The sequence below is a fragment of the Streptomyces sp. NPDC057302 genome (genome assembly GCF_042667685.1).
In the GTDB taxonomy this organism is placed as follows: domain Bacteria; phylum Actinomycetota; class Actinomycetes; order Streptomycetales; family Streptomycetaceae; genus Streptomyces.
Map to the genome: position 1 here is coordinate 114379 of NZ_JBHUZJ010000009.1, position 56475 is coordinate 170853.

Genomic DNA, 56475 nt, shown 5'->3' on the forward strand with positions numbered 1-56475 from the left:
TGCCGCCGACCTTCCTGCCCGACACCTGGAACTGGTCGAGCTTCGAAGAGGTCTTCACCGCGCTGCCGTTCCGGGAGATGCTGTTCAACAGCGTCCTGAACACCGTGGGGCGCACGGTGGGGCAACTGGTGTTCTGCTCGCTGGCCGCCTACGCCTTCGCGCGCATGCAGTTCCGGGGACGCAACGTCCTGTTCGCGCTCTTCCTCTCCGTACTGATGGTGCCGAGCTCGCTGCTCGTCCTGCCGCAGTACGACATCATCCAACGGCTCGGCCTGCTCAACTCGGCGCCCGCGCTGTTCCTGCCGGGCATGTTCAGCGCCTTCGGGACGTTCATGCTGCGGCAGTTCTTCCTCACCCTCCCCAAGGAGCTGGAGGAGGCCGCGCGGATCGACGGAGCGGGCCCGTTCCGCATCTTCTGGTCGATCATGCTGCCGCTGGTGCGGCCCGCGCTCGCCGCGCTCGCGGTCATCACCGCGATGTGGTCGTGGAACGACCTCCTGTGGCCGCTGATCGTCAACACCGACCCGCAGAAGATGCCGATCAGCGCCGGACTGACCTCCCTGGAGGGACAGTTCGAGACCAACTACCCCGTGATGATGGCCGGTTCGCTCATCGCGAGCCTGCCCATGCTCCTCGTCTACGTCTTCCTGCAGCGGCACTTCGTGCAGAGCGTCGCGCTCTCCGGCTCCAAGAGCTGACCCCCACTTCAGGAACCACGAAAGGTGACTCCACCCATGCGCATAGGTCTGATCGGCGCGGGCGGCATCGCCCGCGCCCATCTCCCCGGCTGGCTGGAACTGGGTGCGCGCGTCAGCGTGTACACCGTCGACGGCTCGGCGCGGAAGCTCGCCGCCGAGTACGCGGGGCGTGAGGTCACCGCGGTGGCGGACCTCGACACGCTGCTCGCCGACTGCACGGCCGTCGACATCTGCACCCCCACCCCCACCCACAAGGAGCTCGCCCTCGCGGCCGTCGCCGCGGGCCGGCACGTCGTCTGCGAAAAGCCCCTCGCGCTCAACGCGCCCGACGCCGAGGAGATGGCGGCAGCCGCCGAAGCGGCGGGCGTCCGGCTGCACCCCGCCCATGTCGTGCGGTACTTCCCGGCGTACGCGGCCATGCAACAAGCCGTCGAGCGGGGTGAGTTGGGTGACCTTGCGGTGCTGCGGTTCACGCGCGGCGGGGCGCGCCCGCAGTGGGCGTCCTGGTTCGCGGACCCCGCCATGTCCGGCGGCGTCATCATGGACCTGATGGTGCACGACATCGACGTCGCCCGCTGGATCGCGGGCGACGTGGTCCGCGTGCACGCACAGACGCGAGGCGTCGAGCACGCCACGGGCGGCGCGGAGGCCGAGGTCGTCTCGGCGACCGCCGTCCTCACCCACGTCTCCGGCGCGATCAGCCACATCACCGGGCTCTGGGGCCTGCCGGACCAGCAGTTCCGTACGACGTTCCGGATCGCGGGCAGCGAGGGACTCCTCCGTCACGACTCCACGTCCGTGCCCGGCTACCGGATCACCGCGCAAGGCGTGCGCGCGGCCAACGAGGGCATCCCCTCGAGCCCGATGACCGAGAGCCCCTACCTGTCCGAGCTCCGGGAGTTCGCGGCTTCGTGGGAGGAGGGCGGCCGTGCGCCCCGGGTGGGCGCGCGGGACGGGATCGAGGCGGTACGGATCGCCGAGGCGGCCGTGGAGTCGAGCCGCACGGGCCGGGCGATCGAGATCGGGACGAGCCGGGCGGCCGGGACGGCCGGAATCCCCGCAGCCACCAAGGAGGTCACGCGATGAAGGTCGCCGTGCTGTCGTTCGCCCATGTCCACGCGGCCGGATATCTGCGGCTCCTCTCCCGTATGCCGGGCATCGAGGTCATCGGCAGCGACCCGGACACCGGGTCGGCCGCCCCCGGCGAGGTGCGGGGACGCGCGTTCGCCGACGAGCTGGGGGTCGCGTACGCGCATACGTACGACGAAGTCTTCGCCTGGGGCCCTGACGCGGTGATCGTCTGCTCCGAGAACGCGCGCCACCGCCCCCTGGTGGAACTCGCCGCGTCCCGTGGCGTGGACGTCCTGTGCGAGAAGCCCCTGGCCACGACGGTCGCGGACGGCGAGGCGATGCTCGCGGCCTGCCGGGCGGCCGGAGTGCGGCTCGCGGTGGCCTTCCCGGTCCGCTTCAGCCCCGCGTACGCGGCGGTCAAAGCGGCCGTCGCTTCGGGCGAAGCGGGCCGCGTCCTGACCGTGTCCGGCGCGAACAACGGCTCCATGCCGGCCTCGCGGCGCTGGTTCGCCGATCCCGAACTCGCGGGCGGCGGCGCCCTGATGGACCACACGGTCCACATCGCCGACCTCCTGGACGACCTCTTCGGCGAGGCCCGCCCCGTCGACGTGTACGCCCAGACGAACAATCGCATGTACGACGGCGAGGTCGACGCCGAGACGAGCGGCCTGGTCACCGTGACGTACGACAACGGCTCGGTGGCCACGATCGACTGCAGTTGGTCGCACCCCCGCTCCCACCACTCCTGGGGCGGGCTCGAACTGACCGTGGTCGGCGAGCGGGCGACCCTGGAGATGGACGCCTTCGACCAGTCGGTCCACGGCTACAGCGAACGCCACCGGCAGGGGCTCGAACTGCCCTTCGGTGCCGATCTGGACGAGCGGATGCTGCGGGCGTTCCTCCACGGGCCGAAGGAGGGCGCCATGGACGTGGCCGATGGCGAGGGCGGACTGCGGACGCTGAAGATCGTGGCGGCGGGCTATGCGTCGGCCCGGAGCGGGGTTCCGGTGGCGGTGGGGTGAGGGCGGTCGAAGCAGCGGGTGAGCCGAGACATGGGCCGCGGCAGCCCGCTGCTCCTCAGCCGCCGAAGAGCTGCGTCCAGTACGTCCCCGTAGAGCCGCCGCCCGCGAAGCCGACGCCGAGGTGGGTGAAGGAGGGCTTGAGGATGTTGGCCCGGTGCCCAGGGCTGTTCATCCAGCCGTCCACCACCTCGGCGGGCGTGCGCTGCCCGCAGGCGATGTTCTCGCCGATCGCGCGGTGCCTGCTGCCCGCGGCCGATGCGCGGTCCCACGGTTCGCCGCCGTCGGGCGAGGTGTGGGAGTAGAAGGCGCGGGCGACCATGTCCGCGCTGTGGCCCTGCGCCGCCACGGTCAGGAGCGGGTCGGGGGACAGGGGCCGAAGACCTGCCGCCGACCGCTCGGCGTTGGTGAGTCGCAGCACGGCGGACCCCCACTCGGCGAGCCCCTGCGGACTGAACGGGGAGGCCCACAGCGCCGTCCAGTAGACGTCCCCGGAGCGCGCGTCGGTGACGTCGGCCACCCCGACCTGCGTGTACGCGCGGCTGTGCACCGTACGCCGCGACTGCTCGCCCGAGAGGCAGTACTCCACGAAGTCGGCGGGCGAGCGCGGCCCGGAGACCAGATGCTCGCCGATGGCCAGGTACGCGTACCCGCCCGCGACGACGCGCTGGTAGAGGGACGTGCCGTCGGCGTGCTCCGAGCTGAGCGTGGACCGCGCCGCCATCCCGGCGGCATGCGCACGCGCGGCGGCGGTGAGACGTGCGTCGAGGGTGACGGGCGGGGCACCGGCCGCCGCCCGCGCGGCATTGACCAGGGCCAGGAATCCGTCGGGGGAGGCCGGGGCGGAAGGGACCTGCGCGGCCCGACCGGAAGGCGCACCGCCGGGAGCGGTCGCCGAGGGACGGGACGGGCTGCCGGGAGGGGTGCCCTGTGGGCGGGCCGGAGAAGACGCAGAGGGGCCGCCCGGAGTGGTCGCCCGTGGGCGGGTGGGGGAAGGCAGTGACGGGCCCCCGGAAGCGCCCGCCCGTGGACGGCCAGGAGAAGGGACCGACCCGCCGGGAGCAGCAGCCCGTGGACGGCCGGAACCATCGCCCGAGGGCCCCGCACCAGTACCCGCACCCCTCGGCGGCGCCACAGCTTCCTCCTCCGCCACATCCATCCCGAAGTCCCTCGCCACCCCCGCGAGCCCGTCCGCGTACCCCTGACCGAGGGCCCGCAGCTTCCACCCCTGGCCCCGGCGGTAGATCTCCGCGAGCAGCAGCACCGTCTCGCGATCGGGGCGCGGCGGTGTGAAACGGGCCACAAGCCGGCCGCCGGGCCCCTGCACCTGGAGGGCGATGGTGGGCAGGCGGCCCAGGGGAGTGCCCGGCTCGGCGGCGCTGACGGCCACCGTGACGCGGCTCGCACCGGCGCGCAGGCGCCGCCCGTCGACCGTGACCGTGTCGCCCTGGAGCCGCGCGCCGGGCGTCGCGGGCTGGTTGTAGAAGACGAAGTCCCCGTCGCCCGCGACCTTTCCGCTGTCGTCCGTGACGATCACGGACAGGTCGAAGGGGCCGGGCACCCGCAGGGTGACGGCGCCGTCGGGCAGCGGCACGTTCCCCCCGGCAACCAGCTCGTTCATGCAAGGACAACGCGAGGCGGGCCCCGCCAGGTTCCCGTCCGCCGCCCCGTCGCGCGCGGGTACCGCAGCGGCTACCGCCGCACGGCGAAGGGCGGCTGAGACCGGAGGCGGATCCGCGCCGCGAAAGGCGCGTACTAGCGTGGGGGTCACGGGAAGCACACATCACCGACAGGATCCGAGGTGCCCGGCAGATGGCAAGCCGCAGCGAGAGCCGTACCCAGCTCGTAGAGGGACTCATGGAGCGGTTCCCGCAGGTGCCGCGGGAGGCGGTGATCAAGGAGGACCTGCTCAGGGGAGGCATGGCCTTCGACGAGTCCGCGCTCAGTGACAACGAGGGCGGCGAGGTCAAGCCGAAGTCGTACTTCATCTTCTCCTTCGACCACAGCACTCTGCCCGAGCTCGGCGCCGCCGCCCTGCGCCGCCCGCCCGAGGAGATCGTCCTCACCGGCGGCCCCTACGACCTGCGCCGCACGGTCGTCTCGGTCCGCGTGAACCCCTCGTCGCCCTACCGCGTGGCCGCGGACGACAACGGCATCCTCGGCCTCTACCTGGACGGCGCACGCATCTCCGACGTGGGCCTGCCGCCGATGCCGGACTACTACCGGCACACCCTGGAGAACGGCAAGTCCGTCATGGAGGTGGCGCCCACCATCCAGTGGGGCTACCTGATCTACCTGACGGTCTTCCGCGTCTGCCAGTACTTCGGCGCCAAGGAGGAGTGCGGGTACTGCGACATCAACCACAACTGGCGCCAGCAGAAGGCGGCGGGCCGCCCCTACACGGGCGTGAAGCCGATGGACGAGGTCCTCGAAGCCCTCGCGATCATCGACAAGTACGACACCGCGAAGTCCTCCACCGCGTACACGCTCACCGGTGGCGCCATCACCTCGAAGCTCCAGGGCAAGGACGAGGCCGACTTCTACGGGCAGTACGCGAAGGCCATCGAGGAGCGCTTCCCCGGCCGCTGGATCGGCAAGGTCGTCGCCCAGGCGCTGCCCAAGGCGGACGTACAGCGCTTCCACGACTACGGCGTGCGGATCTACCACCCCAACTACGAGGTGTGGGACCCGTACCTCTTCGAGCGCTACTGCCCCGGCAAGGAGCGCTACGTCGGCCGTGACGAGTGGCACCGCCGCATCCTGGACTCCGCCGACGTCTTCGGGCCGCGCAACGTCATCCCGAACTTCGTGGCGGGCGTGGAGATGGCGGAGCCGTTCGGGTTCAAGACGGTCGGCGAGGCCATCGACTCCACCGTCGAGGGCCTGCAGTACTTCATGTCGCGCGGCATCACCCCCCGCTTCACCACGTGGTGCCCCGAGCCCACGACCCCGCTCGGCAAGGCGAACCCGCTGGGCGCCCCGCTGGAGTACCACGTCCGCCTCCTGGAGGCGTACCGCGCGACGATGGAGGCCAACGGCCTGACGTCGCCGCCCGGTTACGGCCCCGCCGGGCCGGGGCGCGCGGTGTTCTCCGTCTCCTCCTTCATGGACAGCCTGGCTCCCGACGAGTCGGCCGAGGCGGCCGGGGAAACCGGCAGGGAGACGGTGGCCTAGGGCCCGTCCGGCCCTCCCTGGGGAGCGGCCAGCGCGGAGAGCAGACGTTCGGCCTCCGCCGTCACCGAGGTGAGGGCGGAGGCGGGATCGGACGAGCGGGCCAGGAGCATGCCCGCCTCGCACAACGCGCCGAACATCATCTGACAGCGCACGTCCAGATCCCCCTCCCCGGCATCCCCTGCACCGATGGGGTCGAGGGCCGCCGCCGCACGCATGCCGTCGGTCAGCACCCGCAGCGTATGGGCGTACTCGATCTCGCGGACGGTCTCCCATCCCAGGACCGCGGGCGCGTCGAGCAGCACGATCCGGCGGAAGCCCGGGTCGAGGCAGTGCTCCAGGAACCGGCGGCAGCCGCGCCGCAGCGCGGACCACGCGTCGGGCTCCTCGGCCGCCACGCGCTCCAACTCCGCCGCGATCTCCTCCTGTTCACGGACGAACACCGCGTGGAAGAGCGCCGCCTTGCCCTCGAAGTGGTGGTAGGCGGCGCCCTTGGTGACCCCGGCGGCGGCGGCCACGGCGACGATCGAGGTCGTCGCGTACCCCTCAAGACCGAAGAGCCGCTGCGCCGCGGCGACCAGCTGGGCGGTGGTCGTGTCGGAGCGTTCCGCCTGTGTACGGCGGGCAGTTGGTCGCGCGGACGGGATCACGGTCGGCTCCTCTTGACGAACATACTCAGGGTACGTAGGTTCCCGCACCAGTTGCATACCTTCGGTATGGAAGCGAGTTGAGCATGACGAAGCCGCTCTTCGCGATCTACGGAGCCTATGGCCACACCGGACGCCTGGTGGCGTCCGAACTCCTCGCCAGAGGTGAGGAGTTACTCCTGGTCGGCCGCGACGCCGAGGCGTTGCGCACGCTGGCCGACGAACTCGACGCGGGGGATCGGGTGCGGACCCATGCCGCCTCCGTGGACGACGCCGTGGGGCTGCGCGAGGTGATGACGGCCGCAGACGTCCTCATCCACTGCGCGGGCCCCTTCGCCCTCACCGGCGCACCCGTCGCCACCGCCGCCGCGGAGGCGGGCTGCCACTACGTGGACCACGCCCTCGAACCCCACCACGTGAAAGCCGTCTTCGACACCGCGCAGGCCACGGCCCAGCGCACCGGAGCCGTCATGGTCCCCGGCGTCAGCTTCTACGGAGGCCTCGGCGATCTCCTGGCGGGGGCGGTGGCGGACGGCATCGCGGGTATCGACCGGATCGTCGTCGCGTACGCCGTGAACGGCTGGCGCCTGACCTCCGGCGCCAAGAACACCGCGACCCATCTCCTTGCCGAGACCCAGCGCCTCACCTTCAGCGACGGCGCCCTGCGCGAGGGCTACGTAGAACCCCGCAACGCCGTCTTCCCCTTCCCGCCGCCGCTCGGCCCGCGCACGATGATCGCGCCGTTCCCGTCCTTCGAGACCGTGACGGTGCCGCGCCATGTTCCCGTCCGCGACATCGACTTGATGCTCAGCACCAGCGCCTTCGAGGCGACGGACGCGTTCGCGAGCGAGCACATCGGCGCCGCGGAACGGGCGGACACCGACTTCACCGTCGCGGTCCAGGCGATGTGGGAAGGAGGCGGCGCGGCGGGGCAGTTGACGGGCCACGACCTGTGGCGGGCCGGAGCGCTGGCCTCGGTGGAGGCGGCCGTGCGGATCGCGGAGGGGAGGGGCCCGACGAAGACGGGGGTCCTCGCGCCCGGGGAGGCGTTCCCGGCGGAGCCGTTCCTGCGGGACCTGGAGCGGCAGGGCGCGTTCACGCTCACACTGCGGCGCGGAGAGGAGTGAACGGGATGCCGACGGACGAACCGGTCCTCGTCACCGGAGCGGCGGGCGGACAGCAGGGCTCCACCGGCCGTCATGTCGTGCGACTCCTGCTCGATCGCGGCCAGGCGGTACGCGCCTTCGTACGCACCGACGACGAACGCGCCGCCGCGCTGCGCAAGGCGGGCGCGGAGGTGGTCGTCGGGGACCTGCGCGAGATCACGGACGTGCTCGCGGCGGTGCGGGGCGTGCGCAGGGCCTTCTTCACGTACCCGGTGACCGATGGCCTGCTGGAGGCGAGCGGCGCGTTCGCCGCGGCGGCCCGGCGCGAGGGCGTCGAGCGCGTCGTCGAGGTGTCCCAGCTCGCGGCGGCCCCGGACGCGGGCACGCCCCGGATGCGGCAGCACTGGGTCGCCGAGGAGGTCTTCGACCGGGCGGAGATCGGGGCGGTGCATCTGCGCGCCGGGGTCTTCTTCGAGAACCTGGACTTCCTGGTGCGGGCGGCCGGTGGCCGCGAGCTCGCGATGCCCCTGGGCGCGCCGGACACGGTGCTTCCGCTGATCGCGGGGCAGGACGTGGCGCGGGTGGGCGCGGGGCTCCTGGCGGACCCGATGCCACCGTGTCCCGATCCCGTGGTGCTCCTGACCGGGCAGGTGCTCTCCGTGTCCGAGATCGTGAAGACGTTCGGCGGCGGCCTGACGTACACGGACGCGTCGCCGGAGGAGTGGCGGGAGCGGGCGATGTCCCTCTACGGGGACGCGCACGTGGTGGCCCACCTGGACAAGCTGTGGGAACTGTTCCGCCTGATCGGCTCGCACCACGAGCTGTACGAGGTGACCCCGTCGATCGAGCGGTTCGGGGGGAGGGCGCCGGGGACGTTGCGGGAGTTTGTGCAGGGGCGTGTGGGCTGAGAATCAGCCCTCCGGCGTTTGAGGAGCGGGGTCTGGGGCGGAGCCCCAGGTAGGTCCGGGGCGCAGGCACGGTTTTCGGGAAGGGGCGGGGTTGGGGAATGATCGATCAAACAGCAACCATGCCCAACCCGCTCCTGGAGGAACCGTGCCGCAGAACCCCGTAACCATCATCACCGGCGGCAGCCGCGGTATCGGCGCGGCCATCTCCACCCGCCTCGCCGCGGACGGCCACCACATCGCCCTCGGCTACCACTCCGACGCCGACTCCGCCGAGAAGGTGGCCGCGGAAGTCCGGGCGACGGGCGCGAGCTGCGTCACCGTCCGGATGGACACCGCCGACGAGGCGGACGTGGACCGCCTCTTCGAGACCGCCGCCGCGGAACTCGGCCCGGTCACGGGGCTGGTGAACAACGCCGGGATCGGCGCCCCGGTGGGCCCCCTCGCCCAGGCCGACGTCGCCGCCATGCGCCGCGCGCTCGACGTGAACGTACTCGGCTACCTCCTCTGCGCCCGCCGCGCGATCCGCGACATGACGCGGAACGCCAGCGGCGGCGCCATCGTGAACATCTCCTCCGCGGCGGCGACCCTCGGCGCCCCGGGTGAGTACGTCCACTACGCCGCCGCCAAGGGAGCCGTCGACACGATGACGGTCGGCCTGTCGAAGGAGGTCGCGGCGGACGGCATCCGCGTCAACGCCGTCGCCCCCGGCGTGATCTGGACCGAGTTCCACGCGGACCCCGAGCGCCCGGCGAAGCTCGCCGCCGCTATCCCGCTGGGGCGCTCGGGCCGGCCCGACGAGATCGCGGCGGCCGTCGCCTGGCTGCTCTCGGACGAGGCGTCCTACGCGAGCGGAACGATCCTGCGGGTGGCGGGCGGAAGGTGAACCGCCCGCCGACGGGCGGAAGGTGAACCAACCGCCGCGCGCGCCCGCCGCAGTGCCTACGCTTGGCGCATGATCACCGAATCAGCCCGCATCACCCCGGACGTCGTCATGCGCCCCGCCGCAATCGAGGACGCGGACGCCCTCGCCCGCGCCCGCCTGCGCAGCCGCGCCCACCTGGAGCCGTGGGAGCCCTCCAGACCCGAGGACTACTTCACCTCGCGGGCCCAGGCCGCCCGGCTGCGGGACCAGCTCGAGGAGTGCCGGGCCGGGCGGGCGGCGCCCTGGGTGCTGGACCGCGAGGGGGACATCGTCGGCTCGGTCACCCTGTCCACCATCGTCCTCGGCCCGCTGCGCAGCGGGAGTCTCGGATACTGGATCGACGTGGATCACGTCGGCAAGGGCCTGGCCACCGCCGCGGTGGCGTACGCCTGCGAGTCCGCCGACAGGGAGCTCGGCCTGCACCGCGTCGACGCGGGCACCCTCCTGGACAACGTGCCCTCGCAGCGGGTCCTCGCCAAGTGCGGCTTCGAGGAATACGGCGTCGCGCCGGCGTTCCTGCACATCAACGGCGCCTGGCGCGACCACCGGCTCTTCCAGCGGATCCTCAACGACCGCACCCCGTAGCGGGAAACCGGGGCACGGCCGCCTGAGAAACGCCTGCCTGAGAAGCGCCTAGATGATGTCCTCCGCGATCTCCGCCTGCTCCCGCTCGGAGCCGTACGCGGACGGCGTGCTGTAGGAGCGCCGCGCCACGAACCACCAGACGGTGGCCAGGGTCAGCACCGCGGCGAGCGCGATCGACGCGTAGTTCATCGTGTCGACCGTCACCGGCGAGGCCTGCGGCAGGCAGAACAGGACGGTCACGAACGCCACCCAGATCACCGCCACCCAGCCGATCGGCTTGCTCCAGCGGCCGAGGTTCCACGGGCCCGGCTGGAAGCGGTCGCCCGCCCGCAGCCGCAGGTAGATCGGGATGGCGTACGCGGGCGTGATCCCGATGACGTTGATCGCGGTCACGGCCGTGTACGCGGTCGCCGAGTACAGGGACGGCAGGGCGATCACCGCGGCCAGACCGACGGAGAGCCACACCGCGGGCACCGGCACCTGGGTGCGCGAGCTGACCTTGCGCCAGATCTTGGAGCCGGGCAGCGCGTTGTCGCGGCTGAACGCGAACACCATGCGGCTGGCCGCGGCGGTCTCGGCGTTGCCGCAGAACAGCTGCGCCACGATCACGATGAGCAGCAGCGCCGTCGCCCCGGACTCACCGATCGCGTCGATCATGATCTGCGCGGGCGGCACTCCGGTGTCGGTCTGCACGGTGCCCGCGTAGTCCTGGATGGCGAACGTCAGCCCGGCGAGCAGGACGAAACCGGCGATCCACGAGGCCCAGATGGCGCGCACGATGCCGCGCGCGGCGGACACCGAGGCGTTGGAGGTCTCCTCCGAGAGGTGCGCGGACGCGTCGTACCCGCAGAAGGTGTACTGCGCGAGGAGCAGACCGATCGCCGTGACGTAGAGCGGGTTGTCCCAGCCGGTGTTGTTGACGAACTCGCCGAAGACGAAGCCCGGGGACTGGTGGTGGTCGGGCACGATGGCGAGGACGCCCACGATCACGGCGACGCCGCCCACGTGCCACCACACGCTGATCGAGTTGAGCAGGCTCACCAGACGCACGTTGAAGAGGTTCAGGACGGCGTGCAGCAACAGGATGCAGAGGAAGATCAGGAAGGTCTTCTCCGGCGTCGGCGTGAAGCCGAACTTCAGGTTCAGGAACGCCCCGGAGAAGAGCGCCGCGCCGTAGTCGATGCCCGCTATCGCGCCCAGCAGGCCGAGCAGGTTCAACCAGCCCGTGTACCAGCCCCAGCGGCGCCCGCCGAGCCGGTCGGCCATGTAGTAGAGGGCCCCCGACGTGGGGTACGCGCTGGTGACCTCGGCGAGCGCGAGGCCGACGAAGAGCACGAAGAGGCCGACGCCCGCCCAGCCCCAGAGCATCACCGCCGGGCCGCCCGTGCCCAGGCCGAAGCCGTACAGGGTCATGCAGCCGGAGAGGATCGAGATGACGGAGAAGCTGATGGCGAAGTTGCCGAAGCCGCCCATCCGGCGTGCCAGGACCGGCTGGTAGCCGAGCTCCCTGAGCCTCTGTTCCTCGTCTGGCAGTGGCGCTGCGGTCGATGCTGGGCTCGACCAGGTGGTGCGGGACACGGACGTACCTCCGTCGGGGAGCGGTGGATCGGGGAGCTGGTGGTGCTGTTCGGGGGGAACTTGCGGTGCTGATCGGGGGATCTCGCGGTGCTGATCGGGAAGGCCGGGGCCGGGGAGCCTCAGCCCGGATCTCGTACGGCGCCCAGACAGCGGGTACGTGCTTGCATGAATGCCTCGGCTGCCGCGTCCGCGTCACCGGGCGACCGCGTGCGGTACGTCCACGGCGCCACGGTGTAGAAGGGGTCGAGGGCTTCGAACACCCTTGTCGCGTCGTCGAATTGATGGGCCCCCCACAGCGCGTGGGCCAGGTGGCTGAGGTCGAGGAGCGAGGTCGCGGCAGGCTGCGCGTGCTCGAACCACAGGTGCAGCGCGCGCAGGGCCGAGCGGGTCGCGTCCTCCCCTATCCAGTGCAGATCCAGGGCGTGTTCGCTGCCGCCGTCCTTGCGGTACCGCTCGACGCGCACATACAGGGGCAGTACGTGGAGGGCCGAGCCCGCGTACGCCGAACCGGACGCCCAGTGGGCGAAGTTGACCGCCTCGGTGAGCGGGCCTCCGGGGCGGCGCGTGTAGGCGAACTGCAGCATCCGGTGGTAGGCCTCGCGGTTGCCCGGGTCGCGCTTGTCGGCCTCGGCGAGGAGGTGCCAGGGGCCGGGGAACAGCATCGGCTCGGGGGCGGGCACCCGGTGCTCGTCCCACCGCTGGCCCTTGTCGAGCTGGGCGAGGGCGAGCAGGCAGACCCACGGCACGGGATCCTCGGGCGAGGCGTCGATCGCGGCCCCGCACGCCGCCGCGGCCTCGCGCCACAGCTCGTTGGTGTGGCGGTGTCCCGCGCGATGGGCACGCAGGGTCCGCTCGACCAGGACCCTGGTGTGCAGGACGGATGCGGCGGCGCTGTGCGGTTCCTCGGCCTGCCAGGCCCTGACCACATCGGATCCGGCCACGGCGGCGGCCAGGATCTGCGTACGTTGCGTCCACAGTCCCCAGTCGGGCGTCGAGTCGAGCAAATTGCGCGTCGACACCCAGCGACCTGTCTTGAGGTCCTGGAGCACGGCGCGCAACTGTTCGTCGTGGCCCGCCGGGTGGTAAACGGGGCGGCCTGACGGATTGGGCATGGATCCTCTGTGGGGGAGGCGGGCGGAGGACAGCTGGCGTGAACTTGCCCACGGGTCGGTGATGTTGTTCGGCGGTCAGTGTAGATCCGTAACTTCCCTTCTCAGGGCGATTCATGGATCTTTTGGTATCGACTTATGTTCAACTCGGCGCGCCGGTTGGCAATTTGAGAGCGAAGTGGGCGGAAGCGGGTCGTGCAGGGGGCTCTTGACGCCTTCCCGGCCGCTGTTGCAGGCTTCCGCGGTGATCACGAATGGCAGCGGACCGCGCGGCGATGCAGTTCTCGCCATCGACCAGGGAACGTCCGGCACCAAGGCGCTGGTCCTCTGCCCGGAACGCGGAGTGATCGGTTCCGGCGTCGCGCCCGTCCGCCCGCGCCACCTCCCCGGAGGCCGGGTCGAGGTGGATCCGGAAGCTCTCTTCACCTCGGTCGTCGACGCGGGGCGCCGCGCCCTGGCCGCCGCGGGGGAGCCGGTCGCCGCGGTGGGCCTCGCCAACCAGGGCGAGACGGTGCTCGCCTGGGACCCGGCGTCCGGCCGCCCGCTGACCGAGGCCATCGTGTGGCAGGACCGGCGGGCGGAGCCGCTGTGCACGGAACTGGCCCCGTACGCAGATGAGTTGACGCACCTGACGGGGCTTCCCCTCGATCCCTACTTCGCCGCGCCCAAGATGGCGTGGATACGCCGCCACCTCACCAGGGAGGGCGTCGTCACCACCAGCGACGCCTGGCTGGTCCACCGGCTCACCGGAGAGTTCGTCACCGACGCGGCGACCGCCGGACGCACCCAGCTCCTCGACCTGGACGAGGTCGCGTGGTCACCGCGCGCTCTCGACGTCTTCGGCCTCGCCGGCGAGCGGCTGCCGCGCGTCGTCGACGCCGCGGGCCCGGTCGGCACCACGAAGGCCTTCGGCCCCGAACTGCCCCTGACCGGCCTCCTCGTCGACCAGCAGGCCGCGCTGCTCGCCCAGGACGTGACCGAGCCCGGCACCGCCAAGTGCACCTACGGCACCGGCGCGTTCCTGCTCGCCCAGACCGGCTCCCTGCCGCGCAGGGGCGATTCCGGCCTGGTCAGCTGTGTCGCCTGGCGCCTCGCGGGCGAGACGAGCTACTGCCTCGACGGGCAGGTCTACACGGCCGCGTCCGCCGTGCGCTGGCTCACGGACCTCGGGGTGATCGAAGGGGCCGCCGACCTCGACCTCGTGGGCTCGTCCGTGCCCGACACGGCCGGTGTCACCTTCGTGCCCGCGCTCGCCGGGCTCGCGGCGCCCTGGTGGCGCGGCGACCTGCGCGGCTCGATCACCGGCCTCGGCCTCGACACGGCACCCGGCCACCTGGTCCGCGCCCTGTGCGAGGGCATCGCGGCCCAGGTCGCCTCGCTCGCCGACGCCGTCGCCGCCGACCTGGGCCAACCCCTGACGAGCCTGCGCGTCGACGGCGGCCTGACCCGCTCGGCCCTCCTGATGCAGACCCAGGCCGACCTGCTCCAACTCCCGGTCGAAGTATCCGCGTTGCCCGATGTGACCGCCCTGGGCGTGGGCGCCGTCGCCCGCATGGGCATCGACCCGAAGCTCACGGTGCGGGACGCGGTCTCCCGGTGGCGCCCCGCCACCGTGTACGAGCCGAAGATCGACGCCACGCAGGCCGCCGAGCGCCTCGGCGGCTTCCGCTCGGCGGTCGACTCCCTCCTCGACCGCGCCCCCGCGCCGTCGTCATGACCGTCACCGCCAAGGGCCCGCTGCCGTCCGAGCCCTATGACGTGACCGTCGTCGGCGCCGGGGTGGTCGGCTCCGCCGTCGCCCGCGAACTGGCCGCACACCACAGCCTCCGCGTCGCCCTGGTCGAAGCATCCGGCGATATCGGGGACGGTACGTCCAAGGCCAACACCGCGATCCTGCACACCGGTTTCGACGCGGTGCCGGGCTCCTTGGAGTCCCGCCTCGTGCGCGAGGGCCAACGCCTGCTCGCCGCGTACGCCGCCGAGTCCGGCATCCCCGTCGAACCGGTCGGCGCGCTGCTCATCGCCTGGGACGAGGAGCAACTGGCAGCGCTTCCGGACCTGTTGAAGAAGGCGAAGGCCAACGACTACGACGACGCCCGCATCATCGGCGCCGACGAGGTGCGCTCACGCGAACCACACCTGGGCGAAAGTGTGCTGGGCGCGCTCGACGTGCCCGGCGAGTCCATCATCTGCCCCTGGACGACGACCCTCGCGTACGCCACCCAAGCCGTGCGCGGGGGAGTGGACCTGCACCTCAACTGCGCGGTTGAGGGGGTCGGTTCATGGGTCTCGCCGAGCGGCTCGGCCTGCCATGAACTGACCACGCCCCGAGGAGTCGTACGCACCCGCTACCTCATCAACGCCGCGGGTCTGCACGCCGACGTGCTCGACCGGCGGCTCCTGGGGCGCGGCGAGTTCACCGTGACCCCGCGCCGAGGCCAGCTCATCGTCTTCGACAAGCTCGCCCGCGACCTGGTCCGCCACATCCTCCTGCCGGTCCCGACGGCGCTCGGAAAGGGTGTGCTCGTGGCCCCGACGGTGTACGGGAACGTGCTTCTTGGCCCTACCGCCGAGGAGTTGGAGGACAAGAGGGCGACGGGCACGACTGAGGACGGTCTGGCCGGACTGCGCGCCAAGGGCCGGCGCATCCTGCCGTCGTTGCTCGACGAGGAGGTCACCGCGGTCTACGCGGGGCTGCGGGCGGCCACGGAGCACGACGACTACCAGATCCACAGTGCCCCCGAGGAGCGGTACATCACCGTCGGCGGCATCCGGTCCACGGGACTCACCGCCTCGATGGCGATCGCGGAGTACGTCGTCGGCCTGCTCGCCGATGCGGCGGGCCCCGACCTCGACCTGACGGAGCCCGCAACCCTGGACCCCGTACGCATGCCGAACCTCGGAGAGGCGTTCGCGCGCCCCTACCAGCGCGCCGACCTCATCGCGACCGACTCCGCGTACGGCAGCATCGTCTGCCACTGCGAGCGCGTCACCCGCGGCGAGATCAGGGACGCCCTCATCAGCACCGTCCCGCCCGGCTCACTGGACGGCCTGCGGCGCCGGACACGGGCCCGGGGCGGGCGCTGCCAAGGGTTCTACTGCGGGGCCGCGGTACGTGAACTGTTCGACGGCTGGGGCGAGTCGGGGGCGGCGCGATGAGGCGGCAGCGGAACGTGGACGTCCTCGTCGTCGGCGCGGGCCCCGCGGGACTCGCGGCGGGCGCGTGTCTCGCCGCGTCGGGCACGGGCACGGTGGAGGTCCTGGAGCGCGAGGCACGGGCCGGCGGGGTGCCGCGCCACTGCCACCACGGAGGGTTCGGGCGGTGGGGAACGACGGGGACGCGGTACGCGGAGAGCCTCGTCGAAGCCGCGCTCGGCGCCGGGGCGGCGCTCCGGACCGGGGTGAGCGCCACCGGGTGGGCGGGACCGCTCACCGTGGACACGACGGGACCGCACGGCCTGGAGCGCATCACCGCGCGCGCGGTGGTCCTGGCCACGGGCGCACGGGAACGGCCACGGACGGCGCGGCTCGTGCCGGGGACGCGCCCGGCAGGGGTGTTCACGACGGGGGAGTTGCAGCAGGCGGTCCACGTCTACGGGCAGGAGATCGGGACCAGGGCGGTCGTGATCGGGGCGGAGCCGGTGAGCTACGCCGCGCTGGCTGCCCTGCGGCACGCGGGGGTGGGGGTCGCCGCGCTCGTCACCGAGGAGGCGCGGGCCCAGGTGGGCCGGGCGCGCGCGGCGGCGGCGCGGCTCGGTGCCGCCCGGGTGCCACTGGTCACCGACGCCGTGGTGACCGAACTCCTGGGGCGTGGACGTCTGTCGGGCGTCAGGCTGCGGCATCGCGACGGCCGGGAGGCGGTGCTCGCCTGCGACACGGTGGTGTTCACCGGTGACTTCGTTCCCGACCATGAACTGGCCCGGCGCGGGAGCGTGCCCCTGGACCCCGGGACACGGGGACCCGCGATCGACGGCTCGTTCCGCACGGCGTCGCAGGGCGTCTTCGCGGTGGGCAGCGGAGTGCACGCGGTGGAACCGGCGCGGGTGGCCGCGAACGAGGGGGCACGGGCCGCTCGCGCGGTGCGAGGCCATCTGGAGGGCGCGAGGTGGCCGTCCGCCGCCGTCCCGGTGATCGCCGAAGCCCCCCTGCGATGGGTGGCACCGAACCGCCTGACGCCCGGCGCTCTCCCCGGCGGCGGCTTCGTCCTGCGGACGGCGGAGCCTGTGCGCGCCCCTGTCCTGCTGGTCACACAGGACGGCCGGCGCCTGTACCGGCAACGGGCGTGGCGGAGGGTGCTGCCCAACCAGGGGCTGTATCTGTCGGGGGAGTGGGTCGGGAGGGTGGACGCGGGGGGCGGAGCGGTACGGGTGGGGGTCGGCTAGGGCTTCCCCTTCCCTCACAGCGGGCCGGGCTGATTGGTTTCAGCCCGTCCGGCGTTTGAGGACGAACTCGGCGAAGCCGGTGATGACGGCGCGCAGGGCCCCCACGCCGAGTGGGTTTTCGGGAAGGGGCGGGGTTGGGGAAAACAACGCCCCTTCCGCCCGGAGCCGACTCCCCGTAGACTCCAAAACTAGCACTGCTAATTAACGTCACGCGCTGACCCGCGGACGACGACCGCAATCGATCCGGAGCCGTATCGTGCGCCCAGTCCACTTCGCCGCAGCCCGCCGCACCCCCATCGGCAAGCTCCGCGGGACCCTCTCCTCGGTCCGCCCGGACGACCTCGCCGCAGGCGTCGTACGCGGCCTCCTCGCGGACCTCCCCGAACTGGACCCCGCCAGGATCGACGACGTCTACTGGGGCGCCGCCAACCAGGCGGGCGAGGACAACCGCAACGTGGCCCGCATGGCCGCCCTCCTCGCGGGACTCCCGGAATCCGTGCCCGGCGCCACCGTGAACCGGCTCTGCGCCTCCGGCATGGAGGCCGTCACCACCGCCGCCCGCACCATCGCCTCCGGCGAGGCCGACATCGTCCTCGCCGGCGGCTCCGAGTCGATGAGCCGCGCCCCCTTCGTCCTGCCCCGCCCGGACGAAGCGCTGCCGCACAAGATCGAGACCGTCGACACCCGCCTCGGGTGGCGCCTCGTGAACCCCGCCATGAAGGACCTGCACGGCGTCCTCGCCATGGGGGAGACCGCGGAAGAGGTGGCGGAGCGCTACGGCGTCTCCCGCGAGCGCCAGGACACCTTCGCCCTGCGCAGCCACCAACGCGCCACCGAAGCCCGCAAGAACGGCCACTTCGACGACGAGATCCTCCCCGTCACGCGACCCGACGGCACGGTCGTCGACCTCGACGAATGCATCCGTGCGGACACCTCGTACGAGAAGCTGAGCAGCCTGCGTCCCGTCTTCCGCAAGGGCGGCACCGTCACCGCGGGCAACGCCTCGCCGATGAACGACGGCGCGGCCGGTCTCCTCCTCGTCAGCGAGGAAGCCCTGAACGAGCTCGGGCTCGAATCCCTCGGGCGGTACGTCGCCGGCGCCTCCGCCGGTGTGCATCCGGACGTCATGGGCATCGGCCCCGTCCCCGCCACCCAGAAGGCACTCGCCCGCGTCGGCTGGACCATCGGCGACCTCCAGGAAGCCGAGTTCAACGAGGCCTTCGCCGCCCAGGCCCTGGCCTGCGTCGACGCCCTCGGCATCGATCCGGAGCTGGTGAACCCGAGCGGCGGCGCCATCGCCATCGGCCACCCCCTCGGCTGCTCCGGCGCCCGCATCCTGACCACCCTCCTCCACCGCATGCGCCGCACCGGCGCGTCCCGCGGCCTCGCCACGATGTGCGTGGGCGTCGGCCAGGGCAGCGCGCTGCTCGTCGAGCGCGGCTGAATCTCCTCCCGCGGGCCCGCAGGTCCGCAACCGCAAGGCCGAACGTATGGCCGCACGACCGCAACCGCACAACCGCAAGGCCGCACGGAACGCAAGGAAACGGAGCACCACCCATGGCCACGCTGTCCCTCGCCGCGATCCTCGCCGAGCCCGCCCGTCGCCAACCGGACCGCACCGCCCTCGTCGAGGGTGAACTGCGGCTCTCCTTCGGCGAGTTGTGGGGGCAGGCCCGCGCGCAGGCGGCAGCCCTGGTGGAGCTGGGGATCGGGCCGGGCGACCGCGTGGCCCTGATGGCGCCCAACACCGCCGAGTTCCCGCGCGCCTACTACGCGATCCTCGCGGCGGGCGGCGTCGTCGTCCCCGTACACCTCCTGCTCTCCGCCGAAGAGGTCGAGCACGTCCTGCGGGACAGCGGCGCCACCCTGCTGCTGTGTCACCCCGCGCAGGCGGAGACGGGCAAGGCCGCTGCCGCCGCCACGGGCGTACGGATGCTGACCCTCGGCGGGGACGGCGAGCTTGAGACCCTGGCGCACGCGGCCGAACCGCTCCCCGCCTACGTCACGCGTGAGGCCGACGACCCGGCGGTCGTCTTCTACACCAGTGGCACCACGGGCGTCCCCAAGGGCGCCGTGCTCAGCCACCTCAACCTGGTGATGAACGCGACCGTCTGCGCCTTCGACGCCCACGACGTGCGCCGCGACGACATCGCGCTCGGCGCGCTCCCCCTCTTCCACGCCTTCGGCCAGACCGTCTCCATGAACGCCACCTGGCGCGCGGGCGCGACGCTCGTCCTGCTGCCGCGCTTCGACGCCGCGCGGGCCATCGAGCTGATGGCCGCGGAGGGCGTCAACACCTTCCACGGCGTGCCGACGATGTACGTGAACCTCGTCGCCGCCGCGGCCACGGCCGCCGAGCTGCCCAAGCTGCGGCTCGCGGTCTCCGGCGGCGCGTCGCTCCCCGTCGCCGTACTGGAGCGCTTCGAGGAGTCCTTCGGCGTACCCGTCTACGAGGGGTACGGGCTCTCCGAGACCTCACCCACCGCCTCCGTGAACCAGCCCGTGTTCGGCACCAAGGCGGGCAGCATCGGCCACCCGCTGTGGGGCGTGGACGTGGAGATCGCCCGCGCCGACGTCGAGGGACGGATCGAGCTGCTGCCCACGGGCGAGCTCGGCGAGGTCGTGGTCCGCGGCCACAACGTCTTCTCCGGCTACCTCGGGCGCCCGGAGGCCACCGCCGAGGCCGTCGTCGACGGCTGGTTCCGCACCGGGGACCTCGGCACCAAGGACGCCGACGGATTCCTGGCCATCGTCGACCGCAAGAAGGACGTCATCATCCGCGGCGGCTTCAACGTCTACCCGCGCGAGGTCGAGGAGGTGCTCATGCGCCACCCGGACGTTGCGCACGTCGCCGTGATCGGCCTGCCCGACGACGTGCACGGCGAGGAGATCTGCGCCGTGGTCGTCGCGGCGCCGGGCTCCGCGCCCGATGCCGCGCGGATCACCGAGTGGTCCAAGGAGCACCTGGGCCGCCACAAGTACCCGCGCCGCGTGGAGTTCACCGGCGAGCTGCCGCTCGGCCCCAGCATGAAGGTCCTCAAGCGGGAGCTGCGCGTGACGTACAGCGGAGGCGTCCCAGGATGTGGCCACCCCTGACGGCCCGGAGATAGCTGGGCCTAGCATCTGTTCCCGGCATGGACATATCTCTCGACGCATTTCTCGGTGTATCCCTCTGGGAATTCGCCGCCCTGGCCGCGGCAGCGGTGCTCGTCGGCTTCTCGAAGACCGCCGTCAGCGGGGCCAACACGGTCAGCCTCGCCGTCTTCGCCGCGGTCCTGCCGGCCCGCGAGTCGACCGGTGTGCTGCTGCCCATCCTCATCGCGGGCGACGTACTGGCCGTCCTGACCTACCGCCGACATGCCCACTGGCCCACCCTGTGGCGGCTGTTCCCCGCCGTCGCGGGCGGCGTGGTGGTCGGCACGGTCTTCCTGATGTGGGCCGACGACGCCGTCGTGCGTACGTCGATCGGGGCGATCCTGCTCCTGATGGCGGGAGTCACGCTCTGGCGCCGCCGGGCCCCCGCGGACGGCGCGGACGGCGCGGACGCGGCGGCCCTCTCGCCCGTCTCGCCCCCTTCGCCCCGCTCCCGGCTGAAGGCCCCCTCGTACGGCGTGCTCGGCGGTTTCACCACCATGGTCGCCAACGCGGGCGGCCCGGTGATGTCGATGTATCTACTCTCCGCGGGCTTCCGGAAGCTGAGCTTCCTGGGCACGTCGGCGTGGTTCTTCCTCATCGTCAACACGTCCAAAGTGCCGTTCAGCGTGGGCCTTGGCCTGATCGACGCGCACTCGCTGCTGCTCGACGCGGCGCTCGTGCTCTTCGTCGTCCCCGGCGCCCTCATCGGCAAGGCGGCCGTGCACCGCATCAACCAACGTCTCTTCGAGCAGCTGGTGATCGGAGCCACGGTCCTCGGCGGACTCCAACTGCTCCTGCGCTGAGGCGGCGGCCGCCGGGCTCAGGCCTTGCTCAGGCCTTGCGCAACGGGACCGGCCGCCTCGCCTCGGGGGCAAGCCCGTGCTCCAGATCCTCCACGAGCAGCCGCTTGGCGATCGCGTCGACCGCCTTGACGAGGTCCTGGTCGGCAGGGCGGCCACTGTCCTTCTCCACCTGCTCGCCCAGCCACTTGGCCCACGCCTTGCCGATCACGTCGGCCTCGCGTTCACCCGCCGGGGTGTGCGAGAAGAGCAGGCCGGAGCGGGTGAGGAAGCCCTCCTCGACCATCCGGTTGAAGACCGGAACCAGGACTTCGGACGGCAGCTGACGCCGGGCCGCGATGAGCCCGAGACTCGCGTGACCGACCATCCGGTCGAAGAGCGAGACCTGCATGACGGCCCAGGCCCCCGCGATGTCGAGCCGGGTGTCGGAATCGCGGATGACCCGACGCGCGGTGTCCATACCGGTACTGCGGATGATGTTCCCGACCGCCAGCTCGAGCACCCGGTCAGGGCTGCCGCCCGACGTCGGTGAGGCGAAGCCCTCGCCCATGTCCGCCGAGCTCATCCGCGCGCTGTCCCGCAGCTGCACCTGCTTGAGGAAGAGGGCCACGACGAACCCCAGCAGCGCCACGGGAACCGTCCACAGGAACACGGTGTGCAGTGTGTCGGCGTACGCCTTGATGATGGGCGCGGCCGCTTCCGGGGGCAGGCTGTGCAGCCCCTGCGGACTCTGCGCGGCCTTGGCCACCACGGCGGGATCCGCGGACCCGGCTCTGGCCGCCGCGGCGACGCCGTCCTCCAGGTTCGGCTTCAGCGTATTGGCATAGATGGTGCCGAACACGGCCGTGCCGAAGGAGCTGCCGAGCGTGCGGAAGAAGGTGACGCCGGAGGTCGCCGTGCCCAGATCCGAGTAGACGACGGTGTTCTGCACGGCAATGGTCAGGACCTGCATGCACAGACCGATACCGGTACCGAGGACGAACATGTACAGCGACTCGAGCCAGGTGCTGGTCTCGGCGCCCATGAGAGAGAGCAGATAAAGACCGAGCGCCATCACCAGAGCACCCACGATGGGAAAGATCCGATACGTCCCGGTCTTGCTCACCACATTGCCGCTGAAGACCGACGCGATGAGCAGCCCGATCACCATGGGCAGCGTCCGCACGCCCGAGATGGTGGCCGAGTCCCCGTCCACGTACTGCAGATAGGTCGGCAGGAACGTCATCGCGCCCAGCATCGCGAACCCGACGATGAAGCTGAGGATCGAGCAGACCGTGAAGACGGGGTTGGCGAAGAGCCGCATCGGCAGCATCGGTTCGGCCGCCCGCGTCTCGACCACACAGAACAGCGCGAGCGCGAGCGCACCGCCCACGAACAGCGCGATGATGGTGCCCGAACCCCACGCGTACTGGTTGCCGCCCCAACTCGTCGCCAGAATCAGCGCGCTCGCGCCGATCGCGACGAAGGCGATGCCGAGATAGTCGATGACCGGACGCACCGCCGACTTCACGACGGGGATCGTGCGGGCCGCGGCGATCACCACGACGATCGCGATGGGTACGTTGACGTAGAAGGCCCAGCGCCAGGTCAGATGGTCGGTGAAGAGCCCGCCGAGCAGCGGCCCGATGACGGTGGCAACGCCGAACACGGCACCGATCGCACCCTGGTACTTCCCGCGCTCGCGCAACGGGATGACATCGGCGATCAAAGCCATCGACGTCACCATCAGCCCGCCCGCGCCGATGCCCTGAAGGGCGCGCCAGGCGATGAGCAGCGTCATGTTCGTCGACAGGCCGCACAGGAACGAACCGGTGATGAAGACGATCGCCGAAACCTGAAAGACGATCTTCCGCCCAAAAAGATCACCGAACTTCCCCACAAGTACGGTGGCGACGGTCTCCGCGAGCAGATACGACGTCACGACCCACGACATGTGCTCGGCGCCGCCCAGATCCGCCACGATCGTGGGCAGCGCGGTGCCCACGATGGTCTGGTCGAGGGCGGCGAGCAGCATCCCCAGCATGATCGTCACGAAGACGATGTTGCGGCGGCGCTTGTCCAGGACGGGCGGCCCCTGGGCAGGGGCCTCGGCGGCGGGCTCCGCGGTGGTGGTCACATGGTCACCCTCACACCGCGCCTGGGCGTGTGCATGCGGAGCCGGTCCGGTCCGGTGAAGCTGCCGTCTCCCCCCGAAGGCCCCGCGACTCCCCGCTCTGGCCCTCAGTGGTTTCAGTCCGGATCGCGTCGCAGCAGATAGGTGTCCATGATCCAGCCCTTGCGCTCGCGGGCCTCGGCGCGCAGGGCCTCGATGCGGGGAGCGGCTTCATCGAGAGGCCCGGAAACCAGAATCTCGTCGGCGGTCCCGATATAGGCCCCCCAGTAGATGTACATGTCACCACCCCCTTCCCCCTGATACCGCCGGAAGGCCTGCTGAGCATCGAGCATGACCACGACATCATCGACCCCCTCGGGAAAGCCGCCGTCGGCGAGGCGGCGCCCGGTGGTGATCTGCACGGGCCGGCCGACCCGGTTCAGACCGGTGCGGTGCCGCGCGGCAAGCGAGGAGACACTGCTGACACCAGGCACGACGTCGTACGTGAAAGCCACCGCACCCCGGTCGAGGATCTCCTCCAGAATCCCGAGGGTGCTGTCGTACAGCGCGGGATCGCCCCACACCAGGAACGCGCCGCACTCGTCCGCGCCCAGCTCATCGGCGATCATCCGCTCACAGACATCCGCACGGCGGCTGCGCCAGTCCACGACGGCGGGGGAGTAGCCCGCGCCGTCCGCCTCCCGGTCGCGCGAGGGATCCCGCGCCTCGACCACACGGAAGGCGCCGTCGGCGCGGTGCGCACCGAGGAGATCACGCCGCAACTGGACGAGGTCGTCCTTGTCCGCACCCTTGTCGAGAATGAAGAACACATCGGTGCCCTTCATGGCTTTGACGGCTTGCAGGGTCAACTGATCCGGGTCGCCCGCACCGATACCGATGACATGAATATTCCGCACACCAAGAGTCTGCCGTACTGAGGCGGCCGTACTCAGAGAGCGGCTCCATCCCCGCGCAACAGTGGGGCGTGCTCGGCGGCATCCACAGCCGACCCGCCCTCTTCCAGGCTGCGGGCCAACTCCTTCGCCCACACCCCGAGTCCATCCACATCGATGCCGTGGGGCCGCTCCCCCCACTGCCCCGAGCCGATCGCGCCCGCCCCCCTGCGCAGCAGCCGCGCCCCACCGGTGAGATTGCCGCGAGCAGAGTGGGTCAGCCCAACGGCCAACTGGGCGAGCCCCTTCCACAGATCACGCTCGTCATCGGGCCCCGACTTCCAGGCGTCCTCAAATACCTCATGCGCGTGAAAGGGCCGCCCCGCGTCGAGCAGAGCCTGCGCCTGAACAACCGTCTCCTCGGGCGTACGCGCAACGCCTTCGGGCTGCCGCTCCACACCCTCGGTCCCATAAGGCAACGGCCGCCCGAGCCCATCACGGGGCCGCGCGTTCCGGGCCCGCCCTTCGGCGTCACGGTCACGGCCACGGTCATCGGGTCGAGGTGCGGTACTCATACGCCGATTGTCCCTCGCCAGGGGCGCGGACGGGGGCGCGGACCACCCCCGAACGTGGGGTAAAGTTCTGTTTGCGCGATCACGCAGAACACCGCGGGACACGCGCATCGGGACGTGGCGCAGCTTGGTAGCGCACTTGACTGGGGGTCAAGGGGTCGCAGGTTCAAATCCTGTCGTCCCGACGGAAACGTCGCAGGTAGGGGTCACCTTCGGGTGGCCCCTGCTTCGTGTTTAGGAGCGGGGGGGGGCTGCCTTCATGTCGGCCGCGACCGCCGCGGAGGCCTGCGCCTTCATCCATGGCCCCACCGTGTTCACGAGGAACGCGGCCGCCATCGGCCGCGCGTGACCCGCACCGTCCTCGTCCAGGATGTCGGCGATCCTGATGGTCGTGCGTCGCACCGAGGCGACCTGCGAGCCGCCGATCCGCGTGGTGGCCTTGCCCGGTGAGACCGGCTCACTGGCGTGCGCTGCCGCAGTGCCGAAGACGGGCACGGCCAGCGCCGCGGTAAATACGCCGGCTGCGAGAACGCCGCGTCGCGAGGGATCAATGTCCGCTCTTCCCCGGTCGATCAACTCCTCAACGGTGTCGAGGTGTTGAGAGCCCTCGGTGGACGTGGCGGGGGCCAGCCCCGCTTCCTCGTGCGTGATGGGCCTGCCGAGTTTCTCCGACAGGGCGACCACCACTATCGCTCTGACCTGTTGCTTTGGCTGGTGTCCGCGAAGCCACATGGAGACGGACTGTCCGCTGTAGGTCAGTGGCATCCCGGCGAGGGCGCCGATGCGGTTCACGGCGCGGGCGAGCTCTTCGCGCTGACATTGTCCCTGGTCAAGCATGGCGCGGCCAGGCTGGTGTTCGGCGTATGCGGTGTGCCTGCCATGGGCAATTCTCCCGACCGCTCGGACAGCTTTTACGGCGTTTACGTGCATGCTCTTCCTTCACGGTACCCGCGCAGCGTGACCGGGAGTTGGCCCTACGTCAGGAACCAGACGGAACCAACACGTCCAGCGAGGGAGCCCACGGTGACCCTCATGACCCCCCCAACCCTCACCATGAGACCAGTGACCCCGTGGACCTGGCCCTCGTCGACAACGCCGTCCACCGTGCGGAAGGACTCGCTGTCGCCGACCCGAGCGGCCGTCTCGCCGACGCCGTGGCCGCTGAGCTGGCCACCTGTCTGGATGCGCTGATCACGCCCGCGAGTACCACCTGGGCCGCGTGCCGCGCCGCAGCCCTGCCGAGCAATGCGCTCGCGACGTCCTCGCCGACAGCATCGGCCACGCCAGATCCGTCCAACACGACCAGCAGACCGGCGCCTTCACCAACCCCACCGCCCGGCTCTACCTCTTCGCCGGGGCGTGCCGCCTGCCGCCGACACGTCCAGCCTCACGGAGTGGGCCGCCAACGCCCGGCGTAACAAGCGACGCGGGGGGCCATGCTCGTGCGTATGCCGCAGTGGAGGTTCTGCGGGGGTTGCGGACACGCAGGTTGTGGAGGGCGATAATCAAACGGTGCGGTCGGCAACTGTTGGTTTGCGGAGCTTGTGAAGCGGAGGCTGCGTAGCACGCCCGCCATGATCGGTGCGTAACACCTTTCCCACTGCGTGACCTGGGGTGTGGAGAAGGAAACGACGCACATACGCTGCTCGGCGTCATCTGCGTCGGATGGGATCGGAATGACCGCATGAAATTGAGCCCTCAGCACCCTGATCTCCTCGCCGCTCGTAGAGAATTCCGCAGGAAGGGCGTAGTCCCGGCCTCCGGTGAAGATGGCGGCCTGACCGCAGGGCGCATCCATCACCGAGCCGGACCAGCCTGCACCACGCGATTTGAGGATGCTGCCTAGAGTTCCTTGGGCTGCCGTGAGGGTGTCGGCACTGTATGGGGAGTCCATGACTGCGACAGCCAGTGATCCCAGCGGAGGTTCTCCCTGGAAAACGTGGAGACAGCTCGCGGCGTAGGCCACCCCCTATTCATTGCAGGCTGAGTTTGTGCGCGTGGGTTGCATCTGCAGCACACGCGAAGATGTTCAAGGAACCGCCTCGGCCAACGGTCACCCGGGTCGGGATGTTCGCACCCGAAGTAGCGATGAGATCACGGTCTTCCAGAGGGACCCAGCTGCGCGTACCTCCGTCCCACTCGTGGCTGGCGATGGCCAACAGAAGCCGCATGGGGGCGCCACACGAACAGACGTCTTCGGATGGTCCGGTCACTGCCCATGAGGCATAGCCCCCGACCTTCCACCCTGGTGCAATGGAAAGGTCATGGTGATAGGTGACGAATTCCTCTTCGTCGCCGGATTCCTCAGCTTCTTCTTCGAGTTGCGCTTCCCATTCTTCGATTCGATACCGAAGGTTCTCACTGAGGAGCTCTTGATATTCGTGCTCCATCACCTGCTCGGGTGCCACCGTGCAGGGCTCGGGCACGTACCCCTCGCTGCCGACGACTTCGGGGGCAGGGGATGTTTCGAGGGCGTCGCCGCACTCGGCCGAGTTCCGCCACCGCAGGTGAACGTCCGGGGTCCGTGGGGTGCCGTGTGCGTCGAAGGGGCACCACAGCACCTGAAGGAGATCACAACCATCGGGAGGCATGAGGCCGGGGACGTCCTTGGCGAACAGTTGGGCCAGCGGGAGGAGGGGGATCGGGTCAGCCTCACGGAGGTCTGGGACGCGATGCTCCTGCTCCAGTGCCGACAGCGCGGCCAGGTCCTCCGCCGACGGGCCCGTCTGGGGATTGCGACGCCATGCGTCCTGCAGGATGTGACGCTCCTGATGTACGTCATCGATGCGCCGTCCCCTGTCTCGTGCATGAGGTTCTCGGCAGGTAGGCCAGGGCTCGTGCGCAGGCCACAGGAAGGGGCCGCTGATGGAACTCTCAGTCGGTTTTGGCGCTCCGGGACGCGGGTGGAGCCGCGTGCACATCCTTCGGTAGCTGGACAGTTCGGGGAACTGTGCCTCGACGTTCACCGGTCGCGGCGGGGTGGTGCGCGTCATGATCGTCCTTGGAGTTGCAACGGTTGGCTCACAGCTTCGGGATGGGGATGGTACCGGCCCGGACTCCCGCGGCGGGATTCTCCAGTTTCTCGGTCAATGAGAATCCCCGGTTTCCGTACGCGGAGATTTCCAGCCTGGTCGGAACCGGATTAGTTCCTTCATATTTGGGCACCACCGAATACTGAATATTCTCTCCCTTGTCGACCGCACGGTACACCTTGTCCTCGATTGCCCTCATGGCAGGTGTATTCACAGGGGCCTGGGTGAGCGTCACTAGGTTCTGCCGTGACAGAGACCCCTTTCCTGGACCACCGAGGCGGTTGGCGAGCAGGTGGCCGCGTGCTTCGTTGAAGCTGGTGCCGTGTCCCCGCCAGCCGGGTGTCCAGGTGGAGCCTGCTTCAGACCCCGTGTCCAGCATCTCTTTGCGCAGAGATGCGAAGACGCCGGTCGGGCGGTTCAGGTCGTCCAGCTTCCCGAACCGGGCGCTTCCGTCCCACTTGTATCTGTCGGTCAGGCATGCCTTCGGGACAAGGCCGAGAGGATCGCTCCACGTCTGCGGATTGTGGGTGTAGGTGACCGGGTTGGGGGCGGGGACGAGACCGAAGGGGTCCGGGGTGGTGTAGCGGGCGGTGTCCGGGTCGTAGTGCCGGAAGAAGTTGTAGTGAAGGCCGGTCTCGGGGTCTGCGTACTGGCCGGGGAAACGCAGGGGCGTGTATGCGGTGGCGTCGCGGTTCCAACTGGTTCTTCCCCACAGGGTGGCCTGGGTGTGCCAGGCGATAGCGCCGTCTTCGTCGACGAGCTCTGTGGGGGTGCCGACGAGGTCGGTGATGATGGCGAAAAAGCGGGTGTCAACGTCCTGTTGTGACGCCGTGGCGAGGGGCGGCGTCGTGGCAGCGGGCTTGCGCTCCAGCTGGGCTACAGGGTGATCGTCGTCGTACTCCCAGGTGATGACGGTCCCAGTGGCGGTGTCGGTCTGCTCGGACAGGCTGGTGCCGTCCCAGGAGAACCGGACCGTCTCCACGGGGTGCTCCCCATCGGGGGCCGTACGGTACTTGGCGGTCCGGCGGCCGAGCGGGTCGTAGCTGTAGGTCCAGGTTGTGCCATCAGGAGTGGTGCAGGAGAGGAGGTGGTCTTCGGCGTCGTAGACATAGCGCCAGGTGGCGGGCTTGCGCGACAGGCGGGTCTTTTGACGGAGGGTGGCGCGGCCCGCGGCGTCATACTCATAGCGGACGGCGCCCGCGGTGCGTATTCGCGTGCCGGTATAGGTGCGCTCGCCGCGAGCTTCAGAGTGCGGGGCCTCGTCGGGCCACTGAGCTCGGGTCTGGTTGCCCGCCGCGTCGTAGGCATAGGTCTCGCTCCAGCTGCCGGCTGTCACAGCCAGGGGGCGTCCGACCGCATCCAGGGTCATGTCGCGCTGCTCGCCGGCGAGTTGGTCCGCGATCTGGGTCAGGGTGTTGTCGGCACGGTAGGTGAAGGCGCGGGAGCGTAGGACGCGGCTCGCGGTGGCCAGGTGCTGGGTGGTCTGACGGCCTGCCTCGTCCCAGGTAGAGGTGAGGGTGATCGGGGCCGCGAGGCTCTCGACGACGCGGCTTGTCTCCCGGCCCAGGGCATCTCGCTCAAACATGAGGCGGTGTCCTCCCACTGACACTGCTGTGGGGACTCCTGCCGCGTTGCGGGATACCTGGGTGCGGACGCCACTGGGGGTGGTGCGGCTGGTACGGCGGCCCAGGACGTCGTGCGTGTAGCGGGTGGTGTGGCCGTCGACGGTCTCCGCCAGGACACGGCCCAGGACGTCGCGCTCCAGGACCAGAGTCGAGGTGCTGGTGGACGCTTCCGTGAGGTGACCGGCCCGGTTGTACAGGTACGTGGTGTGGTCGCCGTCGATGTTCTTTGTCACGATGCGCCCTGCGGCGTCCAGCTCATGGGAGATGACCTGGCCGAGTGGGGTGGTGCGGGAGGTGAAACGTCCCGCCGCGTCGTAGGTGTAGGTGAGCGTGCGGCCATCGAAGTCCGTCTCCGACACCAGGCGCCCGGCAGGGTCGTAGTCGTAACTCCAGTGCAGCCCTTGAGGGTTGGCAACTTGGATGAGTCGCAGCTCGGTGTCATGGGTGAAGGTGTAGCGGGCGCCGTCTGGGGCGGTGCGCACCGCCAGCAGGTCGAAGTCGCCGTACTCGAAGCGCGTGACGCCGCCCGACGGGTCAGTGTGCGAGGTGCAGTTGCCCTCGGCATCGTAGGTCCACGATTCGCTGCTTCCGTCGGGGGCGGCGCGGCGGACGAGCTGCCCCTCGACAGTCCACGCCAGACGGGTGGTACGGCCCAGCGGGTCAGTGATGGCCGTCGGGCGCCCCATGGCGTCGTACACATGTGCCGTGACGGCACCTGCCGGATCAACGACTTCGAGTGGAAGGCCAGCCCGATTGTGCCGGATACCCGTGGTGCGCCCGAGTGCGTCGGTGGCCATGGCGAGCTGCCCGGCTGAGGTGTAGGAGAAGAAGGTGTGGGCGCCGGAGGGGTCGATGACCGCTGTGCGATTGCCGTGCTCGTCGTACTCCTGGCGCCAGACGCTCCCGTCCGGGCCAGTGATGGCCACAGGCAGTCCAGCGCCGTCGTACTCGCAGAAGTTCTCCTGACCGTCCGGATGGACGACGGACACCAACTGGCCGCGGGCGTCGTAACGGTGGCGCGTTGTGTTGCCGAGCGGATCGGTCACTGCCACCAAGCGCCCCTCACCGTCCCACTCCTGATGGGTGGTGTGACCTAGGGGGTCGATCTCGCGGATGAGCCGGTATGCCTCATTGTGCTCGTGCCGGGTGCTGTGTCCCAGGTCGTTTGTGACGGTGGTGGTCCGAGTCGCATCGTCGTAGCTCAGCGTCCCGGAAAGATATCCGCCGCTCCCCTCGGTCCTGATCACCCGGCCTTGCTCGTCGTACGTGTAGGAGTACGTATTGGCGTTCCGGTCCGTCCACGAGGTGATCCGGCCGTCGGGGTCGTAGGTGAACCGCAGCGCCTTCCCAGCGGAGTCGCGTACCTCGGTGAGGTGGCCGTCATCGTCATAGCCGTAAGAGGCGAGCACCGTCCCCCGGTCTTCCGGGTGTTCGGGGTCGAGTAGGCGCAGGGCAGCGATACGGGGAATGTGAGGGTGGCAGTCCAGCGCGATGCGGTAGCCCCCGGAGTGCGCGACTTCGACGGGAGTCGCGTGGTCGCCATAGTGGATGGTGATCCGCTGGCGGTACCGGTTCTCGATGGCCTGCAAGGGCAGGTCGACACCTTCGGCGTCGTCCGTGGCCTGCGGTGAGTGGAAGACGTAGGAAAGGCCGGTCGCGGGGTTGGTGACGCGCAGCGCCCCGTCCACCTCGGTGTCCCACATCAGGGGTATTCGAGGGCCGGTCTCCGGATAGACGGGCTCGCTGGAATCGGGGGCGAGGCTGGGGTAGACGAGCCGGGATCCGTCGGGCGCGGCGTAGACGATGCCGTCGTCATCGGCTTGGAGGCGCTGGTCAAGGGTCGAGGCCCAAGAGGGGCCGAACCAGCCACCCCACCGATAGGACGAGATATGGGTGCGCTCCAGGATCAGCGGAAGTGCGCCAGGCAGCTCGACGTCCGTCTGCGGCAGCAGCATCGCGCCAGTCGCCACGTCGATCGGGTCGAGCTTGCACTCCTTCTCGGCCGCGCGAATGGCGGCCGCGAGCTTCCGGGCCTGCTCGGGCCGGAGCTTGAGCCGGGAGAGATCCTTGCCACCGAGCCCCAACGACTTGCTGAGCTTGGCGAGTTCGCTGGGCTTGAGCTTGCCCAACCCCTTGCCGATAACCTTGCCCAGCATGCCGCCGCCGACTCCGAAAGCGGCTCCCAAGGCCAGGGTCTCCGCCAGTTTCTCCGGATCCTTGAACGTTCCCGGGTCCTGCAACAGCGCGTCGAAGGCCGAGAACTTCATACCCTCGCCAGCGAGCTTGCCTGCCTTGGCGATCGTCTTAATCTCCCCGAGGGCCTTCAGCGCCCGCTCCAGTCCGCGGATGGCCTCCAAAACGGTGCGGATGACCCGGGCCATGCGGGTGCCGGACGTCTCGATCCGGGCAATCAGCGCCACGACCTTCGCGGCTCGTGCACCAGCAGCGAGGCTGCCGGCGATCGCGGACAGGCCGCCGGTCAGCACCGACAGGGCCAGGCCCGCGATCTCGAACTCGACGATTTCCGCGAGGATCACGCCGATCTCGGACAGCAGCTCGTGGGCTTCGTCGGCGAATGCGTCCAGCGCCTTGGCGCCGTCGCGCAGCGAGTCGGCCGTGTTGGTCGCCTGCGTGCGGGATGCCTTGGCCCGCTTGTGGAGTGCCTTGGCGGCCTGGCCCTCCCACTCCAAGTCCTGGAGCGCCGATTTGGCGTCGTGAGCGGCGTCGTCGAGGCCCTTGGCCAGGGCCCGCCACTGTTTGGCGATGTCGCGGATGCCGTCGGGGTCGACGGCGGGGTCGGTGATGCCGAGGAACTCCAGGCCGCTGGCGAGGGTGTCGCCGAAGGCGTGGTTGGCCTTGTTGATCCAGTGCAGCGGGTTGAGGTCTTCGGCGTCGATGTCGATGTCGATGTCGCCGGGGATGATGTCGAAGCCCATGGACGGCTCAGCCCTTCTTGGCGCGGGCCGCGGCGGTCAGCAGGACGTCCAGCAGGTCGAAGGCGTCGGAGACGTCGCCCAGGAACTTGGCCTCGGCCTCCCACTCCTTGTGCAGGTTCTTGGTGAGCTTGGCGATGGTGTCCATGCCGTCCTGGATGTCGTCCTTGGCGCTCATCAGCGAGCCCAGCACGCCGAAGGCGGAGAGGTCGTGCGAAGCGGCCTTGAAGTCATGGAGGGGTTTGCGGGTGTGGTGATCCACTTTGCCCAGCGCGGAGGCCGCCTTGTGCAGGGCTTCTGAATCCTTCTTCAGGTCCGACATGCTGCCGCCCCCGTGGGTTGAGATGGTTCCGCGTGTAGTGCGCTGGTCGGCTGGGAGACTCGGTCAGCGGTTGATGGACTGGATCTCCTGGACGGTCATGTCCTGGGCGGTCTCGAAGGCGCCGTCCGGCAGAGCGCCCTTCGCACTGCCTGTGCCCTCCCAGGAGATCTCTCAGGTGGTCACCGCATACAGGCCGGTGCCGGGCAGGTCGGCGCGGACCGTGACGTCCTTGAAGGTGGTCTTGTCCAACCACGCCCAGGTGGGCAGGTTCACCGTCGACTTGTCCTCGGGCTTCAGCTCGATCTCAGTGTCCGGGACCCTGATCTTGTCGTAGGCGAAGGCGGCGAGAGTCTCGGGAGTCGGGGCGTTCTTGTCCTTGGGGATCGTGCCCTCGTCCTGCCAGAACATGATGCGGCCGCAGTCCCACGCCTTGGCGTCCTGGTACATGCCCTTACGGACCGTGCTGCGCCAGAACATGCCCTTCTTGCCGAGGTTGTACTTCTTGTATCCGTCGGCCGTGGTGTCTCCAGGGCGATTCGGGTCGAAGTTGGAGTCCGCCTTGCCCTTCTCGTAGTGGTCCACCCACAGGCCGTTGCTCCACCACACGTGGGCGTTGACCAGCCCTCCCTCACCAGTCGCGACCGCGTCCTTGGGTTGCTTCGGGGAAAAGACCGGCTCGTACCAGCACGCCGGGGGCTCCCAGTTTGGGTCCACGGACTTGAGCTCGCCCACCGACGCCTTCGCCGTCTGGCCGCCGGGGTACGTGAGCTTGATCTTCGAGTTGGACACCGATGCCATGAGTGACTTGCCGGAGGCGTCGCCGCTGGGGCCTGAGGGCCTGCTCGGCTGTTTGGACTCGTCGTCTTCGCCGAACGCGTGCGCTATGCCGGGCGTCGCAACAACCACGAGCACTGAGGCGGTCAGCAGACTTGTCGCCTTGGAGGAGCGCGACATACTCAGCAGCCACCCCGTTCGGTTTCCGAGTAACTCGTCTTCCACGCACCCTGTGACGTCTTGTCGAGCCGGTTGCGGTACTGGACTCGCGCCTTAGAATCCTGGGGCGTCCGCTCGACCTCGCCGGTCTTGGTGTTCTTGGTGGAGCCCCTGCTCTCGTCGACGCAGTAGAACAACACACCGCTGCCGTCATCGGCGATGCTCACCTGCGGTTTCGATACTGTGGCGCGGCCGATCAGGACCAGGTCGTCGTCGACGAAACCCTTGATCCACTTGCGGGCCGACTGGCCGGCGGCACCGTCGGTGTAGAAAGCCACCGCCTTGGAGTCCGGGTTCCCCTCAACGGTCGCGGCGTACTCGGCGAGCAGTTCCTGCTTGCCGTCATCCATGATGGCCTGCAGCTTCGGATCGCTGTTCGTCCATCCGGCGAACTCCGCCTGAAATGACTTGGGCAGCTTGATCTCCGGCCGCTTGGCTCCGCCCGGCTTCACCGACGGACTGGCGGACGCCGAGGTGTCCTTACCTCTGCCCCCGGCACCCTTGATCTTGTCGGACGAGTCATCGTCACCACCGCCCGAACCACATGCGGTGAGCAAGAGCGCAGTGCTTGCGGTGATCGCGACCGCAACGGGCAGGAAACGGCGGTTCACTTCTGACTCCAGGTGGGGCGACGGCATCTCGCGGGCAACTGACGATGCCCAAGGTGCAAATGCTTTCATGCGAACGATCCGCCTCGATCTGTGGGGCGATGAGTTGGTTGATATCGCACGTGTCGAGGATCTGCATCTCGCGTATGTCCCACTTGGTCAGCATGACAATCGCGGACGCCATCCACCACGCCCGTCGGTGTGACACACGCCAACCTCGCTTCCCCTCAACAGCTTGGACGGCGGCTGGCGAGATCCGCGACAGCACCCTCTCTCTGTCCGTCCGGCGACGGATGCGTTGGAGGGAACGAAGGTTCGCAGGCTGGCCGGGGCCCGACATGCGCCCGCCGACTGGATTCAACGGGCAATGATCAACGTGTTGAGCTGGAAAGGGCTGCGGGTACCGGCGATCGCGCAGCGGCTGGGATGCCACGAGAAGACGGTCCGTAAGTGGCTGCACCGGTACAACGAGCAGGGCTGGATGGGATCGGTGGCCGCCCCGGCTGTGGGCGCAAGAACCGGATCACCGAGGCCGAACGCTCCCGGATGATCCCGCTGGTCAAGCTGACCCCGCCCCGCGGGCTGGAGATCCAGCCGCCCATCGAGTTGTGGACGGCTTACGTGAAGGGGCAGGAGGAGTGGACCCTGGACACGCTGGCCGCCATCGCACGCCTCTACACCCAGCCACCCCCGACGGTGCGACAATGATCTGCGCCGATGAGCTGGCGCCGGTGATCCCGCGCGCCTTCCCACCCCGGGCCCGGCTGGTCGCCCGACGGCCACCGGATCAAGGCCGAGCTCTACCACAGCCGCGACCCGGAGAAGACTGGGGTCTACGGCGGCCTGCGCGTCCGCGACGGCATTGAGATCACCACGACCGCGCCCTGGTCCACGCCATCCTGAAGGGCGCTGCGTTCGCCCTGAGGTCGGGCAGCGATCAGGAAGGCTCGTGCCTTGCACGCTTGTTGACCACCTCAACGGTCCCGTACATCCGTCTTTCGTGCGACGGACAGGGCTATGCCCATGCGCTTGTAACAATGGTGGCCTCTGCGGAGGGTGCGGACACGCAGGCTGCGGAGGGCGGTGATGATCCGGCAAAGGGCATCGCGTGGGCGAGTTATCCCAAACTAGCCCCGCCCGCCACACGCCTGGAGGAGACTGCCGCTCACCTTCGTGAGATCCAGGGGCCCCACGACCGACACCCCCCAGCGCCCGCTGCGTCCGGATGAGGAACTTGCCCGGTTCCACAACGGCGACACCCTCGACAGCATCCCCATTGTCCGCTCTGTCGCTTGGTGGGGCCGGTGGAGGTTGTAGTGCAGCTCGAACTGGTGGAGCGCGTGGTGTAGATGACGCTCGTTCCAGATGAGAGTGCGGTCCAGAAGTTCGTGGCGGCAAGTCTGGACCCAGCGTTCCATGATGGCGTTCATGCGCGGTATCCGGACGCCGGTGAGCACGACTTGGATGCCGGCGTTGCGCAGAATTTCGTCGAAGAGGGCGGGGTACTGCGCGTCCCGGTCACGGATCAGATACGCGTGGGTGGCCTGTGCGTCAGTGAGGTCCATGGCCAGGTTGCGGGCGGCCTGGGTGACCCAGGCCGCGGTGAGGTGGGCTGTGGTGCCGAGGATCCGGATGCGGCGGGTGACGTGCTCGATGACCGCGAGGATGTACTGACGCTGGCCGGTCAAAGTCGCTGTCTCGATGAAGTCGCAGGCCATCAGGGCGTCGGCCTGAGAGCGTAGGAAGTCGGCCCAGGTGGTGGCGGCCTGGTCGGGTGCGGGCGTGGCGCCGTTTGATCAGGTCGTGATGCCAGCGCAGCACGGTGTCAGGCCGGACCAGTAGGCGCAATCGGCGCAGGACCTTGCGGGGTAATGGCACCAACAGAGCGGCAAGGAACGCCCGGTCTTCCGGAGCACGGTTCACCCGGTCCGCGCCGAGTTGTCGCTCAAGGGCGGTGAGCTGGTGGCGCAGAGCGAGGATCTCCGTGACCTCGTCGCGGTCGCTCACCGGCAGCAACCGCAGCGCGCCGAACAGGTTGGTGACGGTCAAGTAGACAAGACGCACAGTACAGGTGCTCATCCTGCCGCACCTTCGCAGACGCTTGCCATGTGCAGGGTCAGCATGAGCCCGTGGTCGGGCCCGCGGAGACGGAACGGCGATGTGATGCCGTGTTCGGGTCGAAGAATAGGGCGGGAGGCGTTTTCGTGGTGCTGGATGAGTGTCTCAGTCTTCCTCGCTGTGGGAGTCGGGTGCTGCGCTGCAGCCTGCCGGTGGCTCAGCAGCCCGCTACGTGTGCTCCCGGTATCAGCCCTCACCTGCCGCACTTCGACACTATCCAGCCGGGCTTGAGACGGAGCGCGCGTCGTATCTCCTAGTCCGGGCCGTGCCCGAGCCCGCGGCCGGGTAACGGGTAGGCCGGGCGCTGCGCAGGCCAGGCCTGGCTCGCATCGGGGGCGCCATGGCGATGCGTCGGCGTGCGAGGGGCCCGTGGTCCGTGGCGGGATGTGCGCCATCGGACCTATCGACGCTTCAGCACCGTACGTACCCGTCTGAAAAGTTCGTTCCGTCCTGTGTGAGGGGTCGCCGATGATGCATCCCGGTGCCCACATTCGCGGCGGAATTGGTTGCCGCTTCACCGAAACGGTGTGCGTATGAGCTGTTGGCCTGCTTGCTCGGGATGGTGTGACTGCATCGAGGGCGGGTGTCGGCCAGCGCCGCTCAAGCCCAACGCCGTTCGTATCCGCACCGGTGACGGCCGCTACCTGAGGGCCATCGACGGCCCGACCGCCTTCTTCGGGTACCTCGGTCCGACGTCCGAACAGCCGGGGACGTGGGACACGTTCCTCATCGACGAGCCGACGACCTGGCCCGTCCGCAGCGGTGATCAGATGGTGCTGCGTGCCGTCGACGACACATGGCGGCCGTTGACGGACGTCCTGATCCGTGTCGACCACGGCGTTCGCATTCTGCCCAAGAAGGGCAAGAAGGATACTCCGCTCGTCTCCTACCAGTTCGGCGGCCCCGACCGTTCCGTGTTGGTTTCCTCACCCCTTCCGAAGGAAAGTTACCCGGCTTACCGGCCCGGAGACCCGGGCGAGTGGACGTTCACGATCACCAAGATCGAGGGCGGCGGTCCCGCTGCCCCGGGGACCACGATCGACACCGGCGATCAGGTGATGTTCAGCTTCGGCACCCGCAACCCGGCTCAACCGGTGCGCTCCTGGCGGCTCCGCGACGACACCGCGCCCCGCCACGTCGACGGCGATGCCGAGCCCGGCGGCCCGTCGGGCACCGTGTTCACCGTCGAGTTCAACGAGGTCAGGCCCGGCCTCGGCTGGCGCCCGCCGACGGACACGCCGTGCCGCGAGTGCGCGCAGGTCACCGCGGTGGTCACGCGCCGCAGTGACGGCACACACATCGCCCGTGCGCACGTCACCGCCGTACCGCCGAGTCGGCCGTTCGCCGGCGACACGCCACCACAACCCACCGACGGCCGCGCCGTGTTGACCGCGTTCATCGACGATGCCGTACGGGATTGCGTACCCGCCGGGCCCCTCACGCTGCAAGCCGCGGCGGACCGCTTCCAGATCGCCAGCGCCACCGCCCAGGTCCCCGACCGGGGCTCCGTCGATGTGCCGATCGCCATGGACTGCACCACGGTCACCGTGCGCGTGGCCGATACCGCGGGCAGCCCCATGCCGGGTGAGTGGGTCTTCCTCACCGACCGGCAGGGCAACCCGATCCTTGACCTGGGCGGCAACCCGTATCAGACCAGGACCGACCTCGCCGGTCGTGCCGAGTTCGCCTGCGTGCCGCACCGCGAGATCAAGGTGTCCACCGACTACGACCCCAGTGCGGACCAGGTCGTGACGATCGGTCCGCCGGGTGCTCATGTCGACCTGACCGTGCAGCTCACCGCCGCCACGGTCATCGTCCGCGTCCTGGACGCGGACAACAACGACCAGCCCCTCGACGGCGCAGGCGTCCGTATGACTACCAGCGACACCGCGGTGCGCACCAGCACCACCGGTGGAACCCCGCCGCAGGCCACCTTTGCCAGGGTGCTGCCTGCGGGAGCCGCCACCGTACGCGCCACGATGGCCGGGTACCTGCCCAGTACCGTCCCCGCCACCATTCCGGCATCCGGCAGCACGACCATCGTCATCCGGCTGCGCCGCGACGCTCCTGTGCAGGCGCCTACCGGGTTCATGCTGCAACTGGACTGGGGCACCGCGCCACGTGACCTCGATCTGCACTGCTCCGGGCCCGACAACGCGGGCGGCCGTTTCCACTGCTTGTTCAACAACATGCAGCCCGTGCCGTTCGTCCGCCTCGATGTCGATGACCGCGACGCCACCGGCCCCGAGCGCATCAAAATCACCCCAGTTGGTGGAGCGTTCTTGCCGGGCGACTTCCACTGCTGGATCGACAACTTCTCCGGCGAGCGGACCTTCGACGGGTCCGGGGCGTCGGTGACGCTGCTGAGTCTCGACGCCAACTCCCTGCCCACGCGCCGTGGCCGATGGGTCGTCGCCGATGTCCCCGGCACGCAGGCCCGTCTGTGGTCCGTGGCGCGGTTCACCGTCGACGCTCAAGGCCAGCTGACCGTCACCCCCGTCATGTCCTACCAGTCCGGAGACTGGGCCACTGTCCTCTAGCGGCACGACACGGAGACCGCGCATGCCCGACAACCCGCATCAGGCCACGCTCGAGCGGCTTCTTGAACTGCACCGGGGGGACCTCGCCGATCTGTATGAACAAGCGCGCGCTCTAAGGGAGTTGCTGCGCCGCAGGCCTCCATGGCTCGACACCCAACCCAAGCGGCCGCCGTCGCGTTCGGTGTTGCAACGCGACCTGGCAGGCGTGGAGCGCTCCATCGCCAAGCACGAACAGATCATCGGCTTGGGCGCGGACGGACGCGTCGGAGATCTCCTGCGGACCGTGGCCGACGATCGGGAACTCGCCCGGGAGGCGGCCGAGGACCCGGCGGCATTCGCGGCACGGCACGGTCTCGAGCTGCCGGACACCATGGTCATCAGCATGCTCGTCACGGGCCGCGACGTCTCCGCGCGTATCAGCAACTTCGACCCGGACATCCCCTTCGACATCACCTGGACCCAGGACGGCTTTCCCGCGCCGCCGGAAGCGGACCGGCCCTCTGAACGGGCGATGCGGTTCCCGCCGGCACAGCAAGCTCAGTGATGTGCCGAGAGCCTCCTTGGAGCCTCTTCACGGTCGTGGCCTGCGGCTGAGCCGGTAGACGCCGTAGGTGACGCCGAGAATGATGTCCACGGCAGCCCAGAGGGCGATGATGAGGCCGACGCCGATCGTGGTTCCGACGTCCCCCGCGTCCTGACAGAGCTTGAGAGCGTCGCCTGCGAGCCCCTCGCAGGAAGGGTCGTCGCTGGCGCTGGTGGCGCCTGTGATGATCCAGATCAGGAACAACGCTTGCACGGCGAGGAAGACCCAGAGGAAGACCCGGTGGGGCTTCTTGCGCTTGACGGCATCTGGGGCGGGTTGCGGGGGGCCGCTTTCGGGGCGTGGTCCCCAGTGTGGGGCGGGTGTATCAGTCATGAGCCCGACCTCCTGGATGAGGCGAGGCAGTTTTCACTGCGGATACATGGTCAACGTTACGCTTCACGGAGCCGAATGGTGTGTCACGTTGCGGCTCGCGCGGATGTGCCCTATGGGCGCACACTGGTAAGTGGAGCGAGGTCTGGTCGGAGTGGCGTCCGATGAGGCCGTTGCCGGCTACTAGCGCGAAAGCCCGTGATCGCCGTGCTCTGTCCGCGTGAGTCGCGACAGCATCGACAGCCTCGGGCGGCGCCCCGCAGACGCAGGAGTCGCCGTGTGGCTGCTGCGATTGTGGGTGGCGTCGCTGCCGGCGTCCTAAGTTTGGGCGGGTGTGGATCCCAAGACGCCGGGTCCTCTCCGTCGTCCGTCGCGTTTCAACAAGAGGCCATGTACGAGACCAGCTTGCCGGCGGAGGAGAACCTCACCTGGTTCGCCGGCGTGGAGGCCGAATTCCAGGCTCTCCAAGGTCACTTGGAGGACATTTCTGCGGCCGCTGAAGCTAACGACGTGGTGGAGCTGACCTCCGCATGTCGCGGCGGGCTGGAGGACGTCACCAAGTTGCAGAGCGCCGATCCGTTGCCGTCGAACGCAGAGCTATGGGACGCAGCGCTCGATGACCTTCAACTGGCGTTCTCCTCTTGCGTTGCGGGGGACTATACGAGTGCTACTGCCTATCTGGCGGCAGGCGGCGCCAAGTTCGACCGGATAGCCGCCGAACTCTCGTGACTCGGGTAGCGGACCGCACGCCAGCCGTGACATGCCTCTGGGCCCCGTTCAGTGAGCGGGATTCGCGCGGAGGTGGGCGGCGCCCGAACGCACCGCCCAGCCGAAGACCGCGAAGGCCACGGCGCCCACCACGAGTGAGTCGTACGGGGATGGGAGGTGTCCGGAGCCGCCGAAAGTGCCGAGCCATGACAGCAGGGCCAGCGCCGACAGGTGGAAGACGAGCCAGGCGCCGTGGCGTAGTTCCTCGGCCGGGGGGCTGCCCGCCGTCCTGCGGCGTTGCAGCAGGAACAGGGGGACACCGGCGAGGACGAGGGGCAGGGCCAGGCGCAGGTCGTCCCAGCCCGACCAGTAGACGAACTCGGTCGCCACGGCGAAGCTGATCGGTGCGATCCAGCGGACCCCTGGCATGTGGCCGTCCGCCAGGGGTACGCCGCGCTCCCGGTCGTGGGCCCGGAAGGACGCCACCGCCACCGCTGAAGCGGCGTAGATGATCAGGTACATGTCGCCCATCACGCTCACGATGTCCTGCCAGCCGCCGAACGGCAGCATGAAGAGCATGATGACCGCCAGGTTCAGGACCAGCGCGCGGCGAGCGATGCCGGAGCGGGGATCGATGCGCATGAAGAAGCGGGGCAGCAGGCCGTTCTTCGAGAGGGCATAGGTGTGGCGGGCGTCGATCGCGACGCCCACGTAGGCGGAGCCGCCCGGGGAGACCACCGCGTCGGCGTAGAGCAGTGTGGCGAGCCAGTGCAGGTTGAGGACGAGAGCGAGCTGGCCGAACGGCGACTCGAAGTTGACTCCCTGCCAGCCGTGCGCGAGCAGTGAGTCGGGCACCGTGTAGAGGAAGGCGAGTTGGAGCCCGAGGTAGACCAGCACCGCCAGGCCGATTCCGGTGAGGACGGCGGCGGGTACGTTGCGGCGCGGATTGCGGGCTTCTCCGGAGAAGTCCAGAGGGGCCTGGAAGCCGTTCACGGAGTACACGATGCCGCCGCCCGCGAGTGCGGTGAGGCAGGCCGCGTATCCGTACGGGGCGAACCCGCCGTGGTCCGTGAGGCGGCCCGAGTGGGTGCCGGAGAGGAACAGGGCGACCACCGTGAGCACCGGGACGACGACCTTGAACACCGACACCAGGTTGTTCATGCGGGCGAACATCCGGACCGCGAACCAGTTCAGTGCGGTGAGCAGCACGCTCAGTGCGGCGGCGACGCCCAGGCCCGACGCGGTGAGGCTGTCGCCGTGGTAGAGCCCGGGTACGTAGTGGGCGGCGTACTGCATGATGGCGCTGATCTCGGCCGCGGTGCCGCCCACGGAGAGCATGACGGACCAGCCGACGACCGTGCCGACCAGCCGGCCGTTCGCGTACAGCGGCCAGCGGACCGTGCCGCCGCCTTCGGGCCTGGTGGCGCCGAGTTCGACCATGACCAGGGCCACCAGCGCGCAGAGCAGGCCGGCCGCGACCCAGGAGAGCAGTGCGGCGGGCCCCGCGGTCTGGGCGGCGTACATGGCGGCGAACAGCCAGCCCGAGCCGAGGATGTTGGAGAAGCCGATCGCGGTCAGTGCCCAGAACCCGAGGTCCTTGCGCAGCCGGCTCTCCTCGGCGCGGATGTCCGGGGCACCGGCAGTCTCCGTCGGCTGTTGCTGCGCCACGTGGCAAACCTCCTCGACGATCACGGAACCACGGGGGCCAGCGTGCCACGCGGCACGCGGCACGCGTGTGTGCCGAAGCGCGGTCCGTTCCGCGTCGTCGGAGTATGCCGCCGCGTGCCGATGTGTCCTTCGATCGAACGCCGCGGGGCATCTCGAAATTAGGGAGGAGGGAAGGGACGGGATCGTGGCGGCGATGGAAAGTGTTCATCCGCCGATTTGGTTCACTTGAACGCCGATAGCGCTCGCGGCCTTTTATTCAGCAGGTGCGGGCGCGTTTTCATGTCCTTTTGCCGTGCCATGGATTGAGTCGCGTAGACGACGAGTGGTGCTCGACATATGGTCGTGAAGTCACCCAAGAGGGGGCGGTGGAAGCGGAGTTGCGCAGCGCGTCCACCGACAGCGAGTGAAAGGCCAGCCACCGTGCGGGAGTATTACGACGTAGTCATCATGGGAGGGGGACCCGCCGGTTCCACTCTCGGTGCTCTGCTCGCCCAGCGCACCGATTTGCGAGTTGCCATATTCGATAAGGAGGTATTCCCCCGAGAACACATCGGTGAGTCATTCGCCCATCCCGTCGTGCCCGCATTGCAGGAAAGCGGGGCGCTGCCCAAGGTTCTCGCGAGCCCGTGCTGGGTGAAGAAGTTCGGCGGCATCTATGCCTGGGACCCGGAGCGGCCCAGCGTCGCGCTGTTCGACAAGAGGCCGTACGAAAGCGACGGCGTACTGCGCTGGACCATGCACGTCGACCGCGCCGAGTTCGACCACATCCTCCTCGACCATGCCGCGGACGTCGGCGTGGAGGTCTTCCAGGGCCTCGCTGTCGACGCCTACGAGCCCGGCTCCCGCGGCGGCCTGGTCCGCCTCGCCGACGGATCGGAGGTGCGGGCCGGCTACTTCGTGGACGCCTCCGGACGCCAGAGCAGCGTCTCCGCCGCCCGCAACAAGCGCGGCTGGCTCTCCAACTTCAAGAACATCGCCATCTGGCAGCACTTCACCAACTCCGGCCAGACCCAGAACATCGAGGCCGACTGGAACGTCTTCACCGCGGACAACCTCTCGCCCATCGGCTGTTTCGCCTTCCGCGACGGCTGGTGCTGGTACATCCCCGTGCCGAAGGTCATCGACGGCAAGCGGGTCCTCACCCACTCCATCGGCATCGTCACCAACCCGGCCGTGCTCAAGGAGCCGGGCAGCGACTTCACCGACCAGGAGACGTTCCTCGCCGCCGTGCGCCAGGTCCCGTACCTGAAGGACCTGATCGCCGACGCGGTGCCGGTCGCCGACGGCATGCACACCGCCACCAACTACTCCCGTGTCAGCGAGGAGTTCGCGCACTACGACGAGCGACACCTGCTCGTGGGCGACGCCGCCTTCTTCGTCGACCCGCTCTTCTCCTCCGGGGTCGCCGTCGCGCTGACCCAGGCCGCGGCCCTGGCCCTGCTGCTGCAGAAGACCACCGACGGAAGTCTCGGCGAGAGCGACCAGCGCCATCTGTGGCAGGACTACAACGCCAAATGGCACGGTACGGCCGAGACCTTCGCCCTGATGATCGATCAGTGGTACCACGCCATCGCGAAGAACAACCCCGACAGCGCCTACTGGAGCACCCGGGGCACCGGAGCCGATCTCGGCATACGTGAGCAGACCTTCGACGCCCTGCTCAACACGGCCTTCCAGGACGGTCTGCTGGAGGTCATGACGCACGGCAGCCGCCAGGTGGCGGACCTGGACGCGACCGGCCCGTTCCTGGCCGCCTCGGCGCTCGCCGAACCGGCCGACCTCACCGACGGCGCCGTCATCTCGCTGATGGGCACGACGGCCGTCAAGGACAGCGTCACCCTGCTCGTGCCGGGGTTCAAGGCGACCAACCCGCCCATCAACATCCAGCTGCCGCCCGCCGTCCTCGCCGGGATGACGGAGTACTGGCGCAACCCCCTCACCAACCACGACGCGGTGCCGTCCCCGCTGCGCGACACGGTGCCGTGCCGGCGCATCTACTCCACCGACGACCCGCACGGCGTCACCATCGACGCCGATGTCCGCAGGGACGGCGTGGACGAACTGTGGGTACTGCTCGCCGGTGGCCCCCTCAAATACGGCGAGATCGCGGAACGTCTGACCCCCGCCCAGACCCGGCTCCTCAAGCGGATGTGCGTGAGCGGCTTCCTGCGGGTCGTCCCCGAGGGCGCCGACACGTCCGGCGGCGCTCCTGTCGCCACCTGATCGGTGGCACGGCAACTCAGCCGCGCGGTGGTCGAGTTGGTGCGGTGCGTGTGAGCGGTGTCAGGCAGGAGGGGAGGGGGGAGGGGGTGGCCGTTGTCGCGTCAGCTCCTGCGACGGGAGGGCTGTGATGAAGAGGGACGTCCTTGTCGTGCTCTACGACGGGGTCCAGGGGGTGAGCTTCGCGGGCCCGATGGAGGCGCTCTCCGCCGGGTCGGCCACGACGGCCGGCGATCCCGGCCCCGTCTACGAGATACGCACCGCGTCGCTCGGCGGCGCTCCCGTCCGTACGTCGAGCGGCCTCACCGTGGTGCCCGACGGTGCGCTCGAGGACGCCTCGCCCGCACACACATTGGTGATTCCGGGAAGCGACCAACTACCGCTGCCCACAGACCAGTTGGGTGCCGCGCTGGGTGCGTCGGCGCGGGGTGCCGGACGCGTGGCCGCCGTCTCCACGGGAGTGTTCCTCCTCGCCGAGACGGGCGCGCTGCGCGGCCGGCGGGCCACGACCCACTGGCAGTGGTGCGATCTGCTGGCCGAGCGGCATCCGGACGTGGACGTCGACAAGGCGGCGACGGTCGTCAGGGACGGGAGGGTGACCACCTCGGGTGGCGGCACATCGGGCATCGACCTCGCCGTGTCCCTGGTGGCCCAGGACGCCGGTCAGGAGCGGGCGGTGCGGGTGTCCCGTGAGCTCGTCTCGTACCGCCGACGACCGGGCGGCCAGCTGCAGTTCATCCCCTGGACGGCCCCTACGGTCGAACACCCGGTCTTGCGCAGCACCCTGCGGTGGATCTCGGACAACCTCGGCGAAGACCTCTCAGGCCGCAGCCTGGCGGAGCGCGCGGGCATCTCGCCCCGCCACATCAACCGTCTCTTCGCCTCGCATACGGGAATGTCGCCTCGGCAGTACGTCGAGTCGGCGCGGGTGGGTGCCGCGCGCCGGATGATGGAGCGGACCGGGCAGCCGGATCGACTCGAGGAGATAGCGAAGGAAGCCGGGTTCAGCACCCTGGAGTCCATGCGCGTCTCGTTCCGCCGAGTGCTCCAAGTGGCCCCGGGCGAGTACCGGGAGAGGTTCGGCGCCCCGTACGCGCCCGAGTGACGACGCGAGGCCGGCGCAGAGCATGGGAACGCAGATCGCGGGAACTCGGAGGCCGCCTCTTCCGACTACCTCTCCGGGGCCGTTTTGAGCCCAGAGGCAAGAGGCTCGGGGAGTGTTTGATGCGTGTTCGTGTGTGGTGTGGAGCGGTGGCCGCTCTGGCTCTGCTCGCTGCCGGCTGCGGCGGCGATTCGCAGGATCCCGGGGAGGCCGGGGGCAGCGCGGGGGATGCGGTGCGGGCGACCGACTGCAAGGGCCGGGTGACGACGTTCGAGGCCACCCCGAAGAAGATCGTGACCAGCAACGCGGCCGCTCTCGAACTGCTGCTGCGGCTCGGCGTGGGCGACAAGGTGATCGGCACCGGATTCCCGCCGGGCAAGGGCGCGTTCAAGGGTGAACTCGACGCTCAGGCACGTGACGTACCCGTGCTCAGCAAGGCGATCATTCCCGAGGAGAAGCTGCTCGGCTCCGGCGCGGACGTGTTCATCGACGCGTTCGGGCCGATGAACATGGGCGGTGCGGGCGGCCTTCCCACCGATGAGGAGTTCAAGGCCGCGGGGATCAAGCACATCTCCCTGAAGTCCACGGCCTGCGCGGCGTCGCGCAAGAAGCCGGTGACCGATCTCGAAGCGGTCAAGGCCGACATCACCACGCTCGGCGCGGTCACCGGCAGGACGGAACGGGCCACGGAGCTCGTCACCGGCATGGAACGCAAGGTCTCCTCGGTCCAGAAGGCCGTCGGATCCGTCCCCGCGAAGGACAGGCCGAGCTACTTCTTCTTCGACTACGACGCGGGCACCAAGCAGCCCATCGCGATCTGCAACAGGCAGATCGGCAACGCCGTGATCACCATGGCCGGGGCCCGCAACATCTTCGCGGACTGCTCGGGCACGTATCGGCCGGTCGGCTGGGAAGACGTGGTCGCGAAGAACCCCGACTGGATCCAACTCGCCGTACGCAACCGGGGCAGCGAGGCCCAGACGCAGAAGGCCTTCGACGAAGCGCGCCGGTGGCTGGAGAACAACGCGGCGACGAAGGACCTCAAGGCCGTGAAGAAGGGGAGGTTCCTGCGGATCGGCTCCGAGGAGACCACCATCGCGGGGGTCGGCAACGCGGACACCATCGAGAAGATCGCGACGGCCGTTCACCCCGGCAAGCTGCGGGCGGAGCAGTAGATGCCCCTGCTCTCCCTCAACCGCAAGGCGGCAAGGACCCCGGCGGCGGACCCCGTCGTGCGCACCTTACGACCCGGGGTGCTCGCCGCCGTGCTCGGCGCGGCGCTGCTGCTCGCGCTCACCGCCGCCGTGTCCTGGGGGTCCACCGACATCCCTCCGGACCAGGTGTGGTCGGCGGTCCTTCGCCGGGTGACCGGACAGCCGGCGCGGCCGGGGACATCCGATCTGATCGTGTGGCAGCTGCGGCTGCCGCGCGCCCTGCTCGCCGCCGCGGTGGGCGCGGGACTCGGCCTGGTGGGCACGGCCGTCCAGGCCCTGGTGCGCAACCCACTGGCCGACCCTCACCTGCTCGGCATCTCCAACGGCGCCTCGCTCGGTGCCGTGGCCGCCATCGTGCTCGGCGCGGGCGCGGGCGGAACGCTGGGGCTCGGTCTGTCCGGGGCGGCGTTCACCGGGGCTCTCGCCACCTTCGCCCTGGTGTGGTTGATCGCCCGGCGCGGCGGCAACTTCTCCCCGCTGCGTCTTGTGCTCGCCGGTGTCGGTATCGGGCAGTTCCTCGCCGGGTTCACCAGTTATCTCGTACTCCAGGCCGGTGACGAACAGCAGACGCAGAGCGTGCTGTTCTGGCTCATGGGCAGCCTGAGCGGCGCGAGTTGGCCGACGCTCGCGGTCCCCGCCATCGCCGTGCCGCTCGCGCTGTTGCTGCTGCAGGCACGGGCCCGTGGTCTCAACGCCGTGATGATGGGCGACGAGACGGCGGCCGGACTCGGCGTCGACGTCACCCGGCTGCGGCGCGAACTCTTCGTCGTGACGAGCGTGTTGACCGGAATCCTGGTGGCGGTCTCGGGCGCCATCGCCTTCGTCGGCCTGATGGTGCCGCACGCCTGCCGACTGCTCGTCGGCGGCGACCACCGCAGGCTCCTGCCCGTCTCCGCGCTGTTCGGCGCGCTGCTGCTCGTCGTCGTCGACATCGTCTGCCGTACGGCCCTCGACACCCAGGAACTGCCGGTCGGTGTGGTGACCTCACTGATCGGCGCCCCTGCTCTGCTCTATCTGCTCGACCGGCGCCTGGAGGCACGTGGTGAACATCGAGATTGAGGGGCTGGAGGTCTCCTACGCCCGGCGCACCGTCGTCTCGGGTGTCCACCTCATCGCCGCCGAGGGCGAGGTGGCCGGCCTGGTGGGGCCGAACGGCAGCGGAAAGTCGAGCGTGCTGCGCACGGTCTACCGGCATCTGCGACCGGTCGCGGGACGGGTGCGCGTCGCAGGCCACGACATATGGGAGCTGACGCCCGCGCAGGCCGCGCGGAAGGTGGCGGCACTGCCGCAGGAGCGGGGCGGCGACTTCGAGTTGACGGTGCGCGAGGTCGTGGCGATGGGCCGCACCCCGTACAAACGGCTCTTCGCGGGCGACGACGACAGCGACCGCGCGAAGGTCGCCGACGTCCTGGCACAGGTCGGCATGGAGCAGGCGGGCGGCCGTTCCTTCTCGGCGCTGTCCGGCGGCGAACGGCAGCGGGTCCTGCTCGCCCGGGCGCTCGCCCAGGATCCGGAGGTGCTGGTCCTGGACGAGCCGACCAATCACCTGGACGTGCTGCACCAGGTGGAGCTGCTCGCCCTGCTGCGTGCCCAGCGCCGCACCGCCCTGGTCTCCCTGCACGATCTGAACGCCGCGGCCTCGGTGTGCGACCGGCTGCATGTCCTGCACCAGGGAAGGGTGGTGGCCTCAGGGCCACCGCGAGAGGTGCTGACGCCGGAGCTGCTCGCGGAGGTCTTCGGCGTGCGCGCGGCCGTGGTCGAACACCCGCTGACCGGCGACCCGTTGATCGCCATCGACCACCGTGCTCCGGCGGGCACCAGGGGAGTCGGCGCGTCCACGGAGGCCTTGGCTCCGGTCGCGCCCGCTGGTTGAACAAGGCCCGCTGAACGCGTTCATTGAACGTGTTCAGCGGGCGCTTTGCGTTGAACACGTCCAGTCGAACGCGTTCAGTTGAACACGCTTGGCCGAACGCGTTCAGCGGGAGGCGGACCGCGCCGCCGCGGCGCCGGTGCGCGGCGGCGCGTGCTCCGGTACGGGCCGCCGCAGGCTCAGCAGAAGGACCGCGAGGCAGGCCGCCGTGGCCGAGACGACCAGGGCGGAGCGTGCGGCGCCCGTGATGCCCCAGACCGCGGTGGCCAGGGCGGGCCCGACGGCGAAGCCGAGGCTGCGGGACAGCTGCACCACGGAACCGGCCGTGCCCACCGCGCCCGGCGGGGCCGAGGACATCACCAGGGTCTGCACCGGGCCCCCGTACAGACCCATGCCCGATCCTGCGACGGCGAGGCGCCATGCGATGTCCCCCCACGTCAGGCTGTCGTCGCCCAGCGGAAGCAGGAGTACGAGGCCAAGGGCGGTGATCGCGCTGCCTGCCAGCGCCGTGGCCTGCGGCCCGTAGCGGTCGGCGAGGCGTCCGCCCAGCTGGCCCATGAGGCCCATGGCGAGCGGAAAGGACAGCATGGTCAGTCCGGTGGCGGTCGCGGAAAGGCCGCCGTCGCGCTGTAGCCGCAGGGCCATCACGAAGTGCATGGAGGCGAATCCCGCGGCGACGGCGAACACCGCCGTGTTGATCCGGTGCGTCCCGGAGGCGCGCACCACATCGCGGACCTGTCGGCCGCCGGAGCCGCGCAGCCACCATGCCAGCGGGGGAAGCGCGGCGGCCCCGAGCAGCAGCCAGCCCGGGGATGCCGATGCCAGCGTGAGGGACAGGAGCAGGGCCGCGAGGCCGCTGCCGACCAGGGCGGCGTCGGCGAGGAGCCGCCCGCCGGGCGCGTGCAGCTTGCCCGAGCGGGGCAGCAGCCGTGAGGCCACCAGCAACGCCCCGATACAGATGGGGAGCTTGATGAGGAACACCGCCCGCCAGCCGAACGCGTCCAGGAGCATGCCGCCCACGGGCGGTCCGGTGACGGCCCCCAGCGGGCCGAGCGTGGCAGGCACGCTCATGGCCCGCGCGCGCAGCTTCGGCGGCACCGCGCGCATCGCGAGCACCGGCATGAGGACGAACAGCATGGAGCCGAAAGCCCCTTGGGCGATCCGGGCCACGGTCAGCCAGGCCATCCACGGCGCGACCGCGCTGAGCAGGCCGCACACGGCGAATCCGGTGACGGAGACGAGGATGGCCGGTCGCAGCCCGATCTTCGCGCCGGTGCCCCTGCCGTCGAGCCAACGACCCGCGGGCAAGAGCAGTGAAACGACGGCGAGTTGGTAGCCGAGCGCGGCCCACTGCGCCATGGAGGGTGACACGCGCAGGTCGCGGGATATGTCGGCGAGGGAGACATTGACGACGTTCATGTCGAGCATCGCGACGAACGACAGGGCGCCGGCGACGGCGACCAGCAGCCATCGGGCGCCGCTCTCCGCGGCCGGTGGCGTCGTCCCCCGCGAGGCGTCCTGCGCGTCCTGCGTCATCAGTGCTTCCCTTCGAGTCCCTGCGAAGCCGCCCATCTCCGAGCGGGCAGGCGCGGATCGACGGGCTCCGTAAGAGTGGTCGGCTTCCGGCGAGGATAAGTTCCCGCACTCGTCGCGCAGTTGAGGGTGAACGCGCTGGTCGAACGGTGAACGCCGTACCGCGGACGCTTCGCGGACGGTCGGATCGAGGGGCCCGTCAGTTCCCGTGCCATGGCGGGATATTGCTCACGTACGGGATGCGGGCGAAGCCTGGCCGAAGTGGCGGTCCCACGTGCCAGCATGTGCTCACCGGGCCATGCGGGAAACCAGCCCGTCCGGGCACGGCCCCTTCCATGTCTGCCCGTCGGCTCCGCCGCCCCACATTCCCCCGCAGGGCGGCGCGGCCGACGGGTATCCCCGTGCAGGAGCGGAACATGAACGATTCCCAGCAGGACGCGGGCGCCGTGCGGCCGCTCCTGCGGCGATGGAGACCAGCTGCCGCGATGGCGAGCTTCGCCGCCCTTCTCGTGGTGATCTTCGCCGTCGCGTACGCCACCGGATCGGCGGCCGGACCGGTCGCGCCCGGACTGCACCCCGGTCAGGAACAGTCCGTCGGGCCGACCGACGAGGACTCCGACGGCGGCGACGACGGCATGGACGACGGCATGGACGACGGCATGGAGGGTGACATGGAAGGCGACATGGGGGAGGGGCACTGATGGCGGCGGGACTGGCCCACAGAGGAGAGACACAGTCGACCGAGGTCACCACCGATCTGGTCGTCGGCGGCATGACCTGCGCGGCCTGTGTCAACCGCGTCGAGAAGAAACTCGGCAGACTGGAAGGCGTCGTCGCCACGGTCAACCTGGCCACCGGCCGGGCCCGCGTCACCCACCCGGACTCGTACGCGCCGGCGGACCTCGTCGTCGCGGTGGAGCAGGCCGGGTTCACCGCCACGCTTCCGGAACCGCCCGCCGAGACACCCGCCGACGGTACCGGTGCGGAGCCGCGGGACAAGGCCGCCGACGAGGAGGCCAGGCAGCGCGACCGCCTCGTCGTGACGGCCGTCCTCGCCGTTCCGGTGCTGATCCTTTCCATGGTCCCGGCCCTGCAGTTCAGCAACTGGCAGTGGCTGTGCTTCGCGCTGGCCGCGCCGGTGGCGGTGTGGAGCGCGGCGCCCTGCCACATGAAGGCACTGCGCGGTCTTCGGCACTCCGCCGCGACCATGGACACCCTCGTCTCCCTGGGCGTGATCGCCTCGTTCGCCTGGTCGACGTACGCGCTGTTCCTGGGCGGTGCGGGCGACCCCGACATGAGCATGCCGTTCAGCCTGCTGCCGTCGGCCTCGGGCGACGTGGCGCACGTCTACCTCGAAGCGGCGGTGGCCGTGCCGCTGTTCGTCCTGACCGGACGCTTCCTGGAGGCCCGCGCCAAGCACAACACCGGCGCCGCGCTGCGGTCGCTGGCCGAACTCGCCGCCAAGGACGTGTCGGTGCGCGACGCGGGAAGCGGTCGCGAACGGCGCATCCCCATCGAGCAGTTGAAGGTCGGCGAGCACTTCGTCGTGCGGCCGGGTGAGAAGGTCGCCACCGACGGGACCGTGGTCGAGGGCAGTTCGGCCCTCGACGTGTCGCTGGTCACCGGCGAGAGCGAGCCCATCGAGGCGGGGCCCGGCTCGAGGGTGGTCGGCGCCGCGGTCAACGCCGGGGGCCTGCTGGTCGTGCGGGCCACCGCGGTGGGCGCCGACACCCGCCTCGCCCGCATCACCCGCCTGGTCACCGAGGCGCAAGCGGGCAAGGCCAAGGCGCAGCGGGTCGCGGACCAGGTGGCCGGGGTGTTCGTGCCGGTGGTGCTCGCCCTTGCCGTCACCGTGCTCGGCTTCTGGCTGGGCGCGGGGGCCGACCCGCAGGCCGCGGTGACCGTGGCCGTGGCGGTGCTCGTCGTCGCCTGCCCCTGCGCCCTGGGGCTCGCCACGCCCACCGCCCTGCTCGCCGCGAGCGGGCGCGGCGCCCAGCTCGGCATCCTGGTCAAGGGGCCCCGAGCCCTGGAGACGCTGCGGGGGATCGACACCGTCGTACTCGACAAGACCGGCACGCTCACCACCGGCCGCATGCGCGTCGCCCTGGTGACGGCGGACCCCGACGGCATCGGGGAACGGGCGGCCCTGCGCCTTGCGGGAGCGGTGGAGCAGGGCTCCGAGCACCCCCTCGGGAAGGCGATCGCCGGGCACGCGGAACAGGCGCGGGAGGCGGAGTCAGGGGGGCCGCTGCCCCGGACGACGGAGTTCACCGCCCGTGTCGGAGCGGGCGTGGCGGGGCGGGTGGAGGAGCGGCACGTCGAGGTGTGCGCCCCTGGTGACACCAGGCTCTCCGCGCCCCTGGCCGCGGCGCTGGCCGAAGCCGAGGCCGCCGCGCACACGCCGGTCCTCGTCCGGGTGGACGGCAGGACCGAGGCAGTCATCGCCCTGGGGGACACCCTGCGGCCCGAGGCCTTCCGCGCGGTGGACCGGCTGCGCCGCCTGGGGCTGCGGACCGTCCTTGCGACCGGAGACCGGGAGGCGACCGCACGTGCCGTCGCCGCCGAACTCGGCATCCCCGATTCCGACGTCCACGCGCGCTGCACCCCGGAGGACAAGGCGCTCCTCGTCAAGGAGTTGAAGGGCGAGGGGCTGCGGGTCGCCGTCGTCGGGGACGGTGTCAACGACACGGTCGCGCTGGCCGGCGCCGACCTGGGCATCGCGATGGGCGGCGGCACGGACGCCGCGATCGGCGCCGCCGACGTGACGCTGGTCCGTGAGGACATCGCGGCCGTCGCGGACGCGGTCAGGCTCGCCCGCAGAACGATGGGCACGATCCGCGTGAACCTCCTCTGGGCGTTCGGATACAACCTTGTGACGGTGCCCCTCGCGATGACAGGGTGGCTCAACCCGATGGTGGCGGCCGCCGCGATGTCGGTCAGCTCGCTGCTCGTGGTCACCAACAGCCTGCGCCTGCGCGCCTGGCAGCCCACCGCCCCTCATGTCGTACGAGGGGGCCGTGGCCCGGCGCGTCAGCTGGAGGCCGCCGCGTGAGCGCCGAGGGAAGGACCGCGGGACGGCTGCGACAGCGGGCATCGGCCGCCCTCCCCGCCCTGGCCGCGGCGGTGGCCGCCGCGCTGGCTCTGGGGGGACTCTCCATCTGGACCGCCGCAGGCGCCGCCGGGTCCGCGCCCGAACTCCGGATCACCGCGGCCCGCGTGCTGCTGCCGTCCGAGGGCAACGACAGCACGGCCGCCGTGTTCCGCATCCGCAACAGCGGCGGGGCCGCTGCCCGGCTCGTCTCCGTCAGCTCCCCGGCGACGGGCGACGCCATGCTCTCCTACGGCGCGCCCGTCGGCGACCGGGCGGCACGCATGTCCATGGTCGGCGGGGTCATGGTGCCCGCTCACAGAACGCTGACCATGACGCCGTACGGACTCGACGTGATGGTCGAGCTCCGCGAGCCGCTGCGCCTGGGGCAGCGCATTCCGTTCACCCTGCGCTTCGGGGACGGCGGGTCGCTGAAGACGGAGGCCGAAGTCGTGCGCAACACGGACTGGAACGCGCCCTGACACCGCTTCCCTCGCAGCACGCCGAGCCCGGGGTGAACTCACCCCGGGCTCGGTGTGCCTTCGGCCGCGTGCAGCAGTGAGGCCATGACCGCCCTGGCCCTCGCCACCCGGGAGCGGACGGTGCCGATCGGGCAGCCGGCCGCGTCGGCGGCGTCCGCGTAGGGCAGTCCGAGGACCTGGGTGAGCACGAACGCCTGTCTTCGGGGAGCGTCCAGGGAGCTGAGCAGGTCGAGCAGCGCCACCCCCTCGTCGAAGCCGGGCAGGCCGCCGGTCTGCGCCCGCTCGGCCTCCGTCCGCCAGTTGGGTCCCTCGGCGAAACGGGGGCGGGCGGCGGCCGCGCGGTAGCGGTCGGCCACCACGCGGCGGGCGATGGAGAGCAGCCACGTACGGGCGCAGGAGCGGCCCGCGAACCGGGGCAGGGCGGTCAAGGTGCGTAAGTACGTCTCCTGGGTGAGGTCTTCGGCTCCTTGGACGTCGGCACCGAGGTGGGCGACGAAACGCCAGACGTCGGCGCGCGTGGCGCGCACGAAGCGTTCGAGGGCCTCGCGGTCGCCGTCGCGGGCGGCCAGCGCCCACTCGGTGATCTGTGTGTCGCTGGGCGCGGCGGATCTGCCGCTCGACGCCTGTTTCAGGGCAGGGGGCATCGCAGACTGTCCTTCGCGTGCGGACGGAACCTGCCGTGTGGACATGGCCCCGTCGGCGGACACCCTTCGCGTCCCGGATGAGGGCGCGGGGGCAGGGGCGGTGGGATCGGCGCGCGCGTATGCCGTGCGGGTGGGCACCGGCGCAGGGCGCACCGCGTCACCGGCCGTGCCCCGTGCGGGTGTCGGCCGGTGGTGTCAGACGGAGTTCGGGCGGCGCGGCGGGCCGCGGCGGGAGACGACATGACGCAGGAGCGGCAGCCGCGGTCCCGGCAGCGGCAGCGGCACGGCCGACGAGGGCTGGTGTCCCGGCAGCGGCGACGGCCGTTGGACGGCGCGGTCCAGCGGTGCGAAAACGAAGGCGGCGAGGGCCCGGCCGATGCGTCGCGCCGCGGCTTCACCCCGCCACAGCCACAGTCCGCACAGCAGCCCGGCCAGCGCGTGGGCGGACGTCATGCCGGCCCAGGCCTCGAAGCCGGATTCGGTCTGGCCGGTCCGCATGTGCGCCATGCCCGCACCGGAGTGCCGGGGCGCGGTGGAGGGGGCGGGGCCCGGCCCGGCCGCCGTCTGGGAGAGCGTGAAGGCCGAGTGCAGGGCGAGTTGGGTCAGTACGCTCGCGCCGCACACCGCCAGGGCTCCGCGAGGCCGGCCGGTCAGGCACCAGGCGGTCGCGGCCACGGCGGCGAACGCGCACCACACGGCCCAGGCGGGCAGCGTGTGGCCGGACATCAGGGCGTGCCCCGGGGCCGTCACCGATACGCACACGGCGGCGAAGACCGTGGAGCGCGTCAGCCTGCCGGCCACGCCGCCGCGGCGGCGTGGCTCCGTGCGGCTTGCCGTGTACGTCGCGACCGACCGCGGGTTCACCGCGGTCCGGTGGGTTCCATGATCGGCAGGCGCGCGACCTGGCGGCAGGCGCGGACCGAGCTGGCCATCACGCCGTGCGACGTGGCGGCGAGCGTGCAGGCGAGAGCGATCAGCGGCCAGTTGGTCGCAAGAACGGAGGCCGTGGCGAGGGCGAGCGTGGCGACGGCGATGGACAGGCTGGCGGTCGTGCCCGTCCAGCCGACCATCCGCGGCAGCTCGTCCGGGGTGGGCAGCCAGCGGGCGAGGGTGCCGGTGGCCGCGAGCGCGCCCGCCGCGAGCAGGGCCGCCACGACCGCGATTCCGGCCAGATAGACGGCCATCAGCTGTGCGGTCCACGGCAGGGCCCAGTCCTGGTCGTCGCCCGCGTTGCGGACGAGGAACCAGCAGGCGATCAGGAAGGGCATGGTGACGGCGATGGACCGGGCCGTGTGCCGGGCCTGGGCGATGGTCAGTTCCCGCTGGCAGCTCGCCACCAGGTCGTCCATGGTCCCGAACTCGCGTAACGCCTGGCCCGCTGCGCGGTCGTAGGGAATCCCCTGTCGCGTGTGCTCCGCCACGGAATCGGTGAGGCCGTCGCGCACCTCTTCGAGGAGCCTCGCCTTGGCGCGGACCGGCCCGTGCAGTGCGGCCTCCAGGGCCGAGAGATAGTCCTCGACGGGGTCGTCGCACTGCTCCACGGCGCTCACGTGAGGAGCCCCGGCGGGGCCGCGGGATTCAGGACCGAGCCGATCGCCGTCGTGAATTCGGTCCATGCCGACCGCTCGTTGGCCAACGTGCGCTGGCCGGCGTCGGTCAGTTCGTAGCAACGCTTGCGCCGCTCGCCGACGGACTGCCAGCTGCTGCACAGCAGGCCCACTCGCTCCAGGCGGTTGAGGGCGGGATAGATCGTGCCCGTGCGCAGCTCGAGCGCGCCGCCGCTGCGTTCCTGCACCGCCGTGATGATCGCGTACCCGTGGAGGGGGCCTGGCTCGAGCACCGCGAGCAGCAGCCCGTCCAGATGTCCTCTGACCGCGTCCTGTCTCATGAGTAGGCAGCCTACACAACCGGGGCGTTGGTGTGCTATCTATTGGCAGCCAACATATCCAAGGTCGGTGGAGGGGTCCGCAGTGACCAAGTTCTTGTTATCGGTGCACGTCATCGTGGCGATCCTGGCGGTCGGACCGATCGCCGTGGCCGCTTCGATGTTCCCGCGCTACGCACAGCAGTTGGCGACCGAAACGGACGACCCGGGGGGCAAGGCGGCCGGAGTCGCCGGGATCCTGCACAAGATCTGCCGCGGGTACGCGCTCTTCGGCATCGGCGTCCCGGTC

General features: G+C 70.2%; 49 protein-coding genes and 1 tRNA gene (2 of these 50 cut by a window edge). 29 read left to right on the forward strand and 21 right to left on the reverse strand.

Features of this window, described 5'->3' with window-relative positions; translation table 11 throughout:
- The 3 genes in view from ACFUPX_RS09885 to ACFUPX_RS09895 are tightly spaced (at most 36 nt apart) and all read left to right on the forward strand, a layout consistent with a single transcriptional unit that may run on beyond the window.
- Positions 1–698 carry the 3' portion of a carbohydrate ABC transporter permease gene (locus tag ACFUPX_RS09885; protein ID WP_383318887.1) on the forward strand. It extends 145 nt beyond the left edge of the window, so only the last 698 of its 843 coding nucleotides appear in the window; the start codon falls outside the window, past its left edge; its stop codon occupies positions 696–698.
- Between the two features lie 36 nt (positions 699–734).
- Positions 735–1784: a Gfo/Idh/MocA family protein gene (locus ACFUPX_RS09890; protein WP_383318890.1), complete on the forward strand. Its 1050-nt coding sequence runs from the start codon at positions 735–737 to the stop codon at positions 1782–1784.
- The gene (locus tag ACFUPX_RS09895; RefSeq protein WP_383318893.1) at positions 1781–2791 is read left to right on the forward strand and encodes a Gfo/Idh/MocA family protein; all 1011 of its coding nucleotides are present in this window, start codon (positions 1781–1783) and stop codon (positions 2789–2791) included. Before ACFUPX_RS09890 ends, ACFUPX_RS09895 begins: the two co-directional genes overlap by 4 nt.
- Positions 2792–2846: 55 nt before the next feature.
- On the opposite strand, the gene ACFUPX_RS09900 is transcribed toward ACFUPX_RS09895, so the two are convergent.
- Entirely contained in the window at positions 2847–4409 is a 1563-nt protein-coding gene (locus ACFUPX_RS09900; protein ID WP_383318896.1) for a CAP domain-containing protein, read from the reverse strand.
- A gap of 191 nt (positions 4410–4600) precedes the next feature.
- Between ACFUPX_RS09900 and ACFUPX_RS09905 the strand changes: the two genes are divergently transcribed.
- A complete protein-coding gene (locus tag ACFUPX_RS09905; RefSeq protein WP_383318899.1) occupies positions 4601–5962 on the forward strand; it encodes a radical SAM protein in 1362 nt (453 codons plus the stop codon).
- On the opposite strand, the gene ACFUPX_RS09910 is transcribed toward ACFUPX_RS09905, so the two are convergent.
- Complete coding sequence (locus ACFUPX_RS09910) at positions 5959–6609, reverse strand: TetR/AcrR family transcriptional regulator (RefSeq protein WP_383318903.1); 651 nt, start codon at positions 6607–6609, stop codon at positions 5959–5961. The genes ACFUPX_RS09905 and ACFUPX_RS09910 overlap by 4 nt on opposite strands.
- Before the next feature lie 83 nt (positions 6610–6692).
- Between ACFUPX_RS09910 and ACFUPX_RS09915 the strand changes: the two genes are divergently transcribed.
- The 4 genes from ACFUPX_RS09915 (at position 6693) to ACFUPX_RS09930 (ending at position 10127) form a co-directional block, all read left to right on the forward strand.
- On the forward strand, positions 6693–7733 hold the full coding sequence (locus ACFUPX_RS09915; RefSeq protein ID WP_383318905.1) for a saccharopine dehydrogenase NADP-binding domain-containing protein: 1041 nt from the start codon (positions 6693–6695) through the stop codon (positions 7731–7733).
- A gap of 5 nt (positions 7734–7738) precedes the next feature.
- Positions 7739–8620: an NAD(P)H-binding protein gene (locus ACFUPX_RS09920; protein WP_383318908.1), complete on the forward strand. Its 882-nt coding sequence runs from the start codon at positions 7739–7741 to the stop codon at positions 8618–8620.
- A gap of 145 nt (positions 8621–8765) precedes the next feature.
- Positions 8766–9503, forward strand: a complete 738-nt coding sequence (locus tag ACFUPX_RS09925) for an SDR family oxidoreductase (protein ID WP_383318911.1) — start codon at positions 8766–8768, stop codon at positions 9501–9503.
- A 69-nt stretch (positions 9504–9572) separates the two neighbouring features.
- On the forward strand, positions 9573–10127 hold the full coding sequence (locus ACFUPX_RS09930) for a GNAT family N-acetyltransferase (protein ID WP_383318914.1): 555 nt from the start codon (positions 9573–9575) through the stop codon (positions 10125–10127).
- Positions 10128–10175: 48 nt separating this feature from the next.
- On the opposite strand, the gene ACFUPX_RS09935 is transcribed toward ACFUPX_RS09930, so the two are convergent.
- Both ACFUPX_RS09935 and ACFUPX_RS09940 read right to left on the reverse strand, forming a co-directional pair.
- Positions 10176–11705 (reverse strand): amino acid permease, encoded by a 1530-nt coding sequence (locus tag ACFUPX_RS09935; RefSeq protein ID WP_383318917.1) that lies wholly within the window; start codon positions 11703–11705, stop codon positions 10176–10178.
- A 119-nt stretch (positions 11706–11824) separates the two neighbouring features.
- A complete protein-coding gene (locus ACFUPX_RS09940; protein ID WP_383318919.1) occupies positions 11825–12817 on the reverse strand; it encodes a hypothetical protein in 993 nt (330 codons plus the stop codon).
- A gap of 241 nt (positions 12818–13058) precedes the next feature.
- Between ACFUPX_RS09940 and ACFUPX_RS09945 the strand changes: the two genes are divergently transcribed.
- The 6 genes from ACFUPX_RS09945 to ACFUPX_RS09970 all read left to right on the forward strand — a co-directional run bounded on the left by ACFUPX_RS09945 (position 13059) and on the right by ACFUPX_RS09970 (position 21134).
- Positions 13059–14531 carry an FGGY family carbohydrate kinase gene (locus tag ACFUPX_RS09945; protein ID WP_383318922.1) on the forward strand — a complete coding sequence of 491 codons (1473 nt, stop codon included), beginning with the start codon at positions 13059–13061 and terminating at the stop codon, positions 14529–14531.
- Positions 14528–15973, forward strand: coding sequence for an FAD-dependent oxidoreductase (locus ACFUPX_RS09950; protein WP_383318925.1), 1446 nt, complete (start codon positions 14528–14530; stop codon positions 15971–15973). The genes ACFUPX_RS09945 and ACFUPX_RS09950 overlap by 4 nt, the downstream gene beginning before the upstream one ends.
- Complete coding sequence (locus tag ACFUPX_RS09955; protein ID WP_383318928.1) at positions 15970–17196, forward strand: FAD-dependent oxidoreductase; 1227 nt, start codon at positions 15970–15972, stop codon at positions 17194–17196. The genes ACFUPX_RS09950 and ACFUPX_RS09955 overlap by 4 nt, the downstream gene beginning before the upstream one ends.
- A 256-nt stretch (positions 17197–17452) precedes the next feature.
- Entirely contained in the window at positions 17453–18640 is a 1188-nt protein-coding gene (locus tag ACFUPX_RS09960) for a thiolase family protein (RefSeq protein ID WP_383318932.1), read from the forward strand.
- Positions 18641–18753: 113 nt separating this feature from the next.
- A complete protein-coding gene (locus ACFUPX_RS09965) occupies positions 18754–20292 on the forward strand; it encodes a long-chain fatty acid--CoA ligase (protein WP_383318935.1) in 1539 nt (512 codons plus the stop codon).
- A 38-nt stretch (positions 20293–20330) separates the two neighbouring features.
- Complete coding sequence (locus ACFUPX_RS09970; RefSeq protein ID WP_383318938.1) at positions 20331–21134, forward strand: sulfite exporter TauE/SafE family protein; 804 nt, start codon at positions 20331–20333, stop codon at positions 21132–21134.
- A gap of 28 nt (positions 21135–21162) precedes the next feature.
- Here ACFUPX_RS09970 and ACFUPX_RS09975 read toward each other — a convergent pair whose 3' ends face one another.
- The 3 genes from ACFUPX_RS09975 to ACFUPX_RS09985 form a co-directional block, all read right to left on the reverse strand.
- Entirely contained in the window at positions 21163–23154 is a 1992-nt protein-coding gene (locus ACFUPX_RS09975) for an MDR family MFS transporter (RefSeq protein WP_383319055.1), read from the reverse strand.
- Positions 23155–23360: 206 nt separating this feature from the next.
- Positions 23361–24140, reverse strand: a complete 780-nt coding sequence (cobF, locus tag ACFUPX_RS09980) for a precorrin-6A synthase (deacetylating) (protein ID WP_383318941.1) — start codon at positions 24138–24140, stop codon at positions 23361–23363.
- A 32-nt stretch (positions 24141–24172) separates the two neighbouring features.
- Positions 24173–24691, reverse strand: a complete 519-nt coding sequence (locus ACFUPX_RS09985; RefSeq protein ID WP_383318944.1) for a DUF309 domain-containing protein — start codon at positions 24689–24691, stop codon at positions 24173–24175.
- A gap of 108 nt (positions 24692–24799) precedes the next feature.
- Here ACFUPX_RS09985 and ACFUPX_RS09990 point away from each other — a divergent pair.
- Positions 24800–24873 (forward strand) — tRNA-Pro (locus ACFUPX_RS09990).
- 49 nt (positions 24874–24922) lie between these two features.
- Here the strand turns inward: ACFUPX_RS09990 and ACFUPX_RS09995 are convergent.
- The 6 genes from ACFUPX_RS09995 to ACFUPX_RS10020 all read right to left on the reverse strand — a co-directional run bounded on the left by ACFUPX_RS09995 (position 24923) and on the right by ACFUPX_RS10020 (position 34204).
- Positions 24923–25618: a hypothetical protein gene (locus ACFUPX_RS09995; RefSeq protein WP_383318947.1), complete on the reverse strand. Its 696-nt coding sequence runs from the start codon at positions 25616–25618 to the stop codon at positions 24923–24925.
- Between the two features lie 1043 nt (positions 25619–26661).
- The gene (locus tag ACFUPX_RS10000; RefSeq protein WP_383318950.1) at positions 26662–27681 is read right to left on the reverse strand and encodes a hypothetical protein; all 1020 of its coding nucleotides are present in this window, start codon (positions 27679–27681) and stop codon (positions 26662–26664) included.
- A gap of 28 nt (positions 27682–27709) precedes the next feature.
- Positions 27710–32281: a DUF6531 domain-containing protein gene (locus ACFUPX_RS10005; RefSeq protein ID WP_383318953.1), complete on the reverse strand. Its 4572-nt coding sequence runs from the start codon at positions 32279–32281 to the stop codon at positions 27710–27712.
- Positions 32282–32288: 7 nt separating this feature from the next.
- Complete coding sequence (locus tag ACFUPX_RS10010; protein ID WP_383318956.1) at positions 32289–32600, reverse strand: hypothetical protein; 312 nt, start codon at positions 32598–32600, stop codon at positions 32289–32291.
- Positions 32601–32771: 171 nt separating this feature from the next.
- Positions 32772–33554: a hypothetical protein gene (locus ACFUPX_RS10015; protein WP_383318959.1), complete on the reverse strand. Its 783-nt coding sequence runs from the start codon at positions 33552–33554 to the stop codon at positions 32772–32774.
- Positions 33555–33556: 2 nt separating this feature from the next.
- Complete coding sequence (locus ACFUPX_RS10020) at positions 33557–34204, reverse strand: hypothetical protein (RefSeq protein WP_383318962.1); 648 nt, start codon at positions 34202–34204, stop codon at positions 33557–33559.
- Between the two features lie 364 nt (positions 34205–34568).
- On the opposite strand from ACFUPX_RS10020, the gene ACFUPX_RS10025 reads away from it, so the two are divergent.
- Together ACFUPX_RS10025 and ACFUPX_RS10030 are read left to right on the forward strand one after the other, a co-directional pair.
- Entirely contained in the window at positions 34569–34751 is a 183-nt protein-coding gene (locus ACFUPX_RS10025) for a helix-turn-helix domain-containing protein (RefSeq protein WP_383318965.1), read from the forward strand.
- Positions 34748–34909, forward strand: a complete 162-nt coding sequence (locus ACFUPX_RS10030; RefSeq protein ID WP_383318968.1) for a hypothetical protein — start codon at positions 34748–34750, stop codon at positions 34907–34909. Before ACFUPX_RS10025 ends, ACFUPX_RS10030 begins: the two co-directional genes overlap by 4 nt.
- Positions 34910–35328: 419 nt before the next feature.
- Here the strand turns inward: ACFUPX_RS10030 and ACFUPX_RS10035 are convergent, their stop codons facing one another.
- Positions 35329–35919, reverse strand: coding sequence for an integrase core domain-containing protein (locus tag ACFUPX_RS10035; protein ID WP_383318971.1), 591 nt, complete (start codon positions 35917–35919; stop codon positions 35329–35331).
- 933 nt (positions 35920–36852) lie between these two features.
- Here ACFUPX_RS10035 and ACFUPX_RS10040 point away from each other — a divergent pair.
- Entirely contained in the window at positions 36853–38859 is a 2007-nt protein-coding gene (locus ACFUPX_RS10040) for a hypothetical protein (RefSeq protein WP_383318974.1), read from the forward strand.
- 22 nt (positions 38860–38881) lie between these two features.
- Positions 38882–39403 (forward strand): hypothetical protein, encoded by a 522-nt coding sequence (locus ACFUPX_RS10045; RefSeq protein ID WP_383318977.1) that lies wholly within the window; start codon positions 38882–38884, stop codon positions 39401–39403.
- A 27-nt stretch (positions 39404–39430) separates the two neighbouring features.
- On the opposite strand, the gene ACFUPX_RS10050 is transcribed toward ACFUPX_RS10045, so the two are convergent.
- On the reverse strand, positions 39431–39775 hold the full coding sequence (locus ACFUPX_RS10050) for a hypothetical protein (protein WP_383318980.1): 345 nt from the start codon (positions 39773–39775) through the stop codon (positions 39431–39433).
- Positions 39776–40162: 387 nt separating this feature from the next.
- On the opposite strand from ACFUPX_RS10050, the gene ACFUPX_RS10055 reads away from it, so the two are divergent.
- Positions 40163–40501 (forward strand): hypothetical protein, encoded by a 339-nt coding sequence (locus tag ACFUPX_RS10055; RefSeq protein ID WP_383318983.1) that lies wholly within the window; start codon positions 40163–40165, stop codon positions 40499–40501.
- Positions 40502–40549: 48 nt separating this feature from the next.
- Here ACFUPX_RS10055 and ACFUPX_RS10060 read toward each other — a convergent pair whose 3' ends face one another.
- Positions 40550–42148, reverse strand: a complete 1599-nt coding sequence (locus ACFUPX_RS10060; RefSeq protein WP_383318986.1) for an APC family permease — start codon at positions 42146–42148, stop codon at positions 40550–40552.
- Positions 42149–42568: 420 nt separating this feature from the next.
- On the opposite strand from ACFUPX_RS10060, the gene ACFUPX_RS10065 reads away from it, so the two are divergent.
- The 5 genes from ACFUPX_RS10065 to ACFUPX_RS10085 all read left to right on the forward strand — a co-directional run bounded on the left by ACFUPX_RS10065 (position 42569) and on the right by ACFUPX_RS10085 (position 48557).
- Positions 42569–44371: an NAD(P)/FAD-dependent oxidoreductase gene (locus tag ACFUPX_RS10065; RefSeq protein ID WP_383318989.1), complete on the forward strand. Its 1803-nt coding sequence runs from the start codon at positions 42569–42571 to the stop codon at positions 44369–44371.
- Positions 44372–44498: 127 nt separating this feature from the next.
- Complete coding sequence (locus ACFUPX_RS10070) at positions 44499–45473, forward strand: GlxA family transcriptional regulator (protein ID WP_383318992.1); 975 nt, start codon at positions 44499–44501, stop codon at positions 45471–45473.
- Positions 45474–45592: 119 nt separating this feature from the next.
- The gene (locus tag ACFUPX_RS10075) at positions 45593–46645 is read left to right on the forward strand and encodes an ABC transporter substrate-binding protein (protein WP_383318995.1); all 1053 of its coding nucleotides are present in this window, start codon (positions 45593–45595) and stop codon (positions 46643–46645) included.
- The gene (locus ACFUPX_RS10080; RefSeq protein ID WP_383318998.1) at positions 46646–47743 is read left to right on the forward strand and encodes a FecCD family ABC transporter permease; all 1098 of its coding nucleotides are present in this window, start codon (positions 46646–46648) and stop codon (positions 47741–47743) included.
- A complete protein-coding gene (locus ACFUPX_RS10085) occupies positions 47727–48557 on the forward strand; it encodes an ABC transporter ATP-binding protein (RefSeq protein WP_383319002.1) in 831 nt (276 codons plus the stop codon). The genes ACFUPX_RS10080 and ACFUPX_RS10085 overlap by 17 nt, the downstream gene beginning before the upstream one ends.
- A 102-nt stretch (positions 48558–48659) precedes the next feature.
- Here ACFUPX_RS10085 and ACFUPX_RS10090 read toward each other — a convergent pair whose 3' ends face one another.
- Positions 48660–50090, reverse strand: coding sequence for an MFS transporter (locus ACFUPX_RS10090; protein ID WP_383319005.1), 1431 nt, complete (start codon positions 50088–50090; stop codon positions 48660–48662).
- Positions 50091–50503: 413 nt separating this feature from the next.
- Here ACFUPX_RS10090 and ACFUPX_RS10095 point away from each other — a divergent pair, with 413 nt between their 5' ends.
- Genes ACFUPX_RS10095 through ACFUPX_RS10105 form a run of 3 tightly spaced genes read left to right on the forward strand, consistent with a single transcriptional unit; the run spans position 50504 to position 53657 of the window.
- On the forward strand, positions 50504–50788 hold the full coding sequence (locus tag ACFUPX_RS10095; RefSeq protein ID WP_383319008.1) for a hypothetical protein: 285 nt from the start codon (positions 50504–50506) through the stop codon (positions 50786–50788).
- Positions 50788–53139: a heavy metal translocating P-type ATPase gene (locus ACFUPX_RS10100; protein WP_383319011.1), complete on the forward strand. Its 2352-nt coding sequence runs from the start codon at positions 50788–50790 to the stop codon at positions 53137–53139. Before ACFUPX_RS10095 ends, ACFUPX_RS10100 begins: the two co-directional genes overlap by 1 nt.
- Positions 53136–53657, forward strand: coding sequence for a copper chaperone PCu(A)C (locus tag ACFUPX_RS10105; protein ID WP_383319014.1), 522 nt, complete (start codon positions 53136–53138; stop codon positions 53655–53657). Before ACFUPX_RS10100 ends, ACFUPX_RS10105 begins: the two co-directional genes overlap by 4 nt.
- A 38-nt stretch (positions 53658–53695) precedes the next feature.
- On the opposite strand, the gene ACFUPX_RS10110 is transcribed toward ACFUPX_RS10105, so the two are convergent.
- The 4 genes from ACFUPX_RS10110 to ACFUPX_RS10125 form a co-directional block, all read right to left on the reverse strand.
- On the reverse strand, positions 53696–54301 hold the full coding sequence (locus tag ACFUPX_RS10110; RefSeq protein WP_383319017.1) for a sigma-70 family RNA polymerase sigma factor: 606 nt from the start codon (positions 54299–54301) through the stop codon (positions 53696–53698).
- 195 nt (positions 54302–54496) lie between these two features.
- On the reverse strand, positions 54497–55165 hold the full coding sequence (locus ACFUPX_RS10115; RefSeq protein WP_383319020.1) for a hypothetical protein: 669 nt from the start codon (positions 55163–55165) through the stop codon (positions 54497–54499).
- Complete coding sequence (locus ACFUPX_RS10120; RefSeq protein ID WP_383319023.1) at positions 55162–55851, reverse strand: permease prefix domain 1-containing protein; 690 nt, start codon at positions 55849–55851, stop codon at positions 55162–55164. Before ACFUPX_RS10120 ends, ACFUPX_RS10115 begins: the two co-directional genes overlap by 4 nt.
- Positions 55848–56189 carry a PadR family transcriptional regulator gene (locus ACFUPX_RS10125; protein ID WP_383319026.1) on the reverse strand — a complete coding sequence of 114 codons (342 nt, stop codon included), beginning with the start codon at positions 56187–56189 and terminating at the stop codon, positions 55848–55850. The genes ACFUPX_RS10120 and ACFUPX_RS10125 overlap by 4 nt, the downstream gene beginning before the upstream one ends.
- Positions 56190–56271: 82 nt before the next feature.
- Here ACFUPX_RS10125 and ACFUPX_RS10130 point away from each other — a divergent pair, with 82 nt between their 5' ends.
- On the forward strand, positions 56272–56475 hold the 5' portion of the coding sequence (locus ACFUPX_RS10130) for a hypothetical protein (protein ID WP_383319029.1). The gene runs 273 nt beyond the window's last position; 204 of the gene's 477 nt are visible here — the first part of the coding sequence; it begins with the start codon at positions 56272–56274; its stop codon lies beyond the right edge, outside the window.

What these genes read in the sequence shown, in the direction of transcription:
- ACFUPX_RS09890 (WP_383318890.1), top strand. Translation starts at nt 735, where the DNA reads ATGCGCATAGGTCTGATCGGCGCGGGCGGCATCGCCCGCGCCCATCTC.
- ACFUPX_RS09895 (WP_383318893.1), top strand. Translation starts at nt 1,781, where the DNA reads ATGAAGGTCGCCGTGCTGTCGTTCGCCCATGTCCACGCGGCCGGATAT.
- ACFUPX_RS09900 (WP_383318896.1), bottom strand. Translation starts at nt 4,409, where the DNA reads ATGAACGAGCTGGTTGCCGGGGGGAACGTGCCGCTGCCCGACGGCGCC.
- ACFUPX_RS09905 (WP_383318899.1), top strand. Translation starts at nt 4,601, where the DNA reads ATGGCAAGCCGCAGCGAGAGCCGTACCCAGCTCGTAGAGGGACTCATG.
- ACFUPX_RS09915 (WP_383318905.1), top strand. Translation starts at nt 6,693, where the DNA reads ATGACGAAGCCGCTCTTCGCGATCTACGGAGCCTATGGCCACACCGGA.
- ACFUPX_RS09920 (WP_383318908.1), top strand. Translation starts at nt 7,739, where the DNA reads ATGCCGACGGACGAACCGGTCCTCGTCACCGGAGCGGCGGGCGGACAG.
- ACFUPX_RS09930 (WP_383318914.1), top strand. Translation starts at nt 9,573, where the DNA reads ATGATCACCGAATCAGCCCGCATCACCCCGGACGTCGTCATGCGCCCC.
- ACFUPX_RS09940 (WP_383318919.1), bottom strand. Translation starts at nt 12,817, where the DNA reads ATGCCCAATCCGTCAGGCCGCCCCGTTTACCACCCGGCGGGCCACGAC.
- ACFUPX_RS09950 (WP_383318925.1), top strand. Translation starts at nt 14,528, where the DNA reads ATGACCGTCACCGCCAAGGGCCCGCTGCCGTCCGAGCCCTATGACGTG.
- ACFUPX_RS09955 (WP_383318928.1), top strand. Translation starts at nt 15,970, where the DNA reads ATGAGGCGGCAGCGGAACGTGGACGTCCTCGTCGTCGGCGCGGGCCCC.
- ACFUPX_RS09965 (WP_383318935.1), top strand. Translation starts at nt 18,754, where the DNA reads ATGGCCACGCTGTCCCTCGCCGCGATCCTCGCCGAGCCCGCCCGTCGC.
- ACFUPX_RS09970 (WP_383318938.1), top strand. Translation starts at nt 20,331, where the DNA reads ATGGACATATCTCTCGACGCATTTCTCGGTGTATCCCTCTGGGAATTC.
- ACFUPX_RS09975 (WP_383319055.1), bottom strand. Translation starts at nt 23,154, where the DNA reads ATGCTGGGGATGCTGCTCGCCGCCCTCGACCAGACCATCGTGGGCACC.
- ACFUPX_RS09985 (WP_383318944.1), bottom strand. Translation starts at nt 24,691, where the DNA reads ATGAGTACCGCACCTCGACCCGATGACCGTGGCCGTGACCGTGACGCC.
- ACFUPX_RS09995 (WP_383318947.1), bottom strand. Translation starts at nt 25,618, where the DNA reads ATGCACGTAAACGCCGTAAAAGCTGTCCGAGCGGTCGGGAGAATTGCC.
- ACFUPX_RS10000 (WP_383318950.1), bottom strand. Translation starts at nt 27,681, where the DNA reads ATGACGCGCACCACCCCGCCGCGACCGGTGAACGTCGAGGCACAGTTC.
- ACFUPX_RS10005 (WP_383318953.1), bottom strand. Translation starts at nt 32,281, where the DNA reads ATGGGCTTCGACATCATCCCCGGCGACATCGACATCGACATCGACGCC.
- ACFUPX_RS10010 (WP_383318956.1), bottom strand. Translation starts at nt 32,600, where the DNA reads ATGTCGGACCTGAAGAAGGATTCAGAAGCCCTGCACAAGGCGGCCTCC.
- ACFUPX_RS10015 (WP_383318959.1), bottom strand. Translation starts at nt 33,554, where the DNA reads ATGTCGCGCTCCTCCAAGGCGACAAGTCTGCTGACCGCCTCAGTGCTC.
- ACFUPX_RS10025 (WP_383318965.1), top strand. Translation starts at nt 34,569, where the DNA reads ATGATCAACGTGTTGAGCTGGAAAGGGCTGCGGGTACCGGCGATCGCG.
- ACFUPX_RS10030 (WP_383318968.1), top strand. Translation starts at nt 34,748, where the DNA reads ATGATCCCGCTGGTCAAGCTGACCCCGCCCCGCGGGCTGGAGATCCAG.
- ACFUPX_RS10035 (WP_383318971.1), bottom strand. Translation starts at nt 35,919, where the DNA reads ATGGCCTGCGACTTCATCGAGACAGCGACTTTGACCGGCCAGCGTCAG.
- ACFUPX_RS10040 (WP_383318974.1), top strand. Translation starts at nt 36,853, where the DNA reads ATGAGCTGTTGGCCTGCTTGCTCGGGATGGTGTGACTGCATCGAGGGC.
- ACFUPX_RS10045 (WP_383318977.1), top strand. Translation starts at nt 38,882, where the DNA reads ATGCCCGACAACCCGCATCAGGCCACGCTCGAGCGGCTTCTTGAACTG.
- ACFUPX_RS10050 (WP_383318980.1), bottom strand. Translation starts at nt 39,775, where the DNA reads ATGACTGATACACCCGCCCCACACTGGGGACCACGCCCCGAAAGCGGC.
- ACFUPX_RS10055 (WP_383318983.1), top strand. Translation starts at nt 40,163, where the DNA reads ATGTACGAGACCAGCTTGCCGGCGGAGGAGAACCTCACCTGGTTCGCC.
- ACFUPX_RS10070 (WP_383318992.1), top strand. Translation starts at nt 44,499, where the DNA reads ATGAAGAGGGACGTCCTTGTCGTGCTCTACGACGGGGTCCAGGGGGTG.
- ACFUPX_RS10075 (WP_383318995.1), top strand. Translation starts at nt 45,593, where the DNA reads ATGCGTGTTCGTGTGTGGTGTGGAGCGGTGGCCGCTCTGGCTCTGCTC.
- ACFUPX_RS10080 (WP_383318998.1), top strand. Translation starts at nt 46,646, where the DNA reads ATGCCCCTGCTCTCCCTCAACCGCAAGGCGGCAAGGACCCCGGCGGCG.
- ACFUPX_RS10090 (WP_383319005.1), bottom strand. Translation starts at nt 50,090, where the DNA reads ATGACGCAGGACGCGCAGGACGCCTCGCGGGGGACGACGCCACCGGCC.
- ACFUPX_RS10095 (WP_383319008.1), top strand. Translation starts at nt 50,504, where the DNA reads ATGAACGATTCCCAGCAGGACGCGGGCGCCGTGCGGCCGCTCCTGCGG.
- ACFUPX_RS10100 (WP_383319011.1), top strand. Translation starts at nt 50,788, where the DNA reads ATGGCGGCGGGACTGGCCCACAGAGGAGAGACACAGTCGACCGAGGTC.
- ACFUPX_RS10110 (WP_383319017.1), bottom strand. Translation starts at nt 54,301, where the DNA reads ATGCCCCCTGCCCTGAAACAGGCGTCGAGCGGCAGATCCGCCGCGCCC.
- ACFUPX_RS10125 (WP_383319026.1), bottom strand. Translation starts at nt 56,189, where the DNA reads ATGAGACAGGACGCGGTCAGAGGACATCTGGACGGGCTGCTGCTCGCG.